47 protein-coding genes are annotated in these 45,943 nt (G+C 69.8%); 27 read left to right on the top strand and 20 right to left on the bottom strand.

The features are described 5' to 3' along the window. Both KCH48_RS40020 and KCH48_RS40015 read right to left on the bottom strand, forming a co-directional pair. Positions 1 to 790, bottom strand: a 790-nt coding sequence (locus KCH48_RS40020) for a DUF2993 domain-containing protein (RefSeq protein ID WP_210582554.1), incomplete at its 3' end; no start/stop codon positions are given. A gap of 94 nt (positions 791 to 884) precedes the next feature. After that, a complete protein-coding gene (locus KCH48_RS40015; protein WP_210582553.1) occupies positions 885 to 2,693 on the bottom strand; it encodes a bifunctional UDP-sugar hydrolase/5'-nucleotidase in 1,809 nt (602 codons plus the stop codon). A gap of 121 nt (positions 2,694 to 2,814) precedes the next feature. Here KCH48_RS40015 and mshD point away from each other — a divergent pair, with 121 nt between their 5' ends. Then, the gene (mshD, locus tag KCH48_RS40010) at positions 2,815 to 3,741 is read left to right on the top strand and encodes a mycothiol synthase (RefSeq protein ID WP_210582552.1); all 927 of its coding nucleotides are present in this window, start codon (positions 2,815 to 2,817) and stop codon (positions 3,739 to 3,741) included. Between the two features lie 138 nt (positions 3,742 to 3,879). Here mshD and KCH48_RS40005 read toward each other — a convergent pair whose 3' ends face one another. The 5 genes from KCH48_RS40005 to KCH48_RS39985 are packed head-to-tail and all read right to left on the bottom strand — an operon-like array spanning position 3,880 to position 8,284. Continuing rightward, a complete protein-coding gene (locus tag KCH48_RS40005; RefSeq protein ID WP_210582551.1) occupies positions 3,880 to 4,515 on the bottom strand; it encodes an ABC transporter in 636 nt (211 codons plus the stop codon). Further along, positions 4,503 to 6,014: an ABC transporter permease gene (locus tag KCH48_RS40000; protein ID WP_210582550.1), complete on the bottom strand. Its 1,512-nt coding sequence runs from the start codon at positions 6,012 to 6,014 to the stop codon at positions 4,503 to 4,505. The genes KCH48_RS40005 and KCH48_RS40000 overlap by 13 nt, the downstream gene beginning before the upstream one ends. Beyond that, positions 6,011 to 6,871 carry an ABC transporter ATP-binding protein gene (locus KCH48_RS39995; RefSeq protein WP_210582549.1) on the bottom strand — a complete coding sequence of 287 codons (861 nt, stop codon included), beginning with the start codon at positions 6,869 to 6,871 and terminating at the stop codon, positions 6,011 to 6,013. The genes KCH48_RS40000 and KCH48_RS39995 overlap by 4 nt, the downstream gene beginning before the upstream one ends. Next, complete coding sequence (locus KCH48_RS39990) at positions 6,868 to 7,695, bottom strand: zf-HC2 domain-containing protein (RefSeq protein ID WP_210582548.1); 828 nt, start codon at positions 7,693 to 7,695, stop codon at positions 6,868 to 6,870. The genes KCH48_RS39995 and KCH48_RS39990 overlap by 4 nt, the downstream gene beginning before the upstream one ends. Before the next feature lie 46 nt (positions 7,696 to 7,741). Next, positions 7,742 to 8,284 (bottom strand): RNA polymerase sigma factor, encoded by a 543-nt coding sequence (locus KCH48_RS39985; RefSeq protein WP_210582547.1) that lies wholly within the window; start codon positions 8,282 to 8,284, stop codon positions 7,742 to 7,744. 135 nt (positions 8,285 to 8,419) lie between these two features. On the opposite strand from KCH48_RS39985, the gene KCH48_RS39980 reads away from it, so the two are divergent. From KCH48_RS39980 to pstB, 10 genes are all read left to right on the top strand, one after another. Beyond that, positions 8,420 to 8,827, top strand: coding sequence for a GntR family transcriptional regulator (locus tag KCH48_RS39980; protein WP_210582546.1), 408 nt, complete (start codon positions 8,420 to 8,422; stop codon positions 8,825 to 8,827). Next, positions 8,824 to 9,690: an ABC transporter ATP-binding protein gene (locus KCH48_RS39975; protein ID WP_210582545.1), complete on the top strand. Its 867-nt coding sequence runs from the start codon at positions 8,824 to 8,826 to the stop codon at positions 9,688 to 9,690. Before KCH48_RS39980 ends, KCH48_RS39975 begins: the two co-directional genes overlap by 4 nt. Further along, positions 9,687 to 10,670, top strand: coding sequence for an ABC transporter permease subunit (locus KCH48_RS39970; RefSeq protein ID WP_210582544.1), 984 nt, complete (start codon positions 9,687 to 9,689; stop codon positions 10,668 to 10,670). Before KCH48_RS39975 ends, KCH48_RS39970 begins: the two co-directional genes overlap by 4 nt. A gap of 312 nt (positions 10,671 to 10,982) precedes the next feature. Beyond that, positions 10,983 to 13,214: an RNA degradosome polyphosphate kinase gene (locus tag KCH48_RS39965; protein ID WP_210582543.1), complete on the top strand. Its 2,232-nt coding sequence runs from the start codon at positions 10,983 to 10,985 to the stop codon at positions 13,212 to 13,214. Next, positions 13,195 to 14,325 carry a CHAD domain-containing protein gene (locus tag KCH48_RS39960; protein ID WP_210582542.1) on the top strand — a complete coding sequence of 377 codons (1,131 nt, stop codon included), beginning with the start codon at positions 13,195 to 13,197 and terminating at the stop codon, positions 14,323 to 14,325. Before KCH48_RS39965 ends, KCH48_RS39960 begins: the two co-directional genes overlap by 20 nt. A 38-nt stretch (positions 14,326 to 14,363) precedes the next feature. Then, a complete protein-coding gene (locus KCH48_RS39955) occupies positions 14,364 to 14,786 on the top strand; it encodes an NUDIX hydrolase (RefSeq protein WP_210582541.1) in 423 nt (140 codons plus the stop codon). A 221-nt stretch (positions 14,787 to 15,007) separates the two neighbouring features. Then, positions 15,008 to 16,132, top strand: coding sequence for a phosphate ABC transporter substrate-binding protein PstS (gene pstS, locus KCH48_RS39950; protein WP_210582540.1), 1,125 nt, complete (start codon positions 15,008 to 15,010; stop codon positions 16,130 to 16,132). A gap of 104 nt (positions 16,133 to 16,236) precedes the next feature. After that, positions 16,237 to 17,238 (top strand): phosphate ABC transporter permease subunit PstC, encoded by a 1,002-nt coding sequence (gene pstC, locus KCH48_RS39945; protein WP_210582539.1) that lies wholly within the window; start codon positions 16,237 to 16,239, stop codon positions 17,236 to 17,238. After that, a complete protein-coding gene (gene pstA / locus KCH48_RS39940; RefSeq protein WP_210582538.1) occupies positions 17,235 to 18,296 on the top strand; it encodes a phosphate ABC transporter permease PstA in 1,062 nt (353 codons plus the stop codon). Before pstC ends, pstA begins: the two co-directional genes overlap by 4 nt. A gap of 52 nt (positions 18,297 to 18,348) precedes the next feature. Then, a complete protein-coding gene (gene pstB / locus KCH48_RS39935; RefSeq protein ID WP_210582537.1) occupies positions 18,349 to 19,125 on the top strand; it encodes a phosphate ABC transporter ATP-binding protein PstB in 777 nt (258 codons plus the stop codon). A 240-nt stretch (positions 19,126 to 19,365) separates the two neighbouring features. Here pstB and KCH48_RS39930 read toward each other — a convergent pair whose 3' ends face one another. Continuing rightward, on the bottom strand, positions 19,366 to 20,364 hold the full coding sequence (locus KCH48_RS39930; RefSeq protein WP_210582536.1) for an inorganic phosphate transporter: 999 nt from the start codon (positions 20,362 to 20,364) through the stop codon (positions 19,366 to 19,368). Positions 20,365 to 20,373: 9 nt separating this feature from the next. Then, complete coding sequence (locus tag KCH48_RS39925) at positions 20,374 to 20,994, bottom strand: DUF47 domain-containing protein (RefSeq protein ID WP_210582535.1); 621 nt, start codon at positions 20,992 to 20,994, stop codon at positions 20,374 to 20,376. A 227-nt stretch (positions 20,995 to 21,221) separates the two neighbouring features. Here KCH48_RS39925 and KCH48_RS39920 point away from each other — a divergent pair, with 227 nt between their 5' ends. Then, positions 21,222 to 21,578: a metal-sensitive transcriptional regulator gene (locus KCH48_RS39920; RefSeq protein WP_246886631.1), complete on the top strand. Its 357-nt coding sequence runs from the start codon at positions 21,222 to 21,224 to the stop codon at positions 21,576 to 21,578. Positions 21,579 to 21,642: 64 nt separating this feature from the next. Here KCH48_RS39920 and KCH48_RS39915 read toward each other — a convergent pair whose 3' ends face one another. Then, on the bottom strand, positions 21,643 to 21,822 hold the full coding sequence (locus KCH48_RS39915) for a hypothetical protein (protein ID WP_210582534.1): 180 nt from the start codon (positions 21,820 to 21,822) through the stop codon (positions 21,643 to 21,645). Between the two features lie 135 nt (positions 21,823 to 21,957). Next, the gene (locus KCH48_RS39910; protein ID WP_210582533.1) at positions 21,958 to 22,791 is read right to left on the bottom strand and encodes a hypothetical protein; all 834 of its coding nucleotides are present in this window, start codon (positions 22,789 to 22,791) and stop codon (positions 21,958 to 21,960) included. A gap of 429 nt (positions 22,792 to 23,220) precedes the next feature. Here KCH48_RS39910 and KCH48_RS39905 point away from each other — a divergent pair, with 429 nt between their 5' ends. Further along, entirely contained in the window at positions 23,221 to 24,786 is a 1,566-nt protein-coding gene (locus KCH48_RS39905) for an FAD-binding oxidoreductase (protein ID WP_210582532.1), read from the top strand. Positions 24,787 to 24,912: 126 nt separating this feature from the next. Here the strand turns inward: KCH48_RS39905 and KCH48_RS39900 are convergent, their stop codons facing one another. The 6 genes from KCH48_RS39900 to KCH48_RS39875 form a co-directional block, all read right to left on the bottom strand. Beyond that, positions 24,913 to 25,620, bottom strand: a complete 708-nt coding sequence (locus KCH48_RS39900; protein WP_210582531.1) for a phosphatase PAP2 family protein — start codon at positions 25,618 to 25,620, stop codon at positions 24,913 to 24,915. Positions 25,621 to 25,900: 280 nt separating this feature from the next. After that, positions 25,901 to 28,270, bottom strand: a complete 2,370-nt coding sequence (locus KCH48_RS39895) for an excinuclease ABC subunit UvrA (RefSeq protein WP_210582530.1) — start codon at positions 28,268 to 28,270, stop codon at positions 25,901 to 25,903. Between the two features lie 143 nt (positions 28,271 to 28,413). Continuing rightward, entirely contained in the window at positions 28,414 to 28,827 is a 414-nt protein-coding gene (locus KCH48_RS39890) for a VOC family protein (protein WP_210582529.1), read from the bottom strand. A 10-nt stretch (positions 28,828 to 28,837) separates the two neighbouring features. Beyond that, a complete protein-coding gene (locus KCH48_RS39885) occupies positions 28,838 to 29,290 on the bottom strand; it encodes a helix-turn-helix transcriptional regulator (protein WP_307841079.1) in 453 nt (150 codons plus the stop codon). Positions 29,291 to 29,309: 19 nt separating this feature from the next. Next, positions 29,310 to 30,323 (bottom strand): bifunctional lytic transglycosylase/C40 family peptidase, encoded by a 1,014-nt coding sequence (locus tag KCH48_RS39880; RefSeq protein WP_246886632.1) that lies wholly within the window; start codon positions 30,321 to 30,323, stop codon positions 29,310 to 29,312. Positions 30,324 to 30,386: 63 nt separating this feature from the next. Continuing rightward, positions 30,387 to 30,830 (bottom strand): ATP-binding protein, encoded by a 444-nt coding sequence (locus KCH48_RS39875; protein ID WP_210582528.1) that lies wholly within the window; start codon positions 30,828 to 30,830, stop codon positions 30,387 to 30,389. Between the two features lie 137 nt (positions 30,831 to 30,967). Here KCH48_RS39875 and KCH48_RS39870 point away from each other — a divergent pair, with 137 nt between their 5' ends. From KCH48_RS39870 to KCH48_RS39845, 6 genes are all read left to right on the top strand, one after another. Then, positions 30,968 to 31,822: a helix-turn-helix transcriptional regulator gene (locus tag KCH48_RS39870; protein ID WP_210582527.1), complete on the top strand. Its 855-nt coding sequence runs from the start codon at positions 30,968 to 30,970 to the stop codon at positions 31,820 to 31,822. Between the two features lie 11 nt (positions 31,823 to 31,833). Then, positions 31,834 to 32,061 carry a DUF397 domain-containing protein gene (locus KCH48_RS39865; RefSeq protein ID WP_210582526.1) on the top strand — a complete coding sequence of 76 codons (228 nt, stop codon included), beginning with the start codon at positions 31,834 to 31,836 and terminating at the stop codon, positions 32,059 to 32,061. Then, positions 32,054 to 32,287, top strand: a complete 234-nt coding sequence (locus KCH48_RS39860; RefSeq protein WP_210582525.1) for a DUF397 domain-containing protein — start codon at positions 32,054 to 32,056, stop codon at positions 32,285 to 32,287. Before KCH48_RS39865 ends, KCH48_RS39860 begins: the two co-directional genes overlap by 8 nt. A gap of 4 nt (positions 32,288 to 32,291) precedes the next feature. Then, positions 32,292 to 33,590: an RNA polymerase subunit sigma-70 gene (locus tag KCH48_RS39855; RefSeq protein ID WP_210582524.1), complete on the top strand. Its 1,299-nt coding sequence runs from the start codon at positions 32,292 to 32,294 to the stop codon at positions 33,588 to 33,590. Positions 33,591 to 33,693: 103 nt separating this feature from the next. Further along, positions 33,694 to 34,461, top strand: a complete 768-nt coding sequence (locus KCH48_RS39850; protein ID WP_210582523.1) for an SDR family NAD(P)-dependent oxidoreductase — start codon at positions 33,694 to 33,696, stop codon at positions 34,459 to 34,461. Positions 34,462 to 34,558: 97 nt separating this feature from the next. Next, a complete protein-coding gene (locus KCH48_RS39845; RefSeq protein ID WP_210582522.1) occupies positions 34,559 to 34,990 on the top strand; it encodes an SRPBCC family protein in 432 nt (143 codons plus the stop codon). Positions 34,991 to 35,009: 19 nt separating this feature from the next. Here the strand turns inward: KCH48_RS39845 and KCH48_RS39840 are convergent, their stop codons facing one another. Continuing rightward, positions 35,010 to 35,768, bottom strand: a complete 759-nt coding sequence (locus KCH48_RS39840; RefSeq protein WP_210582556.1) for a PIG-L deacetylase family protein — start codon at positions 35,766 to 35,768, stop codon at positions 35,010 to 35,012. A 101-nt stretch (positions 35,769 to 35,869) separates the two neighbouring features. Between KCH48_RS39840 and KCH48_RS39835 the strand changes: the two genes are divergently transcribed. After that, on the top strand, positions 35,870 to 36,286 hold the full coding sequence (locus KCH48_RS39835) for a hypothetical protein (RefSeq protein WP_246886627.1): 417 nt from the start codon (positions 35,870 to 35,872) through the stop codon (positions 36,284 to 36,286). Between the two features lie 19 nt (positions 36,287 to 36,305). On the opposite strand, the gene KCH48_RS39830 is transcribed toward KCH48_RS39835, so the two are convergent. Beyond that, a complete protein-coding gene (locus KCH48_RS39830; RefSeq protein WP_210582521.1) occupies positions 36,306 to 37,232 on the bottom strand; it encodes an oxidoreductase in 927 nt (308 codons plus the stop codon). 72 nt (positions 37,233 to 37,304) lie between these two features. On the opposite strand from KCH48_RS39830, the gene KCH48_RS39825 reads away from it, so the two are divergent. The 7 genes from KCH48_RS39825 (at position 37,305) to KCH48_RS39795 (ending at position 45,341) form a co-directional block, all read left to right on the top strand. Next, entirely contained in the window at positions 37,305 to 37,910 is a 606-nt protein-coding gene (locus KCH48_RS39825) for a TetR/AcrR family transcriptional regulator (protein ID WP_210582520.1), read from the top strand. Positions 37,911 to 38,213: 303 nt separating this feature from the next. Further along, positions 38,214 to 38,522 (top strand): hypothetical protein, encoded by a 309-nt coding sequence (locus KCH48_RS39820; protein WP_210582519.1) that lies wholly within the window; start codon positions 38,214 to 38,216, stop codon positions 38,520 to 38,522. Between the two features lie 190 nt (positions 38,523 to 38,712). Next, positions 38,713 to 39,552, top strand: a complete 840-nt coding sequence (locus KCH48_RS39815; protein ID WP_210582518.1) for a hypothetical protein — start codon at positions 38,713 to 38,715, stop codon at positions 39,550 to 39,552. Continuing rightward, entirely contained in the window at positions 39,542 to 40,870 is a 1,329-nt protein-coding gene (locus KCH48_RS39810; protein WP_210582517.1) for a hypothetical protein, read from the top strand. Before KCH48_RS39815 ends, KCH48_RS39810 begins: the two co-directional genes overlap by 11 nt. Further along, positions 40,867 to 42,432 carry an SCO6880 family protein gene (locus KCH48_RS39805; protein WP_210582516.1) on the top strand — a complete coding sequence of 522 codons (1,566 nt, stop codon included), beginning with the start codon at positions 40,867 to 40,869 and terminating at the stop codon, positions 42,430 to 42,432. The genes KCH48_RS39810 and KCH48_RS39805 overlap by 4 nt, the downstream gene beginning before the upstream one ends. 6 nt (positions 42,433 to 42,438) lie before the next feature. Further along, positions 42,439 to 43,860, top strand: a complete 1,422-nt coding sequence (locus KCH48_RS39800; RefSeq protein WP_210582515.1) for an ATP-binding protein — start codon at positions 42,439 to 42,441, stop codon at positions 43,858 to 43,860. A 20-nt stretch (positions 43,861 to 43,880) separates the two neighbouring features. After that, positions 43,881 to 45,341: a TraM recognition domain-containing protein gene (locus KCH48_RS39795; protein WP_210582514.1), complete on the top strand. Its 1,461-nt coding sequence runs from the start codon at positions 43,881 to 43,883 to the stop codon at positions 45,339 to 45,341. A 2-nt stretch (positions 45,342 to 45,343) separates the two neighbouring features. Here the strand turns inward: KCH48_RS39795 and KCH48_RS39790 are convergent, their stop codons facing one another. Continuing rightward, positions 45,344 to 45,889 (bottom strand): GNAT family N-acetyltransferase, encoded by a 546-nt coding sequence (locus tag KCH48_RS39790; RefSeq protein WP_210582513.1) that lies wholly within the window; start codon positions 45,887 to 45,889, stop codon positions 45,344 to 45,346. Positions 45,890 to 45,943 lie beyond the last annotated feature (54 nt).

The following is a 45,943-nucleotide window of genomic DNA, read 5'->3' as shown; positions in this document are numbered from 1 at the left end:
CCGCCGCGTCGGAGGTCAGATGCAGGCCCTCCGAGGCGGCGGTGCCCGGGCGGTACGTCGCCAAGTCCCCGATGTCCAGGCGCATTCCGCCGATGTGCGTCGCGATCCCGCGGTCGCCCTCACGCTGGATGCGGGCCTCGGCGCGCAGCCGCAGGTCGTGTCCGGCGACCGGCAGCGTGCCACGCGCCCGGATACGGTCGTGGCCCTCGCCGGTGAACGTGACCTGGGACGCGCCCAGTTCACGGTTCAGGTCGGCGAACGACAGCAGTACGTCGCCGTCCAGCTCGGGGACGCTCGCGCCGCGCACGGCCGTCGGGCCGTCGGCGTCCAGTCGTACGTCCTTCGCCGTCGCCGACACCTGCGCCAGCGAGACCCGGTCGGCGGCCACGTCGGGCACGGTCACCTTCACCGAGTCCAGGCGCTCGTCGGCGAGTTGCGTGACGAAGGGGAAACCGCTGATCTCGACTTCGGGCGCCGCCGCCAGGTCGAGACGGTCCTTGAGGGAGTCGGCCGCCTGGCGCTCGGCGTACAGCAGGGCCCAGCGGTCGGCGAGGGTGAGGCAGGCGGCGAGGGCGACGATCCCCACCACCGCCTTCATCCCGAGCGAGAGGCCCGCGAAGCGGCCCCGCCTGCGCCGGCCGTTGCGGCGGTGGTTGGGCGGGGACCACTCGTCTTCCGCTTCCTCCTCGGGCTCATGGAGGAACTCCTCCATAGGGCCGTCGTCGAGAGCGGCCAGCTCTTCGTACGGGTTTGAACGATAATGCGTCGCTATGTGGTGGGGGGTACGCATCGTGCCATCCGAACATGCGTACCGGCCCCACCCGCAACCTCTACCCCAGGTATGCGATTTACCTCACGATTTACCTCGCGTTCTACTTCACCATCTACTTCACGATCGTGATCCGGTCCGGCTTCGGCGGCTCGATCGGGTCCGTGGCCGAGGAATTGGCCGTCAGGTACTTCTCGAGAGCGGTCAGGTCGTCCGCGCCGACCAGGTCGTTCGTGCCCAGGCCCAGCGTGGGGAACCCGTCGCCGCCGCCCGCGAGGAAGCTGTTCGTCGCGACGCGGTAGGTGGCGGCCGGGTCGACGGCCGTGCCGTTGAGCTTGATCGAGTCGGTGACGACCCGGTCGGCGCCGGTCTTCGTCAGGTCGAGCGTGTACGTCAGCCCGGCCGAGGGCTGGAGGATCTTCGGCGACGCGGTGTTCACCCCGCTCACCTGCTCCTTGAGCACCTGGATCAGCTGGGTGCCGGTGAAGTCCTGCAGATTCACGGTGTTCGCGAACGGCTGCACCGTGAAGCCCTCGGCGTACGTCACCACACCGTCGCCCTCGGCGCCCTTGGCCGCATAGGTCAGCGGTGCCCGGACACCGCCCGGGTTCATCAGCGCGAGGTCGGTCTCCGCGTCCAGCTCCTTGCCGTACGCCAGCTGCGCGTCGGCGATGAGGTCGCCGATCGGGGACTCCGTACCGGAGTTGCTGATGTCGGCGGAGATGTGGCCGATCGCGCGGTTGCCGATGGGCGCGGCGAGGGTGTTCCACTTGGCGATCAGCTCGGTCATGTCCGTCGCCTTGGGGACGGTCCGGGTGACCACGTGGTTCGCGGACTTGACGGCCGTACGGGCGATGTCACCCGTCCACCGGTCGTACGTCAGCGTGGTGTCCGTGTAGAGGCGGCCGAAGGACGCGGCCGAGGTGACCGTGCGCGGCTTGCCCGACGGGTCGTTGATCGTGCACGCGTACGCGGCGTGGGTGTGCCCGGTGACCAGCGCGTCCACCTGCGGGGTGATGTTCTTGGCGATGTCCACGATCGGGCCGGAGATGCCGTCGCCGGCGCCGGGCGAGTCGCAGTCGTAGTTGTACGCCGCCGAGGCCGGGGCCCCGCCCTCGTGGATGAGGGCGACGATGGACTTCACGCCCTGGCGCTGGAGCACCTTGGCGTACTTGTTGATCGTCTCGACCTCGTCCTTGAACTTGAGGCCCTTGACCCCCTCGGCGGAGACGACACCCGGGGTGTCCTCCAGGGTCACGCCGACGAAGCCGACCTTGACGCCGTTCTTCTTCCAGACCCAGTAGGGCTTGAGGATCGGCTTGTTGGACTTCTCGCCCAGGACGTTCGCCGCGAGGTACGGGAAGTCGGCGCCCTCGAACTCCTCGTCCGCGTAGCAGCCGTCCTTGGGGTGGCAGCCGCCGTTCTGCAGCCGGGCCAGTTCCCTGGCGCCCTCGTCGAACTCGTGGTTGCCGACGCTCGTCACATCGAGCTTCAGCTTGTTCAGCGCCTCGATGGTGGGCTCGTCGTGGAAGAGGCCCGAGATCAGCGGGGAGGCGCCGACCATGTCGCCGCCGGCCGCGGTGATCGAGTACTTGCTGCCCTTGCGCGCGTCACGCAGATGGGTGGCGAGGTACTCGACGCCGCCCGCGTCGATCGTCGACGTGGTGCCGTCCTCGTGCACCTCGGTGACCCGGCCCGAGGAACCGGACGGCGGCTCCAGGTTGCCGTGCAGGTCGTTGAAGGACAGCAGCTGGACGTCCTGGTAGCGGCCAGGCAGATGGTGGCCGCCCTTCTTGCTGTCCGGTGCCGCCCCGGCCGGTATCGCCGCGAGGAGCGCACCGGCGGTCGCCAGTCCCGCCGCTGCTGCGAGAAGTGCGTGTGTACGGCGTCTGCGGCGGTGGTGCGGCTGGGATGTGGCTGGCATGCGCTCCCCTGTGGGTCTGCTGAGGTGAGTGTGGTTCGTAGGGCGGCAGCCTAAAGTCAACGCGCGTAGCGCGACAGGGTTTTCGGTGTTACAACCTGGTTGCCGCCGTACCCTCGTACTCATGACCAGCGACGACACGGCCTACCCGGCCCTCTCCCGCGCCATCGAGACCTACTCCGTGCTCTCCCCGGAACAGACCGAATCCGTGCTCGCGCTGCTGGCGGAGGCCGCGGACCACGACGGGCGGCAGGCGGTGTCCGAGCAGGGGCGGCTGTATCTGCGCGGCGGCGCTCGGGAGGGCATCGCCCATCTCCTCCTCACCGTCGGCGACGAACTCGTCGGCTACGCCCAGTTGGAGGACACCGATCCGGTGGAGGCGCCGGCCGCCGAACTGGTCGTCCATCCCGCGCACCGCGGGCACGGGCACGGGCGCGCGCTGGGCTCGGCCCTCCTTGCCGCGTCCGGGAAGCGGCTACGGGTGTGGGCGCACGGCGGTCACTCGGCTGCGCGGCATCTGGCCCAGGTGCTGGGGCTGACCCTGTTCCGTGAACTGCGCCAGATGCGGCGGCCGTTGACCGACCTCGAGCTGCCCGATCCGGTCCTCCCGCCCGGCGTGACCGTCCGCACCTTCGTCCCCGGTCAGGACGACGCCGCCTGGCTCGCCGTGAACGCCGCCGCCTTCGCCCACCATCCCGAGCAGGGCTCCCTCACCCAGCGGGACCTCGACGACCGTAAGGCCGAGCCGTGGTTCGATCCCGCCGGGTTCTTCCTCGCGGAGCGCGAGGGCGAGCTGATCGGCTTCCACTGGACGAAGGTCCACGCGGCCGACGGGCTGGGCGAGGTGTACGTCGTGGGCGTGCGCCCCGGCGCCCAGGGCGGCGGCCTGGGCAAGGCCCTGACGACGATCGGGCTACGTCACCTCGCGGCGCAGGCCCTCCCGACCGCGATGCTGTACGTCGACGCCGACAACAAGGCGGCGGTGTCGGTGTACGAGCGGCTGGGCTTCGTCACGCACGAGACGGACCTGATGTACCGCACGGAGACCTGACGTTGCGGGGCGCTGCGCGGTGCCGGTCGGGTGCCGGTCCCGTGACGGCGTCGGTCCCGTGACCGGCGTCGTGCCGTGACCGGCGTCGGTCCCGTGACCGGCGTCGTGCCGTGACCGGCGTCGGTCCCGTGACCGGCGTCAGAAAGCGGCCCGCACCCAACGCCTCCGCACCGGCTCCGTCCCGCACGCCCCCCACACCACCACCGCACCGGCCAGCACCATCCACCACCGGTCGTGCGCGGCGCCCCACCGCTCGTCGGTGACGGAGACGAACAGGGCCCAGTCGTCCGGCAGGAGGAGCGGGGTCAGGGCGGCGGACGCGAGCAGGGTCGCCGCGACCAGCGTGCCCGGGGTGGGTTGGTCGGTGCGGTGTACCGCTGCCGCCGCCACCGCCAGGGCCACGGCGAACACCGCGCCCGCCTCCAGCGTGACGTCGGCGAGCGGAGGACGGAGCGACCCAGGAACCAGCAGCACCGCCCCCACCCACCACGCCCCCGCCACCGGTGCGACGAGCGCCGCCCGCAGGGCGTGGCGGATCCAGCGGCGGGTCGGCACCGGTGCCGTCGTGTGCCGGGCGGGGTCGTCCAGGACGAACGCGAGCCCGAGGGCGAAGGCCAGGACGGCGCCCCGGAGGAGGAGCAGGGCCCACCAGGTGTCCAGTCCGAACAGCCGGGGCAACCCCGCGAGCAGCAGTCCCGCCGCCGCGGAAGCGCCCAGCACCCGCCACGGCAGAGCGCGGAGGACCGGCACCACCAGCGCCGTCACTCCTCGCACGAGTCCGCGCCCTTCGGTGCGTCGACGCCCAGCAGCTGGGCGACCCGGCTGGTCTTGACGTCCGGTGCGGTCAGTTCGGCCCAGTTCGCCTTCACCTTCGCGGTGACGGTGTCGCGCGGCTGCTCCAGCAGTTCCCGTACGACGTCGGTGTGACCGGACGTCATGGACAGCGGATCGGTCGGCGACAGGACGGTCGCGGACCCGGACACGCTGTCGTCCACGCGGACGTCGCGCAACGACTGCATCGGGTCGTCCGCCCAGCCCAGCGCGAGCCACATGACGGTGACCATGCGGCCGTCGCATATCCCGCCCGCATCCTTCTCGGTGCCCGTCACCAGCACGGAGGCGACCGCCGCCGAGAACTCGGGGACGCGGTTGCCGCCCCAGCGGGTGCCCACGGTGACCTGGTCCGGGGTGGCCGAAGGTTCCAGCGCGGAGTCGCCGTCCAGGCCGTAGCGGGCGTCGATCCGCTGCCGTACGACGAGTTCGCGGTCCTGCGCGCCGGCACCGGCCAGCGACTTGACGTGATCCACGACGTCCGCCCAGGTCTCCGTCCGCGGCGCCCACTCCGGGAAGGCGCAGTACGTCGAGCCGTCGTGCCGTACGCAGGTCTGTTCCTTCTCCGGCGTCACCGAGACCCGCTCCCGGGCCGCCGTCAGCTCCGGCGAGATGTCCCGTGCCTGGGCGACGGCGCCGGTCAATGTCAGGAGCACCGCCGCGGCCAGGGCACCCGCGACGATCACCTTGCGGCCACCGCTGACCAGCACCGCGACCAGCGCCGCGCACAGGACCAGCCCCGCGAGATACATCGCGTGCCAGGCGGCCGGGCGGCCCAGCAGGTCGGACGGGAGCGTGTTGGCCGTGCTCTCGCCGACCACGGGCGCCAGCCATCGCGTGCCCTGCCCGCTTCCGGTGGGGGCCGCGATCATGACGTAGAAGAAGAGGAAGAAGACCGCCGCCAGCGGAGCCGCCACCACCGACGCCACCAGCCGTGCCATCAGCACCCCGATCGTGCCGAGCAGCAGCACCGTCAGCGGCCCGACGAGGAGCTCCGCCGGAGAACCGTGCCCTATGGCACCCGGCTTGAGCGCCTGCCAGGTGAACTGGCCTCCCACACACAGCGCTGTGAGGAGGGCCGCCGGGACCACGGACAGCGCGTGGGCCGCCGTGCGCTGCCAGGGCAGCAGCACCAGCACCCCGAAGTGGCGTTCCGTGTCCTGCCGCCTGGATCTCAGCACCGCCAGGTTCGCCGACAGCAGTACCGCCAGGGCGACCAGCAGCGGTGCGCCCTGCGTGGCGCGGTCGGCGTCCTGGAGCGCGGGGAAGGCCTCGCGGTCCATGTAGACGATCCAGGCGATGTATCCGGCGAAGGCCAGCAGCACGGGGCTGCTCAGCAGCAGCTTTCGCGTCTCGAAGCGGGCGAGGGCAAACACGGCCGCCCAGGTGTGGCTCGGCGCGGTGGTCACGGCGGGCGGGGCCGCCTGCAGCACGGTGCTCACGCGGCCACCTCCGCGTGCTCGCCGTCGAGGGAGAGGAGGTAGCCGTCCTCCAGGGTGGGGTCGAGGAGTTCGGCGCCGGGGGGCGGGTCGCCGACGTTGCGGTACGTCCCCATCCCCGTCCGCCAGCCCGCCTTCGCGCCCGGCGCGCGCTCCGCGCTGCTCCACACCCGGCCGGCCGCTCGTGCGGTCAGCTCGGCGGGGGTGCCGTCGAAGCGGATGGTGCCGCCCGCCATGACCAGGACCCGGTGGCAGAGCATCGCCACGTCCTCGGTCTGGTGGGTGGACAGCAGGACCGTACGGCCCTCTCCGGCCGTGGCGATCAACTCCCGGAACCGCATGCGCTGTTCGGGGTCGAGGCCGACGGTCGGCTCGTCGAGGACCAGGAAACCGGGGTCGCCGACGAGCGCGGCGGCCAGTGCGACCCGCTGCCGCATACCGCCGGACAGCTTCTTGATCCGCTTGCCGCGTACGTCGGACAGATCGACGCACTCCAGCACCCGCCGCACCTCCCGGTGCCGTGCCGTGCGGTCGGTCAGTTCCTTGAGGATCGCCACGTAGTCGACGAACTCGAAGGACGTGAAGTCCGGGTGGAAACCGGGCGTTTGGGGAAGGTAACCGAGGTTGCGGCGGACCTCCTGGCGGCCGGAGGTGGTCGACGGGTCCTGGCCGAGGACCGTGAAGGCGCCGCTGTCGGCGGGGACCGCGGTGGCGAGCACCCGCAACAGGGTGGTCTTTCCCGCGCCGTTGGGGCCGAGCAGGCCGGTCACACCCGGCGTGAGCCGCAGCGCGACGTCGTCCAGGGCGCGCGTGCCGCCGTAGCGGAGGCTGAGCCCGGAGGCGGAGACGGTGGGGGTCATGCGGGGCTCCCGTGGAAGAGGTCGAAGCGGTCACGGAGGAAGAAGAGGAGACCGGCGGCGAGCACGGCGACGGCGGCTGCCGTGCTCTGACCGGCGGCGGTGAAGGGCGCGAGCGGGCCGTCGGCCGTCGCCTCCGCCACCAGCAGCAGCGCGATCCAGCCCCCGCCGACGAGGGACGGCGCGAGCACCGGCCCCAGCCGCGGGGTCAGCGCGAGCCCGGTCGCGGTCAGGGCGAGCGCGGGCAGCAGCCAGGCGAGGGCGCGCAGGCCGTACGCCGGGAGGGCGAGCGTCGCCAGTCCGTTGAGGGCGAGTCCCGTGGTGAGCACGGCGACCGTCCGGATCATCAGCAGCCGGAACCCGTGCAACGGGGAGACGACGGCCATCTCGTACGTCGGGTCCAGGGCGGGCCCGTACGACACCGCGACCCCGGCGAGGGGCAGCAGCGGCGCGAGGGCGAGGAACAGCTTGGGCGAGTCGGTGACCGGGGACAGGTTCGTCACCAGCACGGTCAGCACGAGCAGCGCGAGGACCGAGCCCAGCCAGGAGCCGCGCATCACCGGCGTCGCCGAGAGCAGCCGCGCCGTGTGATCGGGCACCCCGAGCCGCACCAGCAGCGCCTCGAGCCACCCCGGCCGGGGCACGTCCAGCTCGGCGTCCAGCCGCTCCCAGCCGGCGTCGAGCGCGACCGGGTCGCTGACCTCGGCGAGCACGGCCCGGCAGGGGGAGCAGGCGGTGAGGTGGGTGTCGGTGGACCAGAGGGCGGGGGCGGTCAGCTCGCCGCGGGCGTACGACCGTAGATCTCCTTCAGGTACGTGCCAGGTCATGCGGACACCTCCTCGATTCGTGTGTGGGCGTGCGGGGTTACGTGCGTCATGCCAGTGCCTCCCGCAGTTGCTTGCGGGCACGCATCGCCCGCGTCTTGACCGTGCCGGGCGGAATCCCCAGCACGACGGCGGCCTCGCGGGTGGTCAGCCCGTCGATAACCGTGGCCTGGAGCACCGCGCGCAGCTCCGGTGAGAGCCTCACCAGCGCACCCGCGAGGTCCCCGTGCTCGACCCCCGCGAGCACGCGCTCCTCCGCGGACGCCTCGTCCCGGTGCCGCAGCCGCGTCAGCGCCTGCCGCAGCCGGCCGCGCGCCCCGTCGCCCCGCAGCGCGTCGACGAGGCGCCGCGAGCCGATGCGCCACAGCCACCCGGCCACATCCCCGTCCTCCCGGTAGCGGGCCTTGCCCCGCCACACCGCGAGGAACGTCTCCTGCACGACGTCGTCGACTATCCCGGCGTCGGCGCACCGGCCGCGCAGCCGGGCGGCGAGCCAGGGGGCGAACCGCCGGTACAGCTCCTCGAAGGCACGCCGGTCCCCGTCCGCCGCGATGGCCCGCAGCAGATCCCCGTCGCTTCTCGTTTCGCTCACGTCTCCTCATCGCACCGGCGTCCCGGATCGGTTCACACCCTCGCCCATGACATTCCGGCAGACGTTTCCGGCTTGACTTTCGGGATCACCTTAGACCACCCTTTCACTACTCAAATAGTGAAAGGGGGTTGTCCCATGGTCGAGTACCGCATCGACCGGCACAGCGGCGTGGCCACCTACGTCCAGATCGTCCAGCAGACCAAGCAGGCGCTCCGCCTGGGCCTGCTGGAGCAGGGAGACAAGCTCCCCACGGCCCGCGAGGTCGTCGAAGCCACCGCCATCAACCCCAACACCGTCCTCAAGGCCTACCGCGAACTGGAGCGGGAGGGCCTGGTCGAGGCACGCCGGGGCCTGGGCACCTTCGTCCGCCGGGGACTGAGCACCACCCCCGCCGACTCCCCCCTGCGCGGCGAGCTGGACGCCTGGGCGGACCGGGCCCGCGAGGCGGGGCTCGGACGGGAGGACGTGGCCGCACTCTTCACCGCCGTACTCGACTCACACTTCGCCGCAGGCGAGAAGCACCTCCAGGGAGACCCGTCATGACCGACACGGCCATAGAGGCAGCCGGCCTCGGCAAACGCTTCGGCAAACGCTGGGCGCTGCGGGACTGCACCGTCCGGCTGCCCACCGGACGCGTCTGCGCGGTCGTCGGCCCGAACGGCGCCGGCAAGTCCACACTGCTCGTCCTCGCCGCCGGACTACTGGCGCCCACCGAAGGCACCGTGAGCGTCCTCGGCGGAACTCCCGCGGCGGCACGCGCGCGTGTCGGCTACGTCGGCCAGGACAAGCCGCTGTACCCGCAGCTCACGGTCGCCGAGACACTGCGCATGGGCGCCGACCTCAACCCCGGCCGCTGGGACCTGCCCACCGCCGAGCGGATCGTGGCCGCCGGCGACCTCGACCCCAAGTCCCGGGTGCGCTCCCTCTCCGGCGGCCAACGCACCCGTGTCGCGCTCGCCCTCGCGCTGGCCAAGCGGCCCGAACTGCTGCTCCTGGACGAGCCGATGGCCGACCTCGACCCGCTGGCCCGGCACGAGCTGATGGGCGTCCTGATGTCCCAGGCCGCGCAGTACGGCACCACGATCGTGATGTCCTCGCACGTGGTCGCCGAGCTGGAGGACTCCTGCGACCATCTGCTGCTGGTCGGCGGCGGCCGGGTCCGGCTCGCGGGCGAGCTCGACGAGCTGCTTCAGGTGCACACGCGCGTGTCGGGTCCCGCCGACACGTCCCTCGCCGCGCACCACACCGTCGTCGAATCCCGTACCACCGGCCGCCAGCTCACCGCGCTGCTCCGCCCGTCGGGCCCGCTGCCCGACGACATGCGCACCAGCGCCCCGTCCCTGGAGGACCTGGTCCTCGCCTACCTCCGCAACCCGCAGGCCGACAGCCAGGAGACCCCCGCGTGACCGCCCTGACCGCCCCCGCCCCGACCCCGGCGCCCGCCCCTCACCTGCTGCGCTGGCTGATACGACTCCACCGGCCCGCCCTGTACATCTGGACGGCACTCATCGTCGTCACCTCCGCCACGCTCCTGTGGCTCGGCGGCCCGCTCACCGACGACGCGGCGGTGGCCTGGAGGGAGTACAGAGCGTGCGGGACACCGCCCTGTGTGACGTACGACCAGGACGCGATCGTCCACTACAAGGACATCTACAACTACGCGACCATCGCCGTCCTGGCACTCCCCTTCCTGGTCGCCGCATGGGCAGGCGCCTCGCTGATCGGCCGTGAACTGGAGAACGGCACCGACCGGCTGGCCTGGACCCAGTCCGTCTCCCCCGCCCGCTGGCTCGCCGCCAAGCTCGCCGCACCGGCCGTCCTGGTCACCGCCGGCACCGGACTGCTCGTCCTCCTGCACCATCTGGCCTGGTCGGCGGGGCGGGGCGAGATCGACACCGCCAAGCCCTGGTACGACTCGGCCACCTTCTACGCGGGCGGCCCCATCACCGTCGCCCTCGCCCTGGCCGGTCTCCTCGTCGGCGCCCTCGCGGGCCTGGTCCTGCGCCGCTCACTCGCCGCGCTCGGCGCGGGCGCGGTCGCGGTGGCCGCGCTGTGGCTCACCATCCAGCAGGCGCTGCCGCATCTGTGGCCGCCGGCCACACGGCTCAGCAGCCTGCAGCAAGGCCCGTGGGGTGAGGGCATGGCGGCCGGCCACGGTCTGGTGACCGCGTCCGGCGACCGGATCGCCGACCCCCAGTGCGGCGGCTCGTTCGTCCCGACGTGCAAGGTCACCCTGGAACGCCTCGACGCGACCAGCTACTACAACGACTACCACCCCATTTCCCACTACTGGCCCCTCCAGCTCACCGCGACGGCCATCGTCCTGGCCGTGGCCGCCGCAGCCACCTTGATCGCGTTCCGGCTGGTCAAGCGCCGTACCGGCTGAGGAGCCCCGATGCGCATACGTCCCCGAGAGCGGGTAGGGGACGTATGCGCGGGGCTTCGCGCCGCCCTTCGTACGGAAACCCGGGGGACGTGGACCCCCGGGAGCCGCCCCCCGCTATCCCGCACGTCATGTCGCCGTAACCATTGGTTCAGGCGGGCTTGCGACGCTCAGCGAATGAACCGAGCCGTGCCAGAGCCTTCGACGCCCGAGGAGGGCCGTGCGAGGAACGGGGAGAGCAGACTGGCCGTCGCCGCCCTGCCTCCCGCGTCCTCCGACGCGCCCGTAGCGCTCCCGGCGCGGAACAATGGGTTCATGAGTCAGCCGAACACCCAGGCACAGGTCCAGCACGCCCAGCCGTCCGTGGGTTCCATAGCCGCGCACCGGCCACACACGGTGTCCGCCGCGGTGTCCGACCTGGAACCCGACATCGATGCCGACCTCGACGCCTACGAGGAAGCCCCGTACGACGGGCCGCAGCTGCCCCAGGGCCGCTTCCTCGACCGGGAGCGGAGCTGGCTCGCGTTCAACGAACGGGTCCTGGAGCTCGCCGAGGACCCGAACACGCCGCTGCTGGAGCGGGCGAACTTCCTGGCGATCTTCGCCTCCAACCTGGACGAGTTCTTCATGGTCCGGGTCGCCGGTCTGAAGCGCCGTATCGCCACCGGCGTCGCCACCCGGTCCGCCTCGGGACTCCAGCCCCGCGAGGTGCTGGAGATGATCTGGGCCCGCTCCCGCGAGCTGATGGCCCGGCACGCCGCCTGCTACCACGAGGACGTCGCCCCCGCGCTCGCCGAGGAGGGCATCCACCTGGTCCGCTGGGCCGAGCTGACCGAGAAGGAGCAGGCGCGTCTCTTCACCCTGTTCCGGCACCAGATCTTCCCGGTCCTCACGCCCCTCGCGGTCGACCCGGCGCACCCCTTCCCGTACATCTCCGGCCTCTCGCTGAACCTGGCCGTCGTCGTACGCAACCCCGTCACCGGCCACCGCCACTTCGCCCGCGTGAAGGTGCCGCCGCTGCTGTCCCGCTTCCTGGAGAGCTCCCCCGGCCGGTACGTCCCCATCGAGGACGTCATCGCCGCGCACCTGGAGGAGCTGTTCCCGGGCATGGAGGTCCTGGAGCACCACGCCTTCCGGCTCACCCGGAACGAGGACCTGGAGGTCGAGGAGGACGACGCCGAGAACCTCCTGCAGGCCCTGGAGAAGGAGCTCATGCGGCGCCGCTTCGGGCCGCCGGTGCGCCTGGAGGTCGAGGAGTCCATCGACCGCGAGGTGCTCGACCTGCTGGTGCGGGAGCTGAAGATCAGCGAGGCCGAGGTGTACCCGCTGCCGGGCCCGCTCGACCTCACCGGCCTCTTCCGCATCGGCGGCATCGACCGGCCCGAGCTGAAGTACCGCAAGTTCGTCGCCGGCGTCCACCGCGACCTCGCCGAGGTCGAGTCGGCGTCAGCGGCCGACATCTTCGCCGCGCTGCGCAACCGGGACGTGCTGCTGCACCACCCGTACGACTCCTTCTCCACGTCCGTGCAGGCGTTCCTGGAGCAGGCGGCCGAGGACGACGACGTCCTCGCGATCAAGCAGACCCTGTACCGGACCTCCGGCGACTCCCCGATCGTCAACGCGCTCATAGACGCCGCCGAGGCCGGCAAGCAGGTCCTCGTCCTGGTCGAGATCAAGGCCCGCTTCGACGAGCACGCCAACATCAAGTGGGCGCGCAAGCTGGAGGAGGCCGGCTGCCATGTCGTCTACGGCCTGGTCGGCCTGAAGACGCACTGCAAGCTGTCGCTGGTGGTCCGCCAGGAAGGCGACACGCTACGGCGGTACTGCCACGTCGGCACCGGCAACTACCACCCGAAGACGGCCCGCCTCTACGAGGACCTCGGCCTGCTCACCGCCGACCCCCAGGTCGGCGCGGACCTGTCCGACCTGTTCAACCGGCTGTCGGGATACTCGCGCCGCGAGACCTACCGACGGCTGCTGGTGGCCCCCAAGTCCCTGCGGGACGGTCTGATCGCCCGGATCGACAAGGAGGTCCAGCACCACCGTGCCGGACGCCCCGCGTTCATCCGGATCAAGGTCAACTCGATGGTGGACGAAGCCGTCATCGACGCCCTGTACCGCGCGTCCCAGGCGGGCGTGCCGGTCGACATCTGGGTACGCGGCATCTGCGCGATCCGCCCCGGAGTGGCAGGCCTCTCGGAGAACATCCGGGTCCGCTCGATCCTCGGCCGCTTCCTCGAGCACTCCCGGGTCTTCGCCTACGGCAACGGCGGCGAGCCCGAAGTGTGGATCGGCAGCGCCGACATGATGCACCGCAACCTCGACCGCCGCATCGAGGCCCTGGTGAGGGTCACCGACCCGGCTCACCGCGCCGCGCTCAACCGGCTTCTCGAGAACGGCATGTCCGACACCACCTCGTCCTGGCATCTCGGCCCGGACGGCGAGTGGACCCGGCACGCGCTCGACGCGGACGGCCAGCCCCTGCGGAACATCCAGGAGATGCTCATAGACGCCCGGAGGCGCCGGCGTGGCACAGCAACACCTTGAACCGACGGACCCCACGGCCGGGCTGACCGGGGATGCCCTCGCGGGCTATCTGCGCGCCCAGGCCACGGAGTTCCTCCGTGCGCTGCGGCTGCACCGGGAGACCGGAGGCTCGTCCAACGGCTCGAGCGCGGGATCGGGCTCGGAGGAGGCCGTCGACGCGGCGCGCGCCCTGCGCCACTCGGCCCGCCGCATCAGCGGCAGCCTGCACACCTTCCGCCCCCTGCTCGACCCCGACTGGGCCGAGGCCATCCGCCCCGAACTGTCCTGGCTCTCCGGCACGCTGGCGATGGAACACGCGTACTCGGGCCGCCTGGAGCGGCTGCTGCAGGCACTGCACCGGCTGTCGGGCGCGGTGGGAGGCGTGCCCGGACAGCCGTCCGATGCCACCAGTGGCGTAGCTGCGGGCAGTCGTGCCGCTGGGGCGGCACGGGTGGGCGCAGCGGCACAAAGCGACGCCGGTCCCCCCAGCGGCCAGCCCACGGAACGCGGCACCCTCACCGTAGGCGCCGCCAAAGCAGGCGCCCTCCTCGATCGCCAGCTCACCCTCGCCCGCACCCGGGCCCACTCCACGGCCCTCCAGGCCCTCGGCTCCTCCCGCTTCCACGCGGTCGCCGACCACATCGCCGTACTGGCCAGCGACGTCCCGCTCACGCCGACCGCCCCCTCCGCCGACCTCCGTCCCCTCGCCGCCGCGGCCGAGGAGCGCCTCACCGACGCGATCGCCGCGCTCCCCCTGGTGACGGCCGGCTGCCCGTACAACGCGGAGGCGCTGATCCACGGCCTCTCACCGGACCCGGCCCCGCACCCCCAGGACGCCCCCTGGCACCAGGTCCGCCTGCTGCTGCGCCTGCACCGCTACGCCCTCGAGGTCCTGCACGGCGAGAAGGCACCCGTGGACGCCCGCCTGCTCACCGCGGGCCAGGCCCTCAACCGGCACCGTGACGCCTCGGAGGCGGCGGCCGCCGCGGCCGCCGCGGCACGCACCCCGCGCATCGCCCCGGCGACGGCGTACGCCCTCGGCGTGCTCCACGCCGACCAGCGGCACGAGGTGGAGGCGGCACGTTTCGCCTTCCAGCAGTCATGGCAGAAGCAGGCCGTCGGCACGGCCTGACCCGCACGCGCGCCCTCTGAGGAGGCGGTGGAGCCCCGGTGACTCACACGAACGACGGCGTCGTCCAGGCGGCCGGCTGCGTCCTGTGGCGCCGTTCGCCGGTGGACGGTGAGCTTGAGATATGCCTCGTGCACCGACCAAAATACGACGACTGGTCCCACCCGAAGGGCAAGCTGAAGCGCGACGAGGAACCGCTCGCGGGCGCCGTACGGGAAGTGGCGGAGGAGACGGGTTACAGCGCGGTGCCGGGCGCCGAGCTGCCCGCCGCCCACTACTTCACGGCCGGCCGCCCCAAGCAGGTGCGCTACTGGGCGGCCGAGGCGGGACCCGGCACCTTCACCCCCAACGACGAAGTGGACCGCCTCCTGTGGCTCTCCCCGACGGCCGCCCGCGACCGGCTCACCCAGCCGAGGGATCGCACCCTCGTGGACGCGCTGTTGGACGCCCTTCGCCTGGCATAGTCCGGAATCGCCCCGTGTCCTCAACGTAAGCCTTCCGTGACCTAACCACACCGACGGCAGGGGTTCACCCTCCGTTCATTTTCAGCCATTGGCGGCTTCACCTGATCTGCCTACTTTCGGCCTTACCTGATGACGGGTGCGCCTCGATTACGCGCCCGTTTCAACCAGTCTTTCGCACGCCGCCGATTCAGGACGGCGGCTCCTGGAAGGAATTTCCTCAAGTGAAGCTTCAGCGCAAGAACCGGCGGGCTCTCGCTCTCGGCGCGATCGCGTTCTCCGGCGCCCTGGCCCTCACGGCGTGCGGCTCGGACGACACCGGCAACAGCAACGGCGGCGACGCCTCCGCGACCGCCAACGCCGGTTCGATCAAGTGCGACGACGCCAAGGGCCAGCTGCTCGCCGATGGCTCGTCCGCGCAGAAGAACGCTATCGACGCGTGGGTCAAGCAGTTCGCGGCCGCCTGCCCCGGCGTCCAGATCAACTACAAGGGCGGCGGCTCCGGCGCCGGCATCACCGCGTTCAACCAGGGCACGGTCGCCTTCGCCGGTTCGGACTCCGCGCTGAAGCCCGAGGAAGTCACCGAGTCCAAGAAGGTCTGCTCCGGCGGCCAGGGCATCGACCTCCCGATGGTCGGCGGCGCGATCGCCCTCGCGTACAACGTCGAGGGTGTCGACGACCTGGTCCTGGACGCGAAGACGATCGCCCAGATCTTCAGCGGCAAGATCAAGACCTGGGACGACGCGGCGATCAAGAAGCTGAACCCCGACGCCAAGCTGCCCAGCACCAAGATCCAGGCGTTCCACCGCTCGGACGAGTCCGGCACCACGGACAACTTCACCAAGTACCTGGGCGCCGCCGCCAAGGCGGACTGGACCTACGGCGACGGCAAGGCGTGGGCCGCTCCGGGCGGCCAGGCCGCGTCCGGTTCCTCCGGTGTCGCGCAGAGCGTCAAGCAGACCTCCGGCGCGATCAGCTACATGGAGGAGTCGTACGCCAAGGAGATGTCGACCGTCGCCATCGACACGGGCGCCGCTGAGCCGGTCAAGCCCAGCTCCGACAGCGCCACGGCCGCCATCGCGGACGCCGAGGTCGTCGGCACGGGCAAGGACCTCGCGCTCGAGATCAACTACAACACCAAGGCCGACGGCGCCTACCCGATCACCCTGGTGACCTACGAGATCGTCTGCGACAAGGGCAACAAGTCCGAGACCCTGCCCACCGTCAAGTCGTTCCTCACCTACATCGCCAGCGAGGACGGCCAGGGCATCCTCGCCGACAACTCCTACGCTCCGATCCCCGACGAGATCATCGCCAAGGTCCGCACCACCATCGCGGGCCTGAGCTGACCTGAGCGTGCGGCCCGGTCCCGCTGAGGGGCCGGGCCGCACCGTCCGGTGCACCGCCGCCATGGAGCCGTACGCCAGTGTGGCTCCGCAGACCGGAGAACCCGATGGACATAGCCACACAAGACACACCTCCCCCCGCACCCCAGCCGACCGAGGCAGAGCGCAAGCGCGCCGCCCGCGGTGCCACCCGCCCCGGAGACCGGATCTTCCTCGGTCTCGCCCGAGGGTCCGGCATCTTCCTGCTGGCGATCATGGCCGCGATCGCGGTCTTCCTCACCTGGCGTGCCGCCATCGCCATCAGCAAGAACGAGGGCAACTTCCTCACGACCTTCGAGTGGAACACCGGCACGCAGCCGCCGGTCTTCGGCATCGCGGTCCTGGCCTACGGCACGGTCGTCTCCTCGATCATCGCCATGGCCATCGCGGTCCCGATCGCCGTCGCCATCGCGCTGTTCATCACCCACTACGCCCCGCGCAAGCTCAGCGGCCCGATCGCGTACGTGATCGACCTGCTCGCCGCCGTACCGTCCATCGTGTACGGCCTGTGGGGCGCCCTGATCCTCGTACCGCAGATGGACGGCCTCTTCGGCTGGCTGAACGACTACTTCCGCTGGACCGGCATCTTCTCCTGGGAAGAGGGCCCGGCCCGCTCGATGCTCACCGTCGGCATCCTGCTCGCGATCATGATCCTGCCGATCATCACGAACGTCAGCCGTGAGGTCTTCAACCAGGTCCCGCAGATGCACGAGGAGGCGGCGCTGGCCCTCGGCGCCACGCGCTGGGAGGTCATCCGCATGTCGGTGCTGCCCTTCGGCCGCTCCGGCGTGATCTCCGCATCGATGCTCGGCCTCGGCCGCGCGCTCGGCGAGACGATGGCCGTCGCCACCGTGCTCTCCCCGGACTTCCTGATCCACGGCAGCCTGCTCGACCCGGGCGGCGGCACCTTCGCCCAGAACATCGCCGCCAAGTTCCCCGAGGCGGACGAGTTCGGCCAGGACGCGCTCATCGCCTCCGGTCTGGTCCTGTTCGTCATCACCCTGCTGGTCAACGGCGCGGCGCGCATGATCATCGCCCGTCGCAAGGAGTTCTCGGGGGCCAACGCATGAGCACCACCGCCATCAACAACAAGCACCGCGGCTCACTCCACGGTGACCGGCTGCCGAAGTGGTTCCCGTGGGCGCTGGCCGCGGGCTCTGTCGCCGTCTCCGTCGGCCTCAGCCTCGCCACCGGTATCGACAGCAAGATCCAGTGGGGTCTGATCGCCGCGATCCTCTTCGTCATCGGTACGTTCGTCATCGCCGGACGGGTCGAGGGCAGCCGCCAGGCCAAGGACCGCATCGCGACCTCGCTGGTCTGGGTCGCCTTCCTGCTCGCCGTGGTGCCGCTCGCCTCGCTGATCTGGGCGACCATCGAGCGCGGTACCAAGGTGCTCGACGGATACTTCCTCAGCCACTCGATGGGCGTCGTCGCCGACACCGAGCCGGGCGGCGGCATCTACGCCGCCATCATCGGCACCCTCGAGCAGGTCGGCATCGCCACCCTGATCGCCGTGCCGGTCGGTGTGCTCACCGCGATCTACCTGGTGGAGTACGGGCGCGGCAACCTCGCCCGGGCCGTCACCTTCTTCGTCGACGTGATGACCGGTATCCCGTCGATCGTCGCCGGTCTGTTCATCCTCAGCCTTCTGCTCATCTTCGACATGGGCTTCTCCGGCTTCGCCGGCGCGCTCGCGCTGACGATCCTGATGATGCCGGTCGTGGTCCGCTCCACGGAGGAGATGCTCAAGCTCGTCCCGAACGAGCTGCGCGAGGCATCCCTGGCGCTGGGCATCCCGAAGTGGCGCACCATCCTGAAGGTGGTCCTGCCGACCGCGATCGGCGGTATCACCACCGGCATCATGCTGGCGGTGGCCCGTATCGCCGGTGAGACCGCGCCCGTACTGTTGCTGGTGTTCGGCAACCCGTTCATCAACAACAACCCCTTCGAGGGTGCGCAGGCGTCGCTGCCGCTGTACATCTACCAGCAGTTCAAGAACAGCGCCGGATCGGGTGCGGCGTACGACCGTGCCTGGGCCGCGGCCCTCACGCTGATCGCCTTCGTGATGATCCTGAACCTGGCAGCCCGCGGCATCGCCCGCTGGAAGGCGCCGAAGACCGGTCGCTGACGCGGCCATACAGCGACCGATCTCAGATTTCCCGAAAGAAGCAGTGATACCCATGGCCAAGCGAATCGACGTAAGCGGGCTCAACGCCTACTACGGCTCCTTCCGCGCCATCGAAGACATCTCGATGACCGTCGAGCCCCGTTCCGTGACCGCCTTCATCGGCCCCTCCGGCTGCGGCAAGTCCACGTTCCTGCGCACGCTCAACCGCATGCACGAGGTGACGCCGGGCGGCCGGGTCGAGGGCAAGGTCATGCTCGACGACGAGAACCTGTACGGCGCCGGGATCGACCCGGTGTCCGTGCGGCGCGAGGTCGGCATGGTCTTCCAGCGTCCGAACCCGTTCCCCACGATGTCGGTGTACGACAACGTGGCGGCCGGCCTGAGGCTCAACGGCTCGTACAAGAAGTCCGCGCTGGACGACGTCGTGGAGAAGTCCCTCAAGGGCGCCAACCTCTGGAACGAGGTCAAGGACCGCCTGAACAAGCCGGGTTCGGGCCTGTCGGGTGGTCAGCAGCAGCGTCTGTGCATCGCGCGGGCGATCGCGGTGGAACCGAACGTGCTGCTGATGGACGAGCCCTGCTCGGCCCTCGACCCCATCTCCACCCTCGCCATCGAGGACCTGATCGGCGAGCTGAAGGAACGCTTCACGATCGTCATCGTGACGCACAACATGCAGCAGGCGGCCCGGGTCTCCGACCGCACCGCCTTCTTCAACCTCGCCGCCGTCGGCCAGCCCGGCAAGCTCATCGAGATCGACGACACGGAGCGCATCTTCTCCAACCCGTCGGTCCAGGCCACCGAGGACTACATCTCCGGCCGCTTCGGCTGACAGACCCCTCGCGGTGCTGCATGGCGGTGCCACCGCGAGGCCGATAAGGGCCCGCTCCCCGGGTTACCGGGGGGCGGGCCCGTCGTCGTACCGCTGGTACCGCTGCCATAGCTGCGGGCATCCGCACCGCCGAGCTGCGGGCATTCGTGCCGCCTGGGGCGGCACGGGTGGGCGCAGGCGGCACCCCGTCAGCGCCGGGCCGCGCGACCCACCCCACAGCAACCCCCACCCACGGGACCGCTACAGAAACGCCAGGCTCACAACCCCATACGCCCCCGCAGCCACCACCGCAGCCGCCGGCATGGTGATGAACCACCCCAGCACAATGTTCTTGGCGACACCCCACCGCACGGCGTTCACCCGCTTCGTCGCCCCCACCCCCATGATCGCCGACGTGATCACATGCGTCGTAGAAATCGGCGCCCGGAACAAGAACGCCGTAGTGAACATGATCGCCGCCCCGGTCGTCTCCGCGGCGAACCCCTGCGGCGGATCCAACTCGATGATCTTCCGCCCCAGCGTCCGCATGATCCGCCACCCCCCGGCATACGTCCCGAGCGACAGCATCACGGCGCACACGATCTTCACCCACACCGGAATCGGATCGCCGTAGTCCTCGACATCGGCGATGACCAGCGCCATCACCACGATGCCCATGGTCTTCTGCGCATCCTGCAGACCGTGCCCCAGAGCCATCCCCGCCGCGGACACCGTCTGCGCAATCCGGAACCCCCGCTTGGCCTTGTGCGGATTCGAGCGCCGGAAGATCCACATGATCGCCGTCATCACCAGATACCCGACCACCAGCCCCACCACCGGCGACACGAACATCGGAATGACGATCTTCTCCAGCACCCCGTCCCAGTAGACGGTCGTCCCACCCGCCAGCGCGGCCCCCACCATGCCGCCGAACAACGCATGCGAGGACGACGAGGGCAGCCCGTAGTACCAGGTGACCAGATTCCAGGTGATCGCCCCGATGAGCGCGGCGAAGAGGATCCCCATCCCCTTCGACCCCTCGGGTGTCTGAATCAGCCCTTCACTCACCGTCTTGGCGACCTCGCTGCCCAGAAAGGCACCGGCGAGATTCATCACGGCCGCCATCGCCAGCGCGGCCCTGGGAGTCAGCGCACGCGTCGACACCGACGTGGCGATGGCGTTGGCCGAATCGTGGAAGCCGTTGGTGTACGTGAAGAAGAGCGCGACCAGGATGGTCACGACCAGCGCGAAGGTGTCCATGGCGTGGGCTCAGGACTCCTTGACGGCGATGGTCTCCACCGTGTTCGCCACATGCTCGAACGCGTCGGCCGCCTCTTCCAGCACATCCACGATCTGCTTGAGCTTCAGCACCTCGATCGCGTCGTACTTGCCGTTGAAGAGATGAGCAAGAAGCTTTCTGTGGATCTGGTCGGCCTGGTTCTCCAGCCGGTTGACCTCGATCCAGTACTCGGTGAGGTTGTCCATCGTCCGCAGACTCGGCATCGCCTCGGCCGTCAGCTCCGCCGCCCGCGCCAGCACCTCGATCTGCTGCTCGACGCCCTTGGGTAGTTCCTCCACGTTGTAGAGGACGACGAGGTCGACGGCCTCCTCCATGAAGTCCATGATGTCGTCGAGGCACGAAGCGAGCTTGTAGATGTCCTCACGGTCGAACGGCGTGATGAACGAGGAGTTCAGCTGGTGGAAGATCGCGTGTGTGGCATCGTCACCCGCATGTTCCGCGGCCCGCATACGCTCTGCGATCTCGGCCCGGCCGGCGGTGTCCGCCCCGAGCAGTTCCATCAGGAGTTTCGAGCCCGTGACGATGTTGTCCGCGGACGCGGCGAACATGTCGTAGAAGCTCGTCTCCCTGGGGGTCAGACGAAAGCGCACGTGGGGTCCTCAGGATGCTTCGGTTTCGGACAGGCTGATGCTAGGCACATCATCCGGCCATGGCTAATGGGCCGTCCCCCAGTGTCACCCATCGCGCAAACTGATCCGCACAGGGGCGTACCAAGGCTTCGGTCCTGGCTTCTGCCTGCGGCATTGGCCAACAGCCCTATACCCAGCAAAGTTCGGTACGATATACCCAGTAGGGGTATATGTGTCTGGAGGACGCGATGACGACCACCGAGGCCGGCGCGGGAGTGCCCTCCGAGGCCACCCCGGCCGTGGTCACCGACCACGACCGCGGGATCCACGGCTACCACAAGCAGAAGGACGAGCACCTCAAGCGCCTGCGCCGGATCGAGGGCCAGATCCGCGGCCTGCAGCGCATGGTCGACGAGGACGTCTACTGCATCGACATACTCACGCAGGTGTCCGCCTCCACCAAGGCCCTGCAGTCCTTCGCCCTGCAGCTCCTGGAGGAACACCTGCGCCACTGCGTCGCCGACGCCGCGGTCAAGGGCGGCGAGGAGATCGACGCAAAGGTGGAGGAAGCAACGAAAGCAATCGCCCGCCTCCTACGAACGTGAGATTCTCGCGCCCCTTTAGGGGCGCGGGGAACTGCGCGACCAGCCACAACGAACCCGCAGAGACCTACTGGCCCCCAGCGGACCGCTCACGCGCTTCCGCCACTTTCAGCACCTCGTCGATGCTCTCCAGGCTGAGCCGGTCCTCCGCGGCGGACGCCGCGATGATCAGGTCTCCGCACAGCTCGATCTCGGCGAGGGCCACGTGGTCCTGAACTGCCGTACCGCCGACCGGAGCCACGTGCATCACCTCTTCTCTGCCGTCACCGACTTCCTAGAGTAGGGAGCGGCCTACACAACGCGCATGGCACGGAAGGGCTAGTTCTTGACGCCCGTCATGCATCCGCGCACCTTTCCGCACGGCTTCCCCGTGGGCCCCCGCTCACTCCTCGGCGATCTTCCCGGCGTAGATGTCCCCGGCCGCCGGCAGTTCTACGTCGACGGGGGCCCCGAAGTCGTACAGCAGCGTCGTCGAGGCGACCGCGACGGTGTTCTGCTGCTGTCCGTTGACGAAGCTGAACCGGTGCCGGATCTTGCGGATGCGCCCCTGTTCGTCGAGGTAGACGTCGAACGGCACGGTGGCCCGGGCGAACCCTTTCGCCGCCGCGGTCAGCGCTTCCTGGTTTCCTGCCGAGGCCTCCTGCGCCGCCTCAGCGAGATCGGCGGTCCCCCGGTAGTGCCGTACGGCGGTCCCCGCGACCTCGGTCTCCCCCACATACGTCGCCGTCCGCGTCCCGCGCAGCAGCTCGGCGGCGGCGAACGGGTCCGTGGCACCGCCGGTGACGAGGTTGCCGTCGGACAGTGTGGCGGTGTCCACGCGCACCCATTTGTCGGCGGGCACCCCGGCCCCCCGGTTCTTCATGAACAGCGCGCCGGGGGCGAGGAGCTCGGTGATCGACCGGTGTTCCCGGCTCCCCGCCGGATCCTGCGGAAGCAGCACCTTCAGCCGCCCGAGCTGCCGGGAGAAGTCGTAGACCCCTTCTCCGCGGATGGTGACGCGGGTCCCGCCGGTGGCCATCTCCATGGAGGTACGGGCCTGGGCGCTGCCGGCGTCCACGAGCCGGTCGGCGGCCCGGTCCAGGGCCTCGACGGGATCGGCGGCCGCGCGCGCGTCCTCCGCGGCGGCTCCGCCGGAACACCCGGTGGCACAGGCGCAGACCATGAGTCCCGCGACCCCCGCCGCTGTCCGCCACTGTCGCCGCTGCCGCTCCGCCATCGCCTGCCTACCCCCAGCCGCTACGTCCGTCCCGGGCCCCTTGTCGTTCCGGATAACGACGCGTCGGTGGCCTCGTCACGCCGACCGAACGCGGACGGCGAGCAGAGAAACCGTTTACCCAGGCTGGGTACGGTGGAGGACGTGGCGCAGCACGAAGGCCTGAATTCCCGCCAGGCACACCCGGAACATCGGACGACAACCGTTGACCAAGGCAAGTTCTGCACAGCGCGGTGCAGCTGCGGCTGGCGCGGCCCGGCCCGCAGAGCCCGCAGCATGGCCAGGACGGACGCGGAGGGGCACGCGAACGCACCCGGGCAGTAGCGCAGCCTGTCCTGTGACATGACCGCGTTCTTGTCACAGGGCAGGATGCTGTGGAACCCGAGACTCCGGGGCCCCGTCTCGCTCCACGGAAGCCGACGGGAGGCGCACATGGAACGGCGTACGTTCATCGGAGGCGGCGCGGCCGCGCTCGCGGGGTTGACGACAGCCGCGTGCAGCGGCGGGGGCACCTCGGGTGCGGCCCGCACCACCAGCGCCGCCACCACGGGCATGTCCACGTCCACCTCCACCGGCGCCGTACCCGCCGCCGCGAAGACCTGGTCCGGTCTGGCCGAGGACCTGGACGGCACCCTGGTCCGCCCCGGCGAGCAGCAGTGGAAGGCGGCCCACCAGCTCTACAACACCCGCTTCGACAGCTTGAAGCCGGTCGCGGTGGCGTACGTGGCTCACGCGGACGACGTCCGTACGGCCCTCGCCTACGCCCAGGCCCACGACCTCAAGGTGGCGATCCGCAACGGCGGCCACTCGTACGCGGGCTGGTCGTCCGGTGATGGCCGGCTGATCGTCGACGTGTCGAAGCTCAGCCGGGTCCGCGCGAGCGGCGGTACGGCCGTGGTCGGCGCCGGCGCCAAGCTGATCGACGTCTACCGCGCCCTCACGGCCAAGGGCGTGACGGTCCCCGGCGGCTCGTGCCCGACAGTGGGAATCTCCGGCCTCACCCTGGGCGGCGGCCATGGCGTGGTCTCCCGGGCGTACGGCCTGACCTGCGACAGCCTCACCCGGGCGACGCTGATCACGGCGGACGGCAAGCAGCTGACGGCCAGCGCCTCCGAGAACAAGGACCTGTTCTGGGCGCTGCGCGGCGCGGGCAACGGCAACTTCGGTGTCGTGACGGAGCTGGAGTTCAAGACCCACCCGGCGCCGCAGGGCGTGTCGGCGTATATGAGCTGGCCGTGGTCAAAGGCGGCGGCGGTGGTGCGGGCCTGGCAGGCGTGGGGTCCCAGCCAACCCGACGAGATCTGGTCCTCCCTGCACCTGGCCAACGCGGCGGGCGGCACCCCGACCATCTCCGTCGCGGCGTTCTCCCTCGGCACCTACGGCGAACTGCAGAACGCGGTGGACCGACTGGCCGACCGAATAGGCTCCCCGGCGACCAGCGTCTCCCTCAAACGCCGCTCCTACGAGGCCTCGATGGAGCTCTATGCAGGCTGCTCGTCCTTCGCCTCGGACGCCCAGTGCCACCTCCCGGGCTCCACCCCCGGCCGCTCCCCCGAAGGCGCCCTGAACCGCGAGACATACGCGGCGAAGTCGGCCTTCTTCGACGCCTCACTCCCGACGAACGGCATCCAGCAACTCCTCTCCCAACTCACCTCGATCCGAGGAGGCGCCGGCAGCATCCAGCTCACGGCCCTCGGCGGCGCCGTCAACCGCGTCTCCCCCACCGCCACAGCCTTCATCCACCGCCGCTCCCGCATGCTGGCCCAGTACGTCGCCTCCTGGCGAGCCGGCACCCCCGGCACAACATCCCAGACCTGGCTAACGGCGGCCCACACGGCAATGCAGCCCTACGCTTCGGGCGCGGCCTACCAGAACTACACAGACCCAACCCTGAAAAACTGGCGCAAGGCGTACTACGGCGACGCCGCACCCCGCCTCCAGCAACTGAAGAGGCAATACGACCCGAAGAGGTTCTTCACATACCCACAGGCGCTGTAGCCAACGCCGCCGTCCCGCTGAGCTGCGGGCATGCGTGCCGCCTGGGGCGGCACGGGTGGGCGCAGGCGGCACCCCGTCAGCGCCGGGCCGCGCGACCCACCCCCGCCCAGCCCCCACGCCGTTCAGCTACGCCGCGAGGTCCCGCTCAGCCGCGTCCGCCGACTCACTCCGCGCCCCCGGAATCACCGCTTGCTCAGTCCCCGCGGCTCTCCCCCGCCCCCTGATAAGCCAAGACGCCCTGCCCGACCCCTCAGCCGCCTTCATCACCGGCGTAAGCAAAGCCATGGCCAGCGGCGACAGCAAAAGCACCACAGCCGTACCGAGCGCAAACCCACCCACGACGTCCGTCGGATAGTGCACGCCCATAAGAACCCGGCAATACCCCTCAACAAAGGCCAGCAAGATCCCCGCAACACCGAATTTCCGGTTCGCGACGAACAGCCCGACCCCCATCGCCATGGCAATCGTCGCGTGATCGCTCACAAAGGAGAAATCGGTCTTCCCGTCCACCAGAACGTCCAGCCCCTGATGGTCGAGAAACGGCCGACGCCGCTCCACAAATCCCCGTATCGGCACATTCACGAGCACCGCGATCCCCGCAGCGAGCGGCGCCCACACCAACGCGGCGACAGAAGCCGCAGCGTCCTCCCCACCCCGCCGCCGCACAGCCCACCAGCACCAGAGCACCAGCAGCACCATCACGATCAGCAGCCCGAACTCACCGAGGAATTCCACACCCCGGTCGAACCACCGGGGCGCGTCCTTGGCCAGGCCATTGATGTCGTAAAGCAGCTCGACGTCGGGGTTCGACCCGGATTCGGCGAGTCCAGCCATGATGCACGGCCCCTTCGTCGTCTCTCCCCGGCGTACCTGTGCGCACGCCGAACCGCCACCCCCGTGGATGTAGATCCGCTTCCGCCGGACGTCCGCTCGGCTACGTCACCAGGAACGCACGGCTCCTGTTAATACGTTCCACACTCCACCGAATGATCACGCAGACGTTATCGAAGAGAGACTCATCACCGCAGCTCAGGGGGGTGGTTGACGCTCAGTTCAGGGATCGGTTCAGGCCAATTCGGCCAGGGTTTCCCATTCCGCTCCGACCGCTCGCCGGTCAGCCTCCGACGTACTCCGCGAGGTGCTCACCAGTGACGGTGGAGCGATCCGCGACGAGATCGGCGGGCGTGCCCTCGAACACGATTCGGCCACCGTCGTGCCCGGCACCGGGTCCGAGATCGATGATCCAGTCCGCGTGCGCCATGACCGCCTGGTGGTGCTCGATGACGATGACGGACTTGCCGGAGTCGACAAGCCGGTCGAGGAGGCCGAGCAGCTGCTCGACATCGGCGAGGTGGAGGCCGGTCGTCGGCTCGTCGAGTACGAAGACGGAACGGTCGCCGCCCTTGTCGCCCATGTGCGTGGCCAGCTTGAGCCGCTGCCGCTCGCCGCCGGACAGCGTGGTGAGCGGCTGGCCGAGGGTGAGATAGCCGAGCCCGACGTCGGCGAGCCGGTCGAGGATGGTGTGCGCGGCGGGCGTACGCGCCTCGCCCGCGCCGAAGAACTCCTCGGCCTCGGTCACCGACATCGCCAGCACCTCGCTGATGTCCCGCCCGCCGAGCCGGTACTCGAGCACCGACGCGTCGAACCGCTTGCCCTCACAGTCCTCGCAGGGCGTGGCGACGCTCTGCATGATCGCCAGGTCGGTGTAGATGACACCGGCGCCGTTGCAGGTGGGACAGGCGCCCTCGGAGTTGGCGCTGAACAGCGCCGGCTTCACGCCGTTCGCCTTGGCGAAGGCCTTGCGGATCGGTTCGAGCAGTCCGGTGTACGTCGCCGGGTTGCTGCGCCGGGAGCCCCGGATCGGCGTCTGGTCGACCGCCACGACACTCTCGCCGGCGGGGATGGAGCCGTGCACGAGCGAGCTCTTGCCGGAGCCGGCGACACCGGTGACGACGGTCAGCACCCCGAGCGGGATGTCGACGTCGACGCCCTGGAGGTTGTTCGCGGTCGCGCCGCGGATCTCCAGCGCGCCCTTCGGCGTCCGCACCGTCTCCTTCAGCGCGGCCCGGTCGTCCAGATGGCGCCCGGTGATGGTGTCCGAGGCCCGCAGCCCGTCGAGGGTGCCCTCGTAACAGACGGTGCCGCCCGCCGTACCGGCGCCGGGGCCGAGGTCGACGACATGGTCCGCGATCGCGATCGTCTCCGGCTTGTGCTCCACCACGAGCACGGTGTTGCCCTTGTCCCGCAGCCGGAGCAGCAGGTTGTTCATCCGCTGGATGTCATGGGGGTGCAGCCCGATGGTCGGCTCGTCGAAGACGTACGTCACATCGGTGAGCGAGGAACCAAGATGGCGGATCATCTTGACGCGCTGCGCCTCACCGCCGGACAGCGTGCCCGCGGGCCGCTCCAGCGAGAGATAGCCGAGGCCGATCTCCACGAACGAGTCGAGGCTCTGCTGCAACGCGGCCAGCAGCGGCGCCACCGACGGCTCCTTGAGACCGCGAACCCATTCGGCCAGGTCACGGATCTCCATCGCGCAGGCGTCCGCGATGCTGATCTTCCCGATCTTCGACGACCGGGCACCTTCGCTGAGCCGGCTGCCGTCGCACTCGGGGCAGGTGGTGAAGGTGACGGCCCGCTCCACGAACGCCCGGATGTGCGGCTGCATCGCCTCCTTGTCCTTGGACAGGAACGACTTCTGGATCTTGGGGATCAGCCCTTCGTAGGTAAGGTTGACGCCGTTGACCTTCACCTTCCGCGGTTCGCCGTAGAGGAAGTCCTGCATCTCCCGCTTGGTGAACGTACGGATCGGCTTGTGCGGGTCGAGGAGGCCCGACTGGGCGTAGAGCCCCACCGTCCACTGACTGTCCGACTTCCAGCCCGGGATGGTGAACGCGCCGTCGGCCAGCGACTTTGAGTCGTCGTAGAGCTGCGTGAGGTCGATGTCGGTGACCTTGCCCCGGCCCTCGCACCGCGTACACATCCCGCCCGTGCGCTGGTACGTCGCCTTCTCCGCCTTGGTCTTGCCGCCCCGCTCGACGGTGATCGCACCGGCCGCCTTGACCGTCGCGGTGTTGAACGAGTACGCGCTGGGCGGCCCGATGTGCGGCTTCCCGAGCCGGCTGAACAGAATCCGCAGCATCGCGTTCGCATCGGTGGCGGTACCGACCGTGGACCGCGGATCGGCACCCATCCGCTGCTGATCGACGCTGATCACAGTCGTCAGCCCATCGAGCACATCGACCTCGGGCCGCGCCAGATTCGGCATAAAACCCTGCACGAACGCGCTGTACGTCTCATTGATCAGCCGCTGCGACTCCGCCGCGATCGTGTCAAAAACCAGCGAACTCTTCCCCGACCCGGACACCCCGGTGAACACCGTCAGCCGCCGCTTCGGTATCTCAATACTGACGTCCTTGAGATTGTTCTCCCGCGCACCATGCACACGGATCATGTCGTGAAGGTCAGCAGCGTGAGGCGTCATCGAGTCTCCAAATCAAGGAACGGAACAACAGCGCCCCGATAGGGGCGCGGGGCTGTATCAATTTGCGGCTCCGCCGCGTGGGCGCGACCAGCCACAACAAACCCGCAGCCAACCGACAACCAGACCGCTCAGCTCAACTCACGTCACTTCACTTCCTGGATGCGCACCATGTTCCCCGCGGGATCGCGAAACGCACAGTCCCGAACCCCGTACGGCTGCTCAGTAGGCTCCTGAACAACCTCCGCCGCCTCACTCCCCTGCACTTTCTCAAACGCCCCGTCGAGATCGTCCGTAGCCAGCAGAATCCACCCGTACGTCCCCTTGGCCATCATCTCGGCGATGACGCGCCGCTCCTCGTCCGTGATCCCAGGATCGGCGAAAGGCGGCGCCAGCAGAATGCACGTTTCCGGCTGCCCGACAGGCCCCACCGTGATCCACCGCATCGTGCCCTGCCCGACGTCGCTGCGGACCTCGAAACCGAGGGCGTCCCGATAGAAGGCGAGCGCCGCTTCCGGGTCGTCCTGCGGAAGGAAGCTCGTGTGAATGGTGATGTCCATGGACGTCACGCTAGCGGCGGCTCACCGGCGCCGCTTCTCGATTCCTGACAGGCCGGGTCACTTGTTTCGCCACGCACGCCGGCAGCCCCTCCGTCGCACTCGCGGCAAGCCGCCGGTAGGTGCTGGGCGGCATGCCGACCAGCTCGGTGAAGCGCGTACTGAAGGTGCCCAGCGAGGCACAGCCGACCTCGAAGCAGACCTCGGTGACGCTGAGATCGCCGCGCCGCAGCAACGTCATCGCGCGCTCGATGCGCCGCGTCATCAGATAGCTGTACGGCGACTCCCCGTACGCGGCCCGGAACTCCCGGCTCAGATGCCCCGCCGACATGTGCGCACCGCGCGCGAGCGCCTCGACGTCCAGCGGCTGCGCGTACTCGCGGTCGATCCGGTCACGGACCCGGCGCAGCCGCGCGAGATCACGCAGGCGCTGTTCCGGGACGGGCGACGGCGGAGGGCTGGTCACAGACGAGAGCCTACGACGCTCATCCCTGCCCCGTCAGCGCCAGCGCCTTCCCGCCGTCCTCGGTGACCCGCGTCGCCCCGAAGTAGTCAGGGGTGTCGATCGGGTCGAACCGGATCACGGCCCCCGGCCGGGGCGCGTTGATCATGTACCCACCGCCGACATAGATCCCGACGTGCCGGATGGCCCGGGAATTGGTGAGGTCGTCCGAGAAGAACACCAGGTCCCCGGGGAGCAGCTCCGCCCGCGCGGGATGCGGCCCGGCGTTGTACTGATCGTTGGCGACCCGGGGCAGCGTGATCCCGACATTCTCGTACGCCGCTTTGGTCAGCCCGGAGCAGTCGAACCGCCCTCCCTGGTCGGCGGTCCCGTTGCCGCCCCACAGATAGGGCGTGCCGAGCTTGTTCTGGGCGTAGTGGATGGCGCCGGCGGCCTGCTTGGAGGGGTCCACCCGGGAGACGGGCGCCGCGAAGCTCTCCTCGAGCGTCGTGATGGTCTTCACGTAGTTCTGGGTCTCCGCGTACGGCGGCACACCCCCGTACTTGATGACCGCGTACGCGCCCGCGTTGTAGGCGGCGAGCATGTTCTTCGTCGGGTCGCCCGGCACGTCCTTCACATACTTCGCGAGCGAGCAGTCGTACCTGGCAGCCGACGGAATCGCGTCGTTCGGATCCCACACATCCCGGTCCCCGTCCCCGTCCCCGTCGACGCCGTGCGTGGCCCAGGTCCCGGGGATGAACTGCGCTATCCCCTGCGCCGCCGCATGGCTCTGCGCCTTCGGATTGAACCCGCTCTCCTGGTACAGCTGGGCGGCGAGCAGCGCCGGGTTGATCGCGGGGCACATGTTGCCGTACTTCTGCACGAGCGGCTGATAGGCGGCGGGCACAGCCCCCTTGGCGAGGGTCTTCGCGCCGCCACCGACCCCGTTGGCAAGGTTCCCGGCGACGATGTAGACACCCACGACGAGCAGCATGACGAAGCTGAGCCCCGCCGCGAGCGCGGCACCCGCCACGATCCATGCCTTACGCACCGTCAACCGCCCCTCGCCGCCCGGGATTGCGCCCACGTCAGTGTAGAGACTGCCCCGAAGGACGTCCCACTACGTTAGGTCACCCCACTGACACTCGGCCCACAGCAGCTTCCCGCCCTTGGAGGCGCCCAGCTCTCGCAACACGGACGCGCCGACCGAGTCGGCACACGCGCGTACGAGATGCAGGCCGCGTCCGGATTCGGCGTCGTCCGGCGGTACGGCGACGGTGGCGCCGTCAGTGGTGAAGCCGGGCGGGACGCGGGGGTCGGTGTCCCATACGGCGACCCGGAGGCGGTCGGATTCCATGGGGCGGACGCGGAGGGCGTAGGGGCCGGTGGTGTGGAGGTGGGCGTTGGTGAGGAGTTCGGAGGCCATGAGTTCGGCGGTGGGGATGACATGGGTGAGCCCATGGGCGGCGAGGACGGTACGGAGGGTGGCGCGGGCGATACGGGGGGCGCGGGGATCGTGCGGGAGGTGGAGGGTGTAGGTCCAGGGCGGGGATACGGTGGACATGGAAGTCTCCGATCACTGAGGGGAGTTGGGGCCTCACTACGAAGGTAGCGGGCTCCGGATATATTCTTCTCCGAAACCCGGGGATACTAAAAGCATTCACCCGTGTAGGTGACGGCAGTGCGCAGGGAGAGACGGGGATGCCCGTGAGGACCAACCCGACGGGACGTCAACTCCGGCTTGGCGCCGAGCTGCGCAAGCTGCGCGAGCGCGCGGGCCTGACCTCAACGCAGGCGGCGGAGTTGCTCGGCATGAAGCAGGCGCAGGTCAGCAACATGGAGACCGGCCGACTCGGTGTGAGCGCCGAGCGCGTACGCACACTGGCCTGCCACTACGACTGCCCGGACAAGGCCCTCGTCGAGGCGATCGCCGGAATGACCGGCGACCGGAAACGCGGCTGGTGGGAGGAGTACCGCGAGCAGCTCTCCCGGCCGCTCCTCGATCTGGCCGAACTGGAGCACCACGCCCGGTCGTTGCGCGACTTCACCACGGCCCGCGTTCCCGGACTGCTCCAGACACGCGAGTACGCCCTCGAGATCTTCCGTCAGGCGGTTACCGAACTCTCCCCGCCCGACATCGAGCACCGCCTGTCGTTCCGCATCAAGCGCCAGGCGATCCTCTTCCGCGAGGAAGAACCGACACCGTACGAGGCGATCATCCACGAGGCCGCTCTGCGCATGAAGGTCGGCGGCTCCACGGTTGCCCGCCAACAGTTGCAGCACCTGCTCGACATGAATGACCGGGACCACGTGACCCTGCGCGCCGTCACCTTCGACGCCGGTGCCTTCCCGGGATCCGGCCAGTCGATCCACTACGCGCGCGGCCCGGTACCGCAGTTGGACACCGTCTATCTCGACCAGGCCCACGGCCTCGCCTTCCTCGACGCCGAGGCACAGTTGCACAAGTACCGCACGCTGTTCGACCGGATCGAGGCTGTCGCGCTCGGCCCGGAGAAGACCCAGGACCTTGTCCACAACGTGATGCGAGAGCTGTGAAGGACATGCCCATGAACCCGCGCTGGCAGAAGTCGTCGTACTGCTCCGAGGGCGCCTCCTGCCTCCACGTCGCCACCGCCACCGCCACCGCCACCGCCACCGCCACCGCCACCGCCACCGCCACCGAAACGATCCACCTCACCGAAAGCAGCGACCCCACCCGCGCGATACTCACGGCCACCCCCACCGCCTTCGGCGCCCTTCTCCTCGTACTCAAGAAGGAAACCGCCCGTGTCTGACATCCCCCCGAACCTCACCTGGGAACGCGCCGCCCCGCCCGACGCCACCGGCCCCGGACCCTGGATCGAGATCGCCTTCGGCGAGGGCGACGACGGTGACGCGCCCGTCTACCTCCGTGAGACCAGCGCCCCGGACAACGTGGTCACCACCAACCGCCGAAAGTGGGACGCCTTCGTACTCGGCGTACAGGCGGGCGAGTTCGACCACTTCGTAGAAGACGCGTAGACGGATGGCGGCGCGCTGCCAAGCCTGCGGGCGGACGATCGACAGCACCGGCGGCCCGGGGCGGACCGCGTCGTACTGCTCGCAGGCGTGCCGGCAGCGGGCCTACCGCGAGCGGCGGCGGCCGGCCGGTGTTCCCGCGCAGGAGCTGGTGTCGGACATCGGGGAACGGCTGACCCGGCTACGCCTGGAACCCGCACTCGCGTTCCAGGCCGACGTAGAGGCCCTGTCACCCCGCTTCGCCCAGCTGCGGCGTCTCGCACGCGAGAGACGAGAGGCCGGCGAGGCGGTCGAAAACGTCACACCCACCGACGTGACGAATTCCGGCGAGGACGACACCCTCACGGCCCTCATCGAGGCCCACCACCGCGAACTCCGCGTCCACTGTTACCGCCTGCTCGGCTCGTACGACGAGGCCGAGGACCTCACGCAGGAGACGTTCCTACGGGCCTGGCGGGCCCGCGAGACGCTGGACGGCGTCGACAACCCGCGCGCCTGGCTGTACAAGATCGCCACCAACGCCTGCCTCGATTTCCTGCGCAAGCAGAACCGGCGCCCGACCCCGTACGAACCCGTACCCGGCATGGACTCCGGAGACGGCCCGCCACCCCCACGGCTCCCGTGGCTGCAGCCGTTCCCGGACGATCAGCTGCCCGAGGCCCCCGCGCCGCAGCACGAGCCCGACGAGCAGGCCGTGGCGAGCGAGACGCTCGAACTGGTCTTTCTCACCGCCATCCAGCAGCTCCCGCCCCGCCAACGGGCCGCGGTGATCCTGCGCGACGTCGCCGGATGGTCGGCCCAGGAGACCGCCGAACTGCTGGACACGAGCGTTCCCTCCGCCAACAGCGCAGTCCAGCGCGGCCGTTCGACACTGCGGCAGGCGTTGCCGGGGCGGCGCGAGGACTGGTCAGCCCCCGCTCCCGGCGCCGAGGACCTGGCACTGCTCCAGCGCTACCTGGACGCGTTCGCCCGGACCGACATCGACGCCATGGTCGAGCTGGTACGCGAGGACATCGTGCTCACCATGCCGCCGAACCCGTTCTGGTTCACCTCGCGGGACGCCATGTTCGCCTTCGTACGGCCGAACCTCGACCCCGCGTCGCCGATGTTCGCCGGGCATTGGCGGGTCCTGCCGGTGCGGGCCAACGGCCAGTTGGCCGTCGCCGGCTATCTGCAACGGCCCGGGACCAGCGTGTTCCGGGCGCAGCTCATCGACGTACTCCGGGTCGCGGACGGTCGTATCGCCCAGATCACCACCTTCGAACCGCATCTGTTCCCCGCGTTCGGACTGCCGATGACGCTCTGATCACCTCTGCAGATGTCGCGCCGCCGCGATGAGTTTCCCCGGCCCGCACGTCCCACGGAGTGACGGGCGCACGGGGCGCCCCCAGTCACGGAGGCGAAGAACCATGCTGAAGAACAAGGTCGCGGTGGTCTACGGCGGAGCCGGTTCCCTCGGCGCGGGCGTCGCGAAGGCGTACGTACAGGCGGGGGCGCGGGTGTTCCTCGTGGGCCGTACGGAGGACACGCTGCGGAAGGCCGCCGCCGAGGCCGGTGCGGAGTACGACGTGCTCGACGCGCGGGACGAGGACGCCGTCGAGTCCCATGCGACGTCGGTCGTCGAGCGGGCGGGGCGGATCGACATCTCCGTCAACCTGGTGCCGCGGGGCGACTTCCAGGGCGTACCGCTGACCGATATGTCGGTCGAGGACTACACGCGTCCGGTGACACAGGGCATCACCTGCCAGTTCATCACCGCGCGGGCCGCGGCACGCCGGATGGCCGCACAGGGCTCGGGCGTGATCCTCTCCCTGGACAGCGGGTCCGCCAACGGCAGCCCGATGATGGGCGGCACCGCCGCGGCCGACGGCGCGATCGACGCGCTGATCCGCCAGCTCGCCCAGGAGGTCGGCCCGGCCGGCGTCCGTGTCTGCGGAATCTGGACGGCGGGCGTCACCGACAGCCTGACCCCCGAGAAACTCACCGCGGCGGGCGCCCCGGCCATGGACGAGGCCGCGGTGGACGGCATCCGCTCCCACCTGGACAGCCTCCGGATGACGAAGCGCTCGCCCCGGATCTCGGACATCGCCGCCCTGGCGACGTTCCTCGCCTCCGACGCCGCTGCCGCCATCACGGGCACGTGGGTCAACGCGACAGCCGGAATGTTCGCGAGCTGAGCTGGGGACCGGCGGTCACACACGTCGTCCGGGATCCGTCATGGAGACGGGGGACAGCACAACCCCAGCCGACATGAGCACGTGAGGAGGACGCATCATGCCACCCCTCGTATCCACCATCGAGATCGCCCGTCCACCGGCCGAGGTCTTCGCGTACGTCACCGACCCGGCCCACTTCGCCGAATGGCAGAGCGACGTCGTACGCGTACAGGAGCAGGCGCCTGGCCGGTTCACCACGACCCGGCGCATCGGGCCCCGCGAGCGGACGTACACGCAGGAGGTCACCGAGTCCCGGCCGCCGGCCCAATGGAGCGTCCGTGGCCTGGACGGACCGCTCCGCCCGTCGATGACCATCACCGTGGAGCCGGCCGCCGACGGCACCGCCTCCCGCGTCACCTTCGCCCTCGACTTCGAGCCGCACGGCATCGGCGTACCGCTGCTGCCGCTGGTGCGGAGGCAGGCCGCGAAGGGGACGCCGATCAGCTACCGGAACCTGAAGCGGAGGCTGGAGAGCGGGGTGAGCAAGTAACCAGCTGGGCCACCCGTCCTCAAGCCGTCAGCTCCGTCTGGGCCGACGCGCTGGAGACGGTGTCGTGGCGGATGTACCACTCGGTGGACAGGAACCGTTCCCGGACGGCCGCGGGGAAACCGGCGAGCAGGCCCGGCGCGGCGCCCCGCTCCACCTCACTGCGATGAGCCAGCACGGCGGCCCACTTCCGCTCCAGCCAGGGGCTCACATCGACAGTCGCGGTGATCAGCTCGTCGGGGACGGTTCTCATGGCCTTGCCCACATGCGCGAACTCGCTAAGCGCCTCGACCGCCGAGTCCGGGTGCGTCGCCAGGTAGAGCGCGCTCGGCCGCCAGGGCTCACCGGCCTCCGGGTAGAGCCGCTCCAGCCCGGCCGCCTGGACCGCGAGCGTGGTCACCCGGTGGGTGTGCACATGGTCCGGGTGGCCGGTCACCCCGCCGTACGCATCGTGGGTGACCACGATCTCCGGGTGGAACTGCCGGACATGGGCCACCAGCCGCCCGACCGCCTCGTCGAGCGGCGCATCGCACAACCGCGCCCGGCCAGGAGCGGACTCCGGCACCCGTGCATCGGCATAGCCGAGCATCCGCGGCCCACCGGCACCCAGGATCCCCAGCGCCTCCGCGAGTTCCGCACCACGCCGGGTGCCCTCGGTCCAGGTCGCCGTCACGACGGCGGTCCGGGCGCCCGCGGCGGCATGCCGGGCGAGCACTCCACCGGAGAACAGCGACTCGTCGTCCGGATGAGCGAAGACCCCGAGCAGACTCGGCACCGACACTGCCATGGACCGACCACCTCCCTTGAGCACCAATACTCATGTACGACACCACGCGCCCCGGCACACTGTGGGTTCCGCAACACATCGACAGGGGAGCGAAGTTGAGACGGACGAGTCGTGCGCTGGCCGTGACGGCACTGCTGGCCTGCGGGCTGACAGGGGTGGCGGCGGGTCCGGCCGCCGCGTCGAGCGATGGCCTGCTGCCCCATCCCGGGCCGGAGGGCCTGGTCTGGGTGGACGAGCGGACGGGGGACGGCGGTGTCGTGTCGGCGGGCGCGTGGCAAGGGCTGCCGACCGTGCTCACGGTGGCCTGCGAGGGCGGCGGCAGCGTGCGGGTGACGATGGAGTCGCAGGAGGTGCAGGTCGCCGCGTTCTCGGTCGACTGTCCTGCCGGGACGGCGGGGGTGGGTTCGGTGACCCTGCCCGCAGGCGTGGTCGCCGGGTCTTTCGGCGTGGGTGTGGATGCCTCGACGGACACCCTTCGGTGGGCGCTGACCGTGACGCAGCCGGAGGGCTGACGGCGTAGCGGTCGGTCTTCTACCGCTGAGCGGCCGGCTGCTTCAACGGCCAGGTCACTCCGGTCAGTTCCTCCGACACCGTCCACAGGCGGCGGGCCACCGCCGGATCGCTCGCCGCCTGCGTACGGCCCACCAGCGTCGGCGCCCCGCGCATCTCGCCCAGCCCGTCCGGTCCGACGTAGCTCGCACCCGGCAGATCCTGCGTCGCCGCGTACAGCGTGGGCAGGGCGCCCGCGCGGTCGTCCTGGGCGAAGAACCTGTTGCCCAACGCCATCCCGGCGCGGGCGACCGGGTTCGCCGCGTGGCTCTGGAGGTTGGTCGCCGCGTACCCGGGGTGGGCCGCGTACGCCCGTACCGACGAGCCCGACTCCGTCAGCCGGCGCTGCAGTTCCAGCGTGAAGAGCAGGTTCGCCAGCTTGGACTGGGCGTAGGCCCGGCGCGGCGTGTATCCGGCCGTCAGATTCAGGTCGTCGAAGGCGATGGTCACCGCTCCCCAGCGGTGCGCGCCCGACGACAGCGTCACCACGCGGTCCTGGACGTACGGCAGCAGCAGGTTCGTCAGTGCGAAGTGGCCTAGATGGTTCGTGCCGAACTGCATCTCGAAGCCGTCCCGGGTCTGCTGCCGCGGCAGCATCATCACGCCCGCGTTGTTGATCAGGACGTGGATCGGGTCGCGCCATCCGTCCGCGAAGTCACGCACGGACCGCAGATCGGCCAGGTCCAGCCGCCGCACCTCCGTACTCCCGGACACGGTCGCCGCTGCCGCCCGCCCGCGCTCCAGATCCCGTACGGCGAACACCACATGCGCCCCCACGCGGGCCAGCGCGTCCGCCGCGGTCAGCCCGATGCCGCTGTTGGCGCCGGTGACGAGGACGGTGCGGCCGGTGAGGTCGGGAAGGCGCGAGGCATCCCACTTGTGAGTCTGCTTGCTCGTTGTCTCAGCCATGACTACAAATGTAGGCGCCGCCTACAATGCTGTCAATGACAACAAAGCTGACGTCGCCTACATCGAGTTACGATGAGCCCCATGCCCGCAGCCAGCCGCCCTTACCACCACGGAGACCTCCGCTCCGCCCTGCTCGCCACCGCCGAGCGCACTCTGCGGGAGAAGGGCGTCGCCGAGCTGTCCCTGCGGGAACTGGCCCGCGAGATCGGCGTCAGCCACGCCGCCCCCGGCCGGCACTTCAAGGACAAGCAGGCCCTGCTCAACGCCCTCGCACTCAGCGGATACGAGCGGCTCGCCCAGGCCCTGAACACCGCCGACGACCCCGAGTTGCCGCTCGAGTCCCGGCTCACCGAACTCGCCCGCGCCTATCTCCAGTTCTCCATCGACAACGCCGCCCTGCTGGAGCTGATGTACGCCCGTAAGCACGAGCCCGACGCCGCCGAGCAGATGGCGGCCGGCGTCGACCGCACGATCGGCGCGCTGGCCCGCGTCCTCGCCGACGCCCAGCAGCGCGGCGAGATCATCGAGGCGGACCCCGAGCACCTCACGCTCTTCACCGGCGCCGCACTCCACGGACTCGCCTCGATGACGGCCGCCTGCATGCTCACCCCGGAGGCCGCCCTCGAGGGCGTCGACGAGCTGGTCCACCACATGCTGCACGGCCTCAAGCCCCGCTGACGGCACGTCACCTCACCGGCAGGCCACGGCTGCTGAGCCACGGCCCGTTCGTACACCCGGGCCGGCGGAGGATAGCCTTCATCCGGAGGTCAACGACGGAGCCACACGAAGGTTCCGCTCAGGCCTCATTGCCCGGCGTAACCCGCCGTGATACACAGAGTGACCGTACGAGCTATTCGTACGAATCCCGCCCATCAATGGCGCCAAGTCGACATACGACAGCGGAATTGTCGGCGAGAATGAGACCTGACCTCTGCGCACCCGCAGGGGATGCGGAACTACCCAACAGGGGCGGTGACTTACATGCTCTTTGCGGCCGACAAGGGAGACATCAACACCATCATCGGCGGGATCGCTCCGGACTGGGGCCCCTTCGGGGCACTGGGGGCCGAAGCGAAGACGATGATCCAGGTCGTCATGGCGGTCGCCATCCTGCTCTGCCTCGGCATCGCCATCTGGGGCGCCGCGAAGCAGCGCATCGGCGCGACAGCGCTGCGCGACACCTTCAGCGCGGAACAGGGCAAGGGCCTCATCGTCGCCGGCCTCACCGGAGTCTTCATCATCGGCTCACTCGGCACCCTCTTCACCATCGTGTACGGCATGGCCGTCTAGCGCCCTGCCCTCCGGGCGCCGGTCCGGTTCCCCTCTCCCCTACCCCACCCGCCCGTCGTGCCCCCGGCTGAGGTTGCGTTCCCCTGATGTCCCTGATGTCGAGTCACCACACCGCGCCCGTGCGGGAACCAGCACGGCTACCGTCGTACATCTACGCGGTCCGCTACGACATCGAGGGGGCGTACGGCGCATGAGTCTCGGGGACGAGCACGAGCCCTCCGGGGGTTACGGCGGCACGGGGCACACCCGCACCCGCCTGCCCGAAGGCGACGGCACCGGCGACGTCTACGGCGGCGCAAGACGCGGCCCCCGCTCCTCCTCCCGGAGCCTGATCACGGTCGTCGGCGTCGTAGTCCTCCTCATCGCCGCCATCGCCTTCGCCAACCGCGGAGGCGACGATTCCCCAACGGGCAGCGGAGCAAGCGCGGACAAGCCGGAGGCGGGGAGCACGGCGGCGAGCGGGGAACGCCCGGTCCAGACGAAGGCGGGCGGGATTCCGTCGGGGTTCGCGCAGGATCAGCAGGGAGTGGAGAGTGCGGCGGCCAACTATGCGGTGACGCTGGTCTCGGCCGACATCCTCAAGCCCGCCCGCCGCGCTGAGATCGTCCAGCAGGTGTTCGTCGCCGACCAGCAGGCCACGCTGACGGACAAGTTCAACAGGGCGTACTCCCAGGAGTTCCTCAAGAACGTCGGTCTGGACGAGAACGGCGACCCGAGCCAAGGCAACACCTACGTCTCGCGCACCATGCCGATCGGCACCAAGGTCACGAGCTACGCGGACACCACGGCCACCGTGGAGGTCTGGTGCACGGGCGTATACGGCACCGCAGGGGAACGCTCGACCACCCCGGTCACCAGCGACTGGTTCACCATGACGCTCCAGCTGCGCTGGGCGGACGGTGACTGGAAGGTCGACAGCTTCTCCCAGAAGGACGGGCCCACGCCCGTTCCCGGGGACGACAAGGCATCCAGCGCCGACGAGATGGCCAAGGCCGTCCAGGAGTACGGAGGCTTCACCTATGCCCGGTAAGCCGCGCCTCGCACTGAAGGTCGCCGCCGCAGTCGCCGCCGTACAGACCGCCGCCGTACTGCTGGCCACCCGCGCCGCAGCAGCACCCACACCGACTCCCACCCCGTCCACCAACAACTGCGACCTCCTGTCGGGCCAGGCCAGGGAAGTCTGCGAAGGCGACTCCGGCGGCGCAAGCGGCGGCGGCGGATCCACCCTCAACGACCCCACCTCCACCCTCGACCCCCTCTCCTCCCTCGCCAAGGGCTGCGCAGACGCCGCCGCCTGGACCGTCAACAAGCTCAGTGACGCCGTACAGGACACCGCGAACGTCGACTTCACCAACGCCAAGTTCCTCCAGCAGTACGCCGTCGTCTTCGCGGCGTCGACGATCCTCACGCTGCTCCTCTGGCTGCTGGCCGTGGCCAAGCGAGCCGTGCGGGGCGTGCCCCTCTCCACGGCGATCGGCGAAGCCATCGGCTTCCTCTGGCTCACCGTGCTGGCGTCCGCATTCACGCCCCTGATCCTCTACACGGTCGTATCGGCGACGGACGGCGTCACCGACGTCCTCGCAAAGACCACCGGCAACCAGACGGACACCTTCTTCGGCACCTTCTCCGGCGCCCTGGAGAAGGGCGAGGACATCGGCGGCGGCCCGATCATGCTGATCGTCGTCTCGCTCGTGTCGATCCTCGCCGCCGGCGTCCTATGGCTGGAGCTCGTCATCAGAGCCGCCCTGCTCTACGTCGGCGCCCTCCTCGGCACCGTCGTCTACGCCGGCCTCGTCGACAAGAACCTGTGGGGTCACGTCCGCCGCTGGGCCGGGATCATGATCGCGGTGATCCTGGTGAAGCCCGTCATCGTGATCGTGCTCGGCCTCGCCGGCGCGCTGTCCACCGACGACGGCCCCGACGCCTTCTCCGCCGTCGTCTCCGGCCTCGCCATCATCCTGCTGGCCATCTTCGCGTCGGCGATGATCTACCGCTTCGTCCCCGGCTTCGGCGACGAGATCGCCGGCTCCCGCAACAACCGCATCATGCAGGGCGCCGAAGGCAAGGCCGCCGCGGTCATCAGCTCCCCGGCGACCCTGGTCGCACAGGGCATCAAGACGCACAGCTCAAGGGCCGACAACAACGGCGGCGGCAACCAGGCCGGCACACCCCGCCCCGCGAACCCCGCCTCCGGCGGCGTCGCCGCACACAGCACGCGCAACTCGAACGGCGGCGGATCCGTCCCCTCCGCCGCACCCGCCCCCCGTTCGAGCAGCAACGTCAACACACCTCACGCCAGCAACACACGCAACAGCAGTAGCAACCGCACGGGAGGTGAAGGGCGTTGACGACTGATTCCCACACGGCCCATTTGTCCCATCCGGTCACGCCCCGCCGTACATATCTGATCGGCCGCGCCCGGCCGAACGCGATCATCGGCCGGAATCGTGAGACCGGTGAGATCGCGCTGATCATCGCGGGCGCGTTCCTCGGCATGATGTGCGGCCTCCTCGTCCCCGTCCTGTCCCTGCGCATCGTGCTGCTGATGGGCTTCCCCCTGCTCGCGCTGGCGGCGGTCTACGTGCCGTTCAAGCGCCGGACGTTCTACAAGTGGTACGAGATCAACCGCAGCTACAAGCGCACCCTCAAGCAGGGCACCGTCTACCGCTCCGACGTCATGGAGGCCGGCATCGGGCTCGACGGCCGTGAGATCGAGGTGGGCCCGCCGCCGGGCATCGGCCGTATCACCTGGCTGGCCGCTCCGTTCGGCCCCGACGAGATCGCCGTACTGCTGCACGCGGACCGCAAGACCGTCACCGCCGCCATCGAGATCGAGGGCCCCGGCGTCGGCCTGCGCGACAGCGAGGACCAGGAAGCCCTCGTCGACCGCTTCGGCACCCTGCTGAAGCACGTCGCGAACGGCGACGGATTCGTCACCCGCCTCCAGATGCTCGCCCGCACCCTCCCCGCCGACCCCGACGCGCACGCCAAAGACGTCGCCGTACGCGGCGACGACCGCGCACCGGGCTGGCTGGCACAGTCGTACGACCAGCTCCAGTCGATGGTGTCGACGAGCAGCGAGCAGCACCGCGCCTACCTCGTCGCCTGTATGCACTACTCCCGCGAACTCGCCGCCGAGGCGAACGCCATGGCCCGCGCGGCCCGCCCGCACGGCGGCAAGGCGGACCGGGACGCGGGCCTCGCGGTCGTCATGGCCCGTGAGCTGACCGACATCTGCTCCCGGCTCCAGGAAGCCGACATCCGCGTACGACAGCCGCTGGGCCAGGGCCGTCTCGCCTCGCTCATCCACTCCATGTACGACCCGGACCACCCCATCGACCACATCCAGGCGATGACGAAGCGCAACGCCTGGCCGGCCGAGCTGGACGCCATGGAGCCGACGTACCTCCAGGCGAAGACGCGCGAGTCCTCCACCCGCGCGCCCTGGTGCCACGCCACGGCCTGGGTGAAGGAGTGGCCGATGACCCCGGTCGGCGTCAACTTCCTCGCCCCGCTCCTCGTCCACACCCCGGACGTCATCCGAACGGTCGCCGTGACGATGGACCTCGAGCCCACCGAGGTAGCCATTGAACGCATGCTGACCGAAAAGACGAACGACGAGGCCGAGGCCTCCCGCCAGGCCAAGATGAACCGCACCGTCGACCCGCGCGACATCGCCTCCCACAACCGTCTCGACCAACGGGGAGAGGACCTCGCGAGCGGCGCGGCCGGGGTCAACCTGGTCGGCTACATCACCGTCTCCTCCCGCAACCCGGAAGCCCTGGCGCGCGACAAGCGGACCATAAGGGCCTCGGCCGGGAAGTCGTATCTGAAGATCGAGTGGTGCGACCGCGAGCACCACCGCGCCTTCGTCAACACACTGCCCTTCGCCACCGGCATCCGGAGGTAGGACCTGATGCGGGATCCGCTGTCCGCCCTCACCGACGCCTTCACGTCCTTCCTCTTCGGCAAGGTCGAGACGACCCGCCTCCCGGTGCGCACCTCCACGGGCCAGGCCCAGGCCGTCTACCTCCCCACCGCCGCCCCCGGCCTCGGCGACTCCGGCGTGATCATCGGCCGCGAGGTCTACTCCGGCAAGGGCTACATCTACGACCCCTTCCAGCTCTACGGCCAGCAGCTCCCCGCCCCCCACTGGCTGGTCCTCGGCGAGTCCGGCAACGGCAAGTCGGCCCTGGAGAAGACCTACGTCCTACGACAGCTGCGCTTCCGCGACCGCCAGGTCGTCGTCCTCGACGCCCAGGGCGAGGACGGCGTCGGCGAATGGAACCTGATCGCCCAGGAGCTGGGGATAACTCCCATCCGCCTGGACCCGATGGCCGCCCTGGACATGGGGATCCGCCTCAACCCGCTCGACCCCGCGATCACGTCCACGGGCCAGCTCGCGCTCCTGCGCACGATCATCGAGGTCGCGATGGGCCACGGCCTGGACGAACGCGCCGGCTTCGCCCTCAAGGTCGCCCACGCCTACGTCAACGAGACGATCGTCGAACGCCAGCCCGTCCTCACCGACATCGTCGAGCAGCTACGACACCCCGAGCCGGAGTCGGCCGAGGCGATGAACGTCGACATAGACGACGTACGGGCGTGGGGCCTGGACGTGGCGCTGGTGCTGGACCGTCTCGTCGACGGTGACCTGCGCGGCATGTTCGACGGCCCGACGACGGTCGGCATCGACCTGGACGCCCCGCTCATCGTCTTCGACCTGTCCCACATCGACCGCAACTCCATCGCCATGCCGATCCTCATGGCGATCGTCGGCGTCTGGCTGGAACACACCTGGATCCGCCCCGACCGCAAGAAGCGCATCTTCCTGGTCGAGGAGGCCTGGCACATCATCGCCAGCCCCTTCGTGGCCCAGCTCTTCCAGCGCCTGCTGAAGTTCGGCCGACGGCTCGGCCTGTCCTTCGTGGCCGTGGTCCACCACCTCTCCGACGTGGTGGACGGGGCGGCGGCGAAGGAGGCGGCGGCGATCCTGAAGATGGCGTCGACACGGACGATCTATGCCCAGAAGGCGGACGAGGCGAGGGCGACAGGCCGGGTGCTGGGTCTGCCGAGGTGGGCCGTCGAGATCATCCCGACGCTCACTCCAGGCATCGCGGTGTGGGACGTCAACGGCAATGTCCAGGTCGTCAAACACCTGGTCACCGAGACCGAACGCCCCCTCGTCTTCACCGACCGCGCGATGACCGAGTCCTCCACCGACCTCACGGACGACGCCCTGCGCGCCGCCGAGCTGGAGGCGGAGGAGCGGGCGGCGGCCTTCGTGGAACAACACCTGGGTGACCTGGACGGCTCTTCGGAGTCGACGGTGGCGTAAGAGCGTGAGAAGAGCGTGAAATGAGACACGACGACCGCATCCGCCGCCAGGACGCCCAGGGCGGCATCCCCGACGGCCTGCTGATCGGCATACTCGCGTTCCTCCTCGGCATGACCCTGCTGATCTGGTCGTCGGCGGGCCTGGCCGGAGTGCTCTCGCACGGCGCCTGGCCGGAAGCGGTCACCTTCACCCGCACCCCCCTCGCCATGCGCCACCTCATCGCCCACCCCCACGACATCACCGGCGCCTGGCCCGACACCCCCGCCGCCCAACTCTCCGGCTACGGCCTCTTCTGGGGCCTGTTCATCGGCCAGCTGATGATCCTGGTCGTCCTCACGGTGTTCGTGATGGGCACGGTGGCGAGATGGCGCGTGGTCCGCGCAAACAGGCGAGTGGAACGGAGGGCACCGGCACCGGAACCCGTGGTTCAGGAGGTCCCGATGCCCCGCGCGGAGCCCGAGCCGAAGTCGCTGCCCGAGCCGGCGGTCGCGCCGCGGGAAACGGCGCCACCGGTGGAACCGGCCCCCTTCCCGGCCAACGGTGAACAGGTGGGCGGATGGGAAAAGATCGTCATCGCCGCCAGGGAAACCCGCCAGACCACCGCGACCCAAGCCGTACGAGACGCGACAGGCCCCACCTTGGTCGTCACGTCCAACCCCTCCGTCTGGCAGGACACAAAAGACCCCCGAGCCAAGCTCGGCCCCGTCCTCCTCTACGACCCCACACACCTCTGCGACACCCCGGCCCGCCTCCACTGGTCACCCACGGCCGGCTGCGAGGACAAGGCCACGGCGGTCGCGAGAGCCGCGGCCCTGCTCGGCCCGGTCCGGCCGACCGCGAAGATCGACCAGGCCGTGGCCGACACCGCCGAAACGCTCCTGCGAAGCTACCTGCACGCCGCCGCCATCGACGGCCGCACCATCCGCCACGTCCACCGCTGGTCACAGGGCATGCAAGTCCAGGACGCCGTACGAACCCTCCGTACGAACCCGAAGGCGGCCCCCGGAGCCGCCGGCGAACTGGAGTCAACCCTCACGGCATATCCCGAACGCAGAGACATGGCCCAGGAGTTGACCACCAGAGCCCTCTCCGCCCTCTCCACGATCAACGTGCGAGAGACCTGCACACCCAACCGAAGCGACGCTCTCGCCCTGGATTCTTTCGTCGACGAAGGGGGCACGCTTTATGTGGTGGGTGAATCCATCGAGGACCCCAGGACCAGTCCCGGCGCGATGCCCTTCCTGACGGCCCTCGTCTCCAGCGTGGTCGAGCGCGGCCGGCGCATGGCCGAACGGTCATCCTCCGGTCGCCTCGACCCACCACTGACGCTCGTCCTGGACGACGTCGCCGCCGTGGCTCCACTCCCCCAGCTCCCGGAGCTACTGGCCACCGGAGCGGACCGGGGCCTGCCCACCCTGGCCCTGCTCCGCTCCCGGGAACAGGCCCGCACCCGCTGGCCGCACGACGAACTCCCGGTCTGACATCACTCACGCTCGATCGCGAACTCCAGCTCGCGCTCTGCTTTGCCCTGCCCCAGCGGCACAATCACCCCGGTCGGGACGAACCCCACCTTCCGGTACAGCCGCTGAGCCCGCTCATTGTCCTCATGCACGATGAGCCGCACCCGCTCGGCACCCCGCGCCCACGCCCACTCCAGGCCGGCGTCGAAGAGCACCTCAGTCAGCCCGATGCCCCGGTGGTCGGCCCGCACGAACACCGCGACCACATGCCCCTGCCTGCGCTCGACGGGAAACCCGGCCCAGTCCATCACCCCGGCCTCCTCGATCAGCACGGTCAGGGTGCCCACCCACTCCCCATCCGGCCCCTCAGCAATGATCTGCTGCGCACCCGACGCTCCCTCGGCGCTCGACGCGGCCCGCTCCTGCCAGAAGGAGTCGGGATGCGCCACGGCTTGCTCGTAGGTCTCCAGGAAGGCGAGATGCGCCACGGGATCCTGCAGGGAGAGAAGCCGCAGGGCCTTCACCGCGGGCCATTCGTCGGCACGTATGGAACGGACCTTGTAGTTCATGCCTGCAACCGTAGCCGAACGCAGAAAACCCCCGTACCGGTTATCGGTACGGGG

This window comes from Streptomyces sp. GESEQ-4 (genome assembly GCF_017948455.1).
GTDB lineage: Bacteria > Actinomycetota > Actinomycetes > Streptomycetales > Streptomycetaceae > Streptomyces.
Note: the sequence above shows the minus strand (reverse complement) of the source record. Positions and strands in the feature narration are given on the sequence as shown.

Excerpts from the sequence above, each read along its gene's own strand:
- KCH48_RS39915 (WP_210582534.1), bottom strand. The coding sequence starts at position 21,822 with ATGCACGTGGCTCCGGTCGGCGGTACGGCAGTTCAGGACCACGTGGCC.
- KCH48_RS40015 (WP_210582553.1), bottom strand. The coding sequence starts at position 2,693 with ATGCCAGCCACATCCCAGCCGCACCACCGCCGCAGACGCCGTACACAC.
- KCH48_RS39850 (WP_210582523.1), top strand. The coding sequence starts at position 33,694 with ATGCTGAAGAACAAGGTCGCGGTGGTCTACGGCGGAGCCGGTTCCCTC.
- KCH48_RS39965 (WP_210582543.1), top strand. The coding sequence starts at position 10,983 with ATGAGTCAGCCGAACACCCAGGCACAGGTCCAGCACGCCCAGCCGTCC.
- KCH48_RS39855 (WP_210582524.1), top strand. The coding sequence starts at position 32,292 with ATGGCGGCGCGCTGCCAAGCCTGCGGGCGGACGATCGACAGCACCGGC.
- KCH48_RS39830 (WP_210582521.1), bottom strand. The coding sequence starts at position 37,232 with ATGGCTGAGACAACGAGCAAGCAGACTCACAAGTGGGATGCCTCGCGC.
- KCH48_RS39920 (WP_246886631.1), top strand. The coding sequence starts at position 21,222 with ATGACGACCACCGAGGCCGGCGCGGGAGTGCCCTCCGAGGCCACCCCG.
- KCH48_RS39990 (WP_210582548.1), bottom strand. The coding sequence starts at position 7,695 with ATGACCTGGCACGTACCTGAAGGAGATCTACGGTCGTACGCCCGCGGC.
- KCH48_RS39890 (WP_210582529.1), bottom strand. The coding sequence starts at position 28,827 with ATGGACATCACCATTCACACGAGCTTCCTTCCGCAGGACGACCCGGAA.
- KCH48_RS39810 (WP_210582517.1), top strand. The coding sequence starts at position 39,542 with ATGCCCGGTAAGCCGCGCCTCGCACTGAAGGTCGCCGCCGCAGTCGCC.
- KCH48_RS39875 (WP_210582528.1), bottom strand. The coding sequence starts at position 30,830 with ATGTCCACCGTATCCCCGCCCTGGACCTACACCCTCCACCTCCCGCAC.
- KCH48_RS39870 (WP_210582527.1), top strand. The coding sequence starts at position 30,968 with ATGCCCGTGAGGACCAACCCGACGGGACGTCAACTCCGGCTTGGCGCC.
- KCH48_RS39930 (WP_210582536.1), bottom strand. The coding sequence starts at position 20,364 with ATGGACACCTTCGCGCTGGTCGTGACCATCCTGGTCGCGCTCTTCTTC.
- KCH48_RS39895 (WP_210582530.1), bottom strand. The coding sequence starts at position 28,270 with ATGACGCCTCACGCTGCTGACCTTCACGACATGATCCGTGTGCATGGT.
- KCH48_RS39980 (WP_210582546.1), top strand. The coding sequence starts at position 8,420 with ATGGTCGAGTACCGCATCGACCGGCACAGCGGCGTGGCCACCTACGTC.
- KCH48_RS39975 (WP_210582545.1), top strand. The coding sequence starts at position 8,824 with ATGACCGACACGGCCATAGAGGCAGCCGGCCTCGGCAAACGCTTCGGC.
- KCH48_RS39800 (WP_210582515.1), top strand. The coding sequence starts at position 42,439 with ATGCGGGATCCGCTGTCCGCCCTCACCGACGCCTTCACGTCCTTCCTC.
- mshD (WP_210582552.1), top strand. The coding sequence starts at position 2,815 with ATGACCAGCGACGACACGGCCTACCCGGCCCTCTCCCGCGCCATCGAG.
- KCH48_RS39820 (WP_210582519.1), top strand. The coding sequence starts at position 38,214 with ATGCTCTTTGCGGCCGACAAGGGAGACATCAACACCATCATCGGCGGG.
- KCH48_RS39845 (WP_210582522.1), top strand. The coding sequence starts at position 34,559 with ATGCCACCCCTCGTATCCACCATCGAGATCGCCCGTCCACCGGCCGAG.
- KCH48_RS39825 (WP_210582520.1), top strand. The coding sequence starts at position 37,305 with ATGAGCCCCATGCCCGCAGCCAGCCGCCCTTACCACCACGGAGACCTC.
- KCH48_RS39815 (WP_210582518.1), top strand. The coding sequence starts at position 38,713 with ATGAGTCTCGGGGACGAGCACGAGCCCTCCGGGGGTTACGGCGGCACG.
- pstC (WP_210582539.1), top strand. The coding sequence starts at position 16,237 with ATGGACATAGCCACACAAGACACACCTCCCCCCGCACCCCAGCCGACC.
- KCH48_RS39910 (WP_210582533.1), bottom strand. The coding sequence starts at position 22,791 with ATGGCGGAGCGGCAGCGGCGACAGTGGCGGACAGCGGCGGGGGTCGCG.
- pstB (WP_210582537.1), top strand. The coding sequence starts at position 18,349 with ATGGCCAAGCGAATCGACGTAAGCGGGCTCAACGCCTACTACGGCTCC.
- pstA (WP_210582538.1), top strand. The coding sequence starts at position 17,235 with ATGAGCACCACCGCCATCAACAACAAGCACCGCGGCTCACTCCACGGT.
- KCH48_RS39900 (WP_210582531.1), bottom strand. The coding sequence starts at position 25,620 with ATGGCTGGACTCGCCGAATCCGGGTCGAACCCCGACGTCGAGCTGCTT.
- KCH48_RS39865 (WP_210582526.1), top strand. The coding sequence starts at position 31,834 with ATGAACCCGCGCTGGCAGAAGTCGTCGTACTGCTCCGAGGGCGCCTCC.
- KCH48_RS39795 (WP_210582514.1), top strand. The coding sequence starts at position 43,881 with ATGAGACACGACGACCGCATCCGCCGCCAGGACGCCCAGGGCGGCATC.
- KCH48_RS39790 (WP_210582513.1), bottom strand. The coding sequence starts at position 45,889 with ATGAACTACAAGGTCCGTTCCATACGTGCCGACGAATGGCCCGCGGTG.
- KCH48_RS39905 (WP_210582532.1), top strand. The coding sequence starts at position 23,221 with ATGGAACGGCGTACGTTCATCGGAGGCGGCGCGGCCGCGCTCGCGGGG.
- KCH48_RS39995 (WP_210582549.1), bottom strand. The coding sequence starts at position 6,871 with ATGACCCCCACCGTCTCCGCCTCCGGGCTCAGCCTCCGCTACGGCGGC.